Below are 57,671 nucleotides of genomic sequence, written 5' to 3'. Positions count from 1 at the left end.
AGTTCACCGTCGAGCATGGCCGCGGCAATGGCGAGGATATCGCGGCAGGTGTTGTTGAAAAGGGTCCGGGATTCCGGAACTCGGTCGACCGCCGCGAGGAAGTGGCGCTGCTGCTCATCGGCCTCGGCGATGCGGTTGGTCGCGGCGTAGGCGACGCCCTTGGCGTAATGCAGCATCGCGACGCTGACGCAGTACAGCTCTTGATCTTTCGGCAGCGACAGATCGATGATCTCGGCCCATTTCCCGAACCGGATGAACGTATGGACCCACATCGACAGGAACCCCTCCAGCCAATCCGCCATCGGCGGCGACTGCACCCGCAGCAGCTCCTCGGGAATGGAATTCTCCAGCTGCGCAATGGTTTCCAGCGCCACCCGAGACTGCCCGAGGAACATCGCGCCATAGATTTTGAAGTGATAATTGTGCGCGCGGTAGAGAGTGTAGAAGTTGATCTCCCCCGCCAACCGGACATACTTCTCGTCCGCGGCGATCGCGGCCGAATTGGCGGCGACCACCGCACGGTAGTCACCACAGAGCACATCCAGATGCGACGGCATGTGCTCGAGATGACCCGCATCGGGCACCAGACCACGCAGCCGATCCGCCACCATCAGCGCGGCTTCCGGCGTCGGCGACATCTCCATCAAATGGATGTACAGATGCAGCACGCCCGGATGCGCGGGCCCCTCGGCGGTCCGTAACGCCCGCTCCAGCACGGCCTTGGCCTCCAGCGTGGCCGCCCCGTCGGCGGGCGCACCACTGCGCTGATCCCACAGCGCCCACGGCGTCTGATTCATCAGCGCGTCGGCGAACAGCGTCGCGACATCGAGATCATCCGGAAACCGCTGGTAGACGCCGCGCATGGCCGCGGCGTACGCGGCATTCCAGACCGACCCGTCCCCATCGGGCACCTTCGCCGGATACCGCGCGGCCAATGCCTCGATCAGCGCACGCTCGACCTGCGAGCCCCCGAGTTCGGCGGCCTTGCGGGCGGCGTCATGGGTCCGCGCGACCGTATCGGCCAACTCCGTCTCGTCGAAGAACTCCCACGGCTTGTTGTAATTCGGCCCCAGCGCATATGCCACCCCCCAGGCGGCCATCGCACACCCCGGATCCAGCTGTGCAGCCCGCTCGAAGCACCGCACCGCCTCCTCATGGTTGAAGGCATACGTCCAGATCAGCCCGCGATCGAACCACCGCTGCGCGGCAGCCGACGCCGTCGTCACCGGCCGCGCATAAGTTCCGAGATCGTAGTAGTCCACGGCCATTCTCCCGGGCTCGGATATGAGTGGATCTCAGCCTTCCGGACGATTATGCGCCCCGCGACCACTGATCGACGCCGCCCACAGTTCTGCCCGACGATCGCTGCGGCCTCAGCATTCGACGACGGCGACCGCGAGGCCGCCCTGGGAGGTCTCCTTGTACTTGTCGAGCATGTCGGCACCGGTTGCGCGCATTGTTCGGATGGCCTGGTCGAGGGAAACGTGGTGGATGCCGTCGCCGCGGACGGCCATTCGGGCGGCGGTGATGGCCTTGACAGCGGCGACGCCGTTGCGTTCGATGCAGGGGATCTGGACGAGGCCGCCGATCGGGTCGCAGGTCAGGCCGAGGTTGTGCTCGATGCCGATTTCGGCGGCGTTCTCGATCTGGGCCGGGGTGCCGCCGAGTACGGCGGCGAGTCCGGCGGCGGCCATGGCGCAGGCCGCGCCGACCTCGCCTTGGCAGCCGACTTCGGCGCCGGAGATGGAGGCGTTCTCCTTGATCAGCTGGCCGATCGCACCTGCGGTCAGCAGGAATTCGATCACGGCGTCCGCGCTGTCGGTGACGAACCGCTGAATATAGTGCAGCACAGCGGGAATGATGCCGGCCGCGCCATTGGTCGGTGCGGTGACGACGCGTCCACCCGCCGCGTTCTCCTCGTTGACAGCCATCGCGAACAAGGTGACCCATTCCGTCGCACGCAGCGGATCTGTTTCATCGGCTTCGAATATCAGGCGATCGTGCAGTGCCGCTGCCCGCCGCCGCACACCGAGCGCGCCGGGCAGGACACCGCGGGTGGTCATGCCACGTCGGACGCAATCCTGCATGACTGCCCAGATATCGAGCAGCTCAGCACGGATGTGATCCGCGCTGCGCCAAGACATTTCGTTCGCCAGCACAATGGCGCTGATCGGCTGGTACGCCGCGAGAGCGAGCAGGTCGCGCCCCGAATGGAATGGATGCGGCACGGCCACGACCTCGGCCGGTCCCGCGATCTCGTCCTCGTCGAGTACGAAACCACCTCCGACGGAATAGAACTGGCGTTCACCGAGTACACATCCGACATCGTCGAGAGCGCGGAACAGCATGCCATTGCTGTGGAAGGCGAGTTTGGTCCGCCCGAGGAGTTCGATGTCCTCCTCGATGAGGAAGCCGATCGGGTGCACGCCGCCCAGGTGCAGCATGCCGGTGGCGCGCACGTCGGATGTGGTGCGCGCCACCACCTTCGGCTCGACCACCTCGGGTCGTTCCCCCGACAATCCGGTGACGACCGCCTCGATACTGCCGTGCCCGCGCCCGGTCGCGCCGAGCGATCCATACAACTGCACCCGTACGGCAGCCGTATTGTGCAGCACCCCATCGGATTTCAGCCGATCGATGAACCGCGCTGCCGCCCGCATCGGTCCCACCGTATGCGAACTCGACGGCCCGATGCCGACCCGGAACAGATCGAAGATGCTGACCGTCATGCCGTACCGCGCAGACCCGGGTACAGCGGGAACCGGCGTACCAGCGCATCGACGCGCTCGGTCGATTCGGCGATGGACTGCCCCCGCAACAGCGCGACCGCGATGATATCGGCGACCTCGGTGAACGCCTCGATATCGAACCCGCGGGTGGCCAGCGCTGGCGTGCCGATCCGCAGTCCCGAGCTGACCATCGGCGGGCGCGGATCGAACGGAACGGCATTGCGGTTCACCGTGATGCCGATGTCGTGCAGCAGATCCTCCCCCTGCTGACCGTCGAGTTCGGAATCGCGCAGATCGACGAGCACCAGGTGCACATCGGTGCCGCCGCTGACGACATTGATGCCCGCCGCCCGGCAGTCCGTGGCGAGCAACCGTTCGGCGAGCAGGCGCGCACCGGCGAGAGTGCGCTCCTGACGTTCCCGAAACACCGGTTCGCTCGCCATTTTGAACGCGACGGCCTTGGCCGCGATCACATGCTCGAGTGGCCCGCCCTGCTGTCCGGGAAAGACCGCCGAACCCAGCTTCTTGGCCAATTCCTCGACCGCGAGAATGAAACCGCCACGGGGTCCGCCGAGCGTCTTGTGGGTTGTCGAGGTGACGATATGCGCGTGCGGCACCGGCGAGGGATGCAGCCCGGCCGCGACCAGACCGGCGAAGTGCGCCATATCCACCATCAAATACGCGCCGACTTCATCTGCGATGCGGCGGAATTCGGCGAAATCGAGATGGCGCGGGTAGGCGGACCACCCCGCCACGATCAGCTTCGGCCGGTGCTCGTGGGCGAGCCTGCGCACCTCGTCCATATCGATGAGATGGTCCTCGGCCCGAACGTGATAGGCCGCGACGTCATAGAGCCGCCCGGAGAAGTTGATCTTCATCCCGTGCGTGAGATGACCGCCGTGATCCAGCGCCAGCCCGAGGATGCCGTCACCGGGCCGCAGCACCGCGTGCATCGCCGCCGCATTCGCCTGCGCCCCCGAATGCGGTTGCACGTTCACGTATTCGGCGCCGAAGAGCCCGCGCAGTCGCTCGATCGCCAGCGACTCGATCTGGTCGATATGCTCGCACCCGCCGTAGTAGCGACGCCCCGGATATCCTTCGGCGTACTTATTGGTCAGCACCGATCCCTGCGCCTGCATCACCGCGAGCGGCGCGTAGTTCTCCGATGCGATCATCTCCAGCCCGCGCTGCTGACGGTCGACCTCCCGGTCCACCAATTCGGCGACGAGCGGGTCGAATTCGCGCAGTGGGGCATCGAGTTCGGTTCGGATAGCGGAGTCGGCCATGGGGAGCCTTTCGTCGACGCGTGCGCGTAGGTGGCTCCTCCCGCTCTGTCCAATGGCCTGAGAGATTCACGCATCCGGTCGGTGCGTTTGCCCCGTCGGCGAGTGCGCGTGCACTGCTTTCCAGAGTTGCCTGAGCGCAGCGGTACTGGGGCCTGAGAGATTCCCGGGAGGTGTTGCTCCTTCGGCTTCCACATACGGTGTGGAGATCTCCCGCTGCGCGTCGAACGGCGGATATTCGGTTTCGCAAGAAGCAAGTTGCGTAGACCGCAACACGAAGCTCTATACGCAACTCAGTATTGGGCCATCCCACCCCCATGTCAACACGAGAAGGGCAACCGAGATCAGATAGCTTTCGATCCCACTCGGCGCGGGAGGTCAGCCCAGGTAACCGAGGCGGCGGCTGATATCGGCGGCGCTGGCGATGGTCAGTTGGGCGACGTCGGCGAAGCGGTCCGGACTCAGGCGGTAAGCCGGACCGGAAACGCTCAGTGCCGCAACAACGGCACCGGTGCTGTCGTAGACCGGCGCGGCGACCGCGTTCAGGCCGATCTCCAGTTCCTCGCGTACATCGGCCCAGCCGTTCTCGCGCACCGCGACGAGTTGTGCGGCGAGGTCGGCGACCCTGGTCAGCGTATTGGCGGTGAATGCCTCGAGTTTGGCGCCGACGCGCTTGCGCATCTCCCCCGGCTCCAGGTCCGCGAGCAGTACCTTGCCACTGGAAGTGGCGTGCGCCGGACAACTCTGACCGACCCAGGACCGCAACGCGATCGAACCCGGCCCGTGCGCCTCGGCGATATTGATGATCCGACTACCGTCCAGCACAGCGAGATTGGTCGTCTCACCGGCCTCGATCGCCAGCGCGTTGCAGGCGCTCTGACTCTGTCCGACGAGATCGACCTGGGCACTGGTGGATCCGGCGAGCCGAACGATCGAGAAACCGAGCCGATACTTGCCGCGCTCGGACAGTTGCTCGACGTATCCCCGCGATTCCAGCACGGCGATCAACCGCGAAACGGTAGATTTGTGGACGCCGAGTTCGGCGGCGATCTCCGTGACGCCCGCCTGCCCGAGCTTGGCAATGATCTCCATGACCAGCAGCGCTCGGTCGACGGACTGCACCGCGGCCGTCCGCCCGTTGTCCTCGACACCTTGTTTCGCCATGACAATTGCCATTCTAGGTGGTTGTGGCTCCCATGCTGCCGACCCGTCGTTGCACCGCCGCGATTTCGCGCAGGGCATCGTTGAGCAGGCTCCGATTCAACGGCGAGAGTTCCGACATCATGACAATATCGCCGGGACTGTGCCCAGCCGACAACTGCTCGACCTGATGCACCATCCGCAGGCGCTGCAACATGACGAAGACCTCGGTCAGCATGGTGACATCCCGATCGGTGAGCGCACCGGCACTCGCCGCCGCCGCCAACCGCACCGGGGTGGACGCCGAGGTCACGCCCGCCGCCAGCCCACCCCAGCGCGCCAGGTTGACGATCGGCGCCAGCGCATGGTTCTTCAGGTCGAAGGTGCCGCCGCGCCGGGACAGCACATCGCGCAGCGACCGTGTCCGCACCCGTCCCGATAACGCGTCCAGCAGTTGCAGCCGCAGCGCATTCGGGTGTTCGGCCCGCATCCGCCCGAACGCCGCCGGCACGGTATGCAGCGCGGCGTCGCCCCACACCACCCGCCCATCGATGAGCAGCGACGACAGGATCAGCCCCCGATCCTGCAGCGGATCGTCGAGCCAGCCCTCGGCCGCCCGCGCCCATTCGGTGCGCGACCGGGCGAACTTCGGCTTCGCGGCGATGGCCCCATTACTGTCCGCGGGTAGTCCGCAGGCATCGAGAATCGCGTGCACACGCGCCGCGACAGCGCGCAATTGCCCACTGGCCGAAGATAATTCGTCGGACCACGAGAGCGCACTGTCGACATCCGATGACGGCATGGCCTCCCGGCGCGCGACGCTGCCGAGGATCAACCAGGCGAATCCGTCACCAGGTGCGTCCGTGAACTCCGCCAGTGCCAGCTCGAGCGCCTTGCGGACCACCGAGTCGATGACGACCGAGAGGATCCCGCTGGTCGCCGAGGCCTTGGTGCCATTGCGGAACAGGTCGACCACCGTCGCCGTGATCTCGCGCGCTGCCCGCTGCAACTGGACCGCATCCGTGGCCGCCCCGATCGAGCGACGCAATACGAAACTCTGGCGCGCCGATGCCGCGAGCAGGTCCGCGTCCTCGAGCACGCCGAGCACCTCGCCCCGTCGCGAGAGCACCGGCATATGCCGTAGCCCGCATTCGAGCATCTCCATCAGCACGGTCTCGGCGGTCAGATCGGCGGTGACCCGACGGGCCGGTGCGCTCATCACCCGGGAGATCGGCACGTCGACCGGAAGTCCGGCCGCCACCACCCTCGTGCGCAGATCGCGATCAGTGAAGATGCCGAGTTCGCCGTCCGGCAACCGGATCAGCACGGCGGAGACGCGCTGCTCGGTCATCCGGACGACGGCCTCCCGAACACCGGTGTCCGGTGTCACGAAAACCACTGTGCCGGAAACCAGTTCACCGACCGGGCGGTTACCCAGCACGGATGCCACCGGGGTCCGATTGCCCGATACCGTTTTCCACGCCGACGAGGCGAGGAAGGCAAGTCCGTCCGGTTGGGCGAACTGCTCCCGGACCAGTACGCCGGGCAGCCGGATCAGCACACTGGGTTCGGTGGCCCGCGCGACGAATTCGGCGCTGCCACCGGTCAGCAGCGGCACATAGCCGAAGATGCCGCCGGACTCGACGGTGTCGATCGTCGCGCCACCGTCGTCGCCCCCGCCAGCGTCCCCCGCTTGAACGACGGAACCCGAGCGCCGCCGACTCGTGGGGTCGGTGCCGGTGCCCTGCAGCGTGACGGCACCCGTCCAGAGCATCCAGACGTCATCGGGCACCTGCGTCGAGTAGTCGGCGATCACCTCGCCGACGGCGAACTCGTGCAACGACGAAGCCGCCGCGAGCTTGTCCAGCTCGGGCGGCGTCATCGATTGGAACGGCGCGTGGTCACCCAGAAACGCCGCTAGCTCGCCCTCCGGCACCCCGGACTCAGGTTTCCCTGATCAGGTCCGCGCACTTCTCTGCCATGGCCATGACAGTAATGTTGGGGTTGACGGCGGGCAATTTCGGCATCGCCGAAGCGTCGACTACCCGCAATCGGGAGACGCCCTTGACCCGGAGCTCCGGATCGAGCACCGCCATCGGATCGTCGGGCGCACCCATCCGCGCCGTTGCCGCCGGGTGGTAGACGGTGTTGTGGGTGGCACGAATGTAGTCCAGCAGCTCGTCGTCGGTGACCGCCTCCGGGCCGGGTGCGAGTTCTCGCGCGATCCACTCCCGCAACGGCGCCTGCTCGGCGATCTCGCGTGCCAACCGGACGCCGGCGAGCATGGTGCGTTCGTCGTGGCCGTCCGGGTCGGTGAAGTACCGCGGGTCGACCTTCGGCCGATCGCGGAAGTCGCGGGTGCGCAATCGGACCGTGCCGCGCGACCGCCCCTGGGTGACATTGGGTGTCAGACAGAAGCCGTTATCGGTGGTCGGGTAGCCGTGCCGCAGCGTGTTCATATCGAACGGCACGCTGCCGTAATGCATCATGATGTCGGGCACGCGAAGCGATTCGTCGGAGGTGGCGAATACCCCGATCTCCCACCACTGGGTGGAGGTGCCGATCATGGGTTGCGCGGCTTCCCAGAACACCAGACCTTCGACGTGGTCGTCCAGATTCGAGCCGACACCCGGCGCGTCGACCCGCACCGGCACCCCGATCTCCCGTAGGTGGTCGGCGGGCCCGATGCCGGACAGCAGCAATAACTTCGGCGTATCGATCGCTCCGGCGGTCACGATGACCTCGCGCCGTGCGGAGGCGGTGTCGTAGCCGGTGAGATCGGGCCGCTGATAGCGCACACCAGTTGCGTTGCGCGCCTCGTCGAACAGGATCTCACTGACCCAACATCCCGTGCGCACCACAAGATTGGGCCGCAAACCGAGAATCGGATGCAGATAGGCGTGCGACGACGACATCCGTGTCCCGTCCTCGCTCGCATTGATCTGGAACCATCCGGCCCCGTTGCGCACCGTTGTGCCTCGGTTGAATTCGACGGTCGGCAGTCCGGCCAGCGCCGCGGCTTCGAGGACGGCGACACCACACGGATCATTCGGCGGGATATCCCGCAGCCGCACCGGCCCGCTGCGACCGTGCTGCTCCCCCGGCGCGTGATTGTTCTCCAACCGCGCGACATAGGGCAGCACCTCGGCCGCACCCCAGCCTTTGGCGCCCATCGCCGCCCACTCGTCCAGCCCCTCGGCGGGCGGCCAGAACGCGATGCACGAATTGTGTGAGGAACACCCGCCGAGCACCTTCGCCCTGGCATGGCGCAGATAGCTGTTGCCGCGTTCCTGCGGCTCGACCGGATAGTCCCAGTCGTAACCGGAATCGAGCAGGTGCATCCACTGCGCGAGTTCGAGGATATTGCGATCGCCGACGTCGGTGGGCCCGGCCTCCACCAAACACACTGTCACATCCGGGTTTTCGCTGAGCCGCGCGGCGAGTACGCAGCCGGCCGTCCCGCCGCCCGCGATCACGTAGTCGAAGACCGTGTCAGACATCGGAACGCACCTGCGCCGCATGCGAGGCCAATGTCCCGATACTCTTGCGGCCCTTGACCAGATACCACAGCAGCCCGGCCCCGAGGATCGCACCGATGTAGACGAATGCGCCCCAGGTGTTGTACCAGGGATTGCCGTAGACGGCCTCGCGCGGCCAGGCCAGGTTCAACGCCATCGCGATACCCCACACCACGGCAACGATATTCACGACGATCCCCCACCGACCCATCGAGAAGTAGCCGCCGGCCTGCAGATCCTTCGGCGGCCACTGCCCCTGGAACCGCTTCTTCAGCATCGGACCGGTCACCATGAGGTAGGCCAGGTAGATCATGATGATGGCAATCGAGGTCAGCACCGTGAAGATCTTCGGCTGACCGATATTGATCACCAGGATGAGCGCCGCGAGCACACCGATCAGCACCGCCGGAACCACCGGGGTCTGGGTCTTCGGATGCACCCGGGCGAGCTTGTCGCCGAACGGCAGCGCGTTATCGCGAGCCATGGCGAAGGCCAGCCGGATGGCGGCGGTGTGCACCGCCAGCGAACAGACCGTCACCGCGATCACGATGCAACACAGGAAGATCGTGCCGAGCGGACCCCACATCACCTGTTCGACAATGTATTGCAGACCACCGCTGGAGCTGCCGATCTGCGGATCATCGAGATCGGGCGCCGCCATCACCGCGAAAACCAGGATGGCCCCGCCGATGACGAACGACGCGAGCACGGCACGAAGGATCGCCTTGGGCGCGGTGCGCCGCGGCTCCACCGTCTCCTCACCCAGTGAACTCGCGGTATCGAAGCCGTACATCACATAGCCGGAGGCGAGCGTGGCCACCAGGAACGCGCTGAGGTAACCACCGGATTCGGCCGCACCGTAGCCGTGGGTCGAGAAGAACACCTGCGGACCGCGAGTCCAGTTGGCCGCCAGGATGATCGCGATCAGTACCGCGGCGATAAGTTCGATGAACACGCCGGCACTGTTGATCATCGCCATCAGACGCACACCGAAAGCGTTGACGGCCGTGGTGAATACGATCATCACGGTGCCGAGCACGACCGCATTGGTCGCGTAGTCGTATTGACCGGTCCCGTCACCGATGAACTGGAATCCGCTCCACAGTCGTGGCAGATTCAGTTGTAGTGCGAGCACTACCGCCGACAGCGTCACGATCGAAGCGGTCAACATCAGCCACCCCGAGGACCAGCCGACGATCCGGCTGCCGAGCGCCTTGGACCAGTTGTACACCGACCCGGCGACCGGATACTTCGCGGCGAGCTCCATGAAACACAGCGCGACCGCCAGCTGACCGACGAAAACCAAAGGCCACGACCAGAGATAGGCCGGACCCGCGGTCCCGAAGCCGAAATAGAAGAGTTGGAACGTACCGGTGAGAATCGAGATATAGCTGACACCGGCCGCGAAGCTGGCGAACTTGCCGATACTTCGGTCCAGGGATTCCCTATAGCCGAAATCCTCCATGCCGTTGTCATCGGACACATTGTGTTCCTTGACCACCATTGCTACTGCCTTTCGCGGTGCGGCCGTCCGGGCTGTCCGGCCGAGATTTGAAAATTCGATCAGACGCTCTTGAACCACTCCGCGGGCTTCGGTGCCGTGTTGTGCCAAATGTGTTTGATTTCTTGATATTCGGCCAGTCCGGTCGGGCCGAGTTCGCGTCCGTTACCGGACTTCTTGAACCCGCCCCATTCGGCGGCCGCGGTGTAATAGCCGAAGTCGTTGAGCCACACCGTGCCGTGGCGCAGTGCGCGCACCATGCGCTCGCCGCGCGCCGGATCGGCGGTGCGCACACCTGCGGCGAGACCGTATTCGGTGTCATTGCCGAGCCGAATCGCCTCGGCCTCGGTGCTGAATCGCTCCACTGTGAGGATGGGGCCGAAGGTCTCCTCCCGCACGATCCGCATGGACCGATCGCAGTTGTCGAAGATCGTCGGTAGGAAGAAGCTGCCAGCGGCCAGCGCCGGATCACTCGGCCGGACGCCGCCGGTCACTAGCTTCGCACCCTCCGAAATGCCCAGCTCCACATACGCTTCCACCTTCGCGCGGTGTGCCTCGGAGACCAGCGGCCCGGTCTCGCTGGCCGGGTCGAGGCCGGGGCCGACGCGGATCAGCTCGGCGCGGCGCGCCAATTCGGCGACGAAGTCATCGGCGATGGACTCCTCGACGATGAGTCGTGTTCCCGCCGAACAGACTTGACCCGAATGCAGGAATACACCGGTCAGCACCTGGTCGACCGAACTCGCCCAGTCGGCGTCGGCGAAGACGATGTGCGGATTCTTGCCACCGAGTTCCACCGCGACCTTGGTGACATGCTCCGCGGCAACCCGGGCGATCGTCTTACCGGTCGCGAGGCCCCCGGTGAAGGAGATGAAGTCGACATCCGGCGTATCGGTCAGTGCCGCGCCGAGCATCGCACCGCTGCCCTGCACCAGATTCAGCACTCCAGCGGGGACACCGGCCTCCTGCGCCAAGCGCGCGAAGGCAATGGTGCTGAGCGGAGTCACCTCGCTGGGCTTGGCGACCATTGTGCAGCCCGCGGCGAGCGCGGGCGCGACCTTCCACGACATCTGCAGCAGCGGATAGTTCCACGGCGCGATCAGCACGCAGACGCCGATCGGCTCCCGGACCACCCGGCTGAGCACCGCTGGATCTCCCACGTCGATCAGTCGATCGGCCTGCCCGACGACCAGACTCGCGTAGTAGCGGAACACCGAGATCACATCGTCGATATCGATGCGGCTCTCCACCAGCGTCTTGCCGGTATCAACCGTCTCGAGGTGCGCCAACTCCTCCTTGTCCCGCGCCAGCAGGTCCGCGATCCGCGCCAGGAGTGCGGCGCGCTCGGCGACCGGCGTGGCAACCCAGGCCCCGTCGTCGAAGGCCGCGCGGGCGGCGGCCACCGCGCTGCGCGCATCGTCCGGTGTGGCCTCGTCCACGGTGGCCACCACCGTGCCGTCGGCGGGGTTGACGATCTCGCGCAGGCCGCCGTCTGCGGCGTGCGCCCATGCGCCGCCGATGAGCAGGTCCGGGTTGCCGTTCATCTCAGGTCACCTCACGTCGCCGATACAGCCGTGCACCCATGTGTGGAATTCGGAAATGTGGTGCTCGGCGGGTACAAGTACTCCGCCGCTACGGTAAGCGCGCGAGGACATTGTGGGTTGGGTTCGCTCACATGCCGCGAAATCTTGTTCGTTCACCCGGTGGAACAATTCGACCGAACGCGATACATCGCGGCCTTCCGCGACCACATCGGCGGTGTAGAGCCAGTCACATTCGACAATGGTCCGATCCGCCGATATCGGATACATCCGGTGGAAAATGATGTGGTCCGGTACCAAATTCACGAAGACCGTCGGCTTGATCGTGATCGCGTAATAGCGGCGATCCTGTTCGGCGCGCACGCCCGGCAGCCGCTCGAATCCCACCGAACCGTCGACGGTGAACCCGGCGATTTCCGGGCCGAATTCGGCGCCGTGCCCGACGAACACCTGGGCGGCCAGGCCATCCGCGAACTCCGGCAGTACCTCGGTGAGCTCGGGGTGGATGGTCGCACAGTGGTAGCACTCCATGAAGTTCTCCACGATGAGCTTCCAGTTCGCCGCGACGTCGTAGACCACGCGGCGGCCGATCCGCAGCTGCTCGATGCCGTAGGAGTCGATCGCGGTCGAGCTGCCGAGCCGTTCGGTGACCGCGCCCATGACATCGTCCTCGAACGACGGCGGCTCGTCGGCGAGGCAGACCCAGGCGTAGCCGAGCCATTCCCGCAGCGCCACCGGGACCAGACCGTAGGCGACCCGGTCGATATCCGCGCCGGTCTCGTCCTTGAGGGCGGCCATATTGGGTGCGGCGACGAGCTTCCCGTCCAGGCCGTAGGTCCACGCGTGATACGGGCAACGCAGGTTGCGCCGCACCTGGCCCTCGTCCTCGGTGCACAGCATCGCGCCGCGATGGCGGCAGATATTCAGGAAGGCGCGCAGCTGCCCGTCCCGACCGCGTACCACCAGCACGCTCTCGCGACCGACCTGCACCTTCCTGAACTGGCCCGGATCGGCCAGGTCGGCGGAGCGGAGCGCGCAGAACCACATCTGCTCGAAAATGCGTTCCTGTTCGGCGGCGAAGATGGCCTCCTCGACATACCACTTGCCGCCGAGGGTCGGGATCAGCGCCGGGGTAGCCACCGGCGGGAGGTCCGCGGTCGGCCCACCCGTCGCCCGGCCGCCACCCCCCATGGAATCGCTATGCGATGCTGTTTCCACTGGTCACCAGCCTTTGCGGGTCGAAGAGTGTGATGGGATGCGCGGTCTTCGCGTCGATGGCCAGATCGGCCAGAATTTCGCCGACCACCGGGACGAACTTGAAGCCGTGGCCGGAGAAGCCGCACGCGATGGTCACCCGGGTGGAGTCGGGGTGGCGAGCGATGACGAAGTGTTGATCGGGCGTATTGGAATACATGCAGGTCGCCGAGTGGACCAGCGGACCGTCCAGTGCCGGAAGCAGTCCGGCGACGCGCTCGCGCATCTCCTGGATCTCGTGCGGATGTACGACGCGGTCGATGGTCTCCGGTGTGCACTCGATGCCCTTGCGGAAGAACGCGGTCTTCACTCCCCCGGTCGGCCCGTCGATCGCCGGAAAACCGTAGATCTGCATGCCGGAACGGTTTTCGGCGATGTAGATCGGCTGGTCCTCGAAAGCCGTTGTGCCGCCGATGGGATCGAGCCAGTACAGGACCTGGCGCTCGATGGTGATCGGGATGCCGAACTCCGCCAGCAGCTGTGGCGCCCATGCGCCGGGGCAGATGACGAGTTGGTCGGCGCGATAGGTGGCCCGTGCCGTCGTGACCGTCACGCCGTCAGCGGTTTCCGCCCAGTCGAGCACCTCTTCGCCGAAGGACAGCGTCGCCCCCGAGCGCAGCGCGAGATCGATATGCGCTTGGACGGTCAGCTCCGGGCGGGCGAATCCGGCCTTGTCCTCGTACACCGCGATATCGTCGGGATCGGGTGTGAAATTCGGGTACCGCCGCCGGATCTCGGTCGCGTCGAGCACTTCGTGCGGCAGCGACCACTCGCGGCTCGCGCGCAGGCTGCCCGCGACCGTCAGGCAGTCCGGCGGCCCGAGGAACAGACCGCCGGTGAGCCGGACGACTTCTCGGCCGCTGTCGGCCGCCAGCCGCTCCCACAGCTCGTAGGAGCGCAGCAGCAGTGGCACATACGCCGGATCCTCGAAGTAGGACTGTCGGATGATCCGCGAGCCGCCGTGACTGGAACCCTTGTTATGGGCGGGCGTGAACCTCTCCAGTCCGAGTACCTTCTGCCCGCGGGCGGCCAGGTGGTAGGCGGCGGCACTGCCCATCCCGCCGAGACCGATCACGATGACGTCGTAACCGTCTGTAGCCGTGGTCATTTCGCTACCTCCTGATCCGGGACATATCGGGGTCCACCACCGGTTCGGTATGCACGATGGCGGTGTAGCGGGTGCCGAGGTATTCGACCTCGACCGCGTCACCGGGGACGGTGGCCGCTGGCAACCAGGCGTAGGCGATGCTGTGGCCGATGGTGGCGGAATAGCCCGCGCTGGTGACATAGCCCGCGCACGCACCGTCGACGTACACCGGCTCCTTGCCGAGGACAACCGCCGTCGGACTGTCGAATACGATGCTGCGCAGGATTTTCGCGGGTGGCGGCGCCTGCTCCAATGCCTTTTTGCCGACGAAGTCGTCCTTGGCCATGCGGACCGCGAAATCGAGACCGGCCGCGGCGGGCAGATGTTCGGCGGTCATATCGGTTCCCCAACCGCGGTAGCCCTTTTCGATGCGCAGGCTGTTGAACGCGATGCGCCCCGCCGCGATGACCTCGTGTGCGTGCCCCGCCGTCCACAGCAGATCCCAGAGGGCACTGCCGTATTCGGCGGTCGTGTAGATCTCCCAGCCGAGTTCGCCGACATAGGAGACGCGCATCATCGTTACCGGAATCGCACCGAGATAGGTTTGCAGCGCCCGGAAATACTTGAAACCCTGATGCGAGAGATCATCGGAACACAAGGGCTGCACCAGATCTCGCGCGGCCGGACCCCAGACGCCGATACAGCAGGTGCCGCCGGTGATGTCACGCAACGTCACCGACCCGTCGTCGGGCAGGTGCCTGCTGAACCAGTCGAAGTCCAATGGCCCGTTGGCGCCGACCTGGAATCGCTCGGGCGCCAACCTGGCGACCGTGAGATCGCTACGGACACCGCCGTTCTCATCCAGCATCAGCGTGTAGGTGACCGAGCCGACGCTCTTGTCCAGGTTATTGGTGGTCAGCCGCTGCAGCAGTTCCAATGCGCCGGAGCCGGCGATCTCGTACCGGGTCAGCGGCGTCATGTCGTACATGGCGACGCGCTCCCTGGTCCAGCGCGCCTCCGCGATGGAGATCGGTGACCAGAAGTTGCCCGACCACTCATCGCGCTCGGGAAACGGCACTCCCTGGTCGCGAAGGCGTTGCGCCAGTTCGGCATTGGCCTCGTACCAGGCAGGCCGCTCCCAGCCACCGCCCTCGAAGAAGTACGCGCCCAACTGCTGTTGCTGGGGATAGAACGGGCTGGTCCGCAGTCCGCGCAGGGCCGTTCGGTACTGGTGCGGATGGATGATGTCGTACACCTCGACGAATGCCTGCGAACTCGTCTCCAGAATGAAGCGGTCGCTGCGGGCCACATCCTCGAAGCGGTACAGATCGCATTCGTGCACGTCCGTTTGCGGTGCGCCGTCGATGATCCACTCGGCGGTCGCCTTGGCCACACCGGCCGAATGGGTGACCCACACCGCCTCGGCGACCCAGAATCCCTCCAGATCTCGATGCTCGCCCATGATCGAAAAGCCGTCGGGGGTGAACGAGAAAATCCCGTTGAATCCCTCCTCTACCTTCGAATCACCCAGCGCCGGTAGGAGTTCCATGGACGCACGCCAGGCGGGTGCGAAATCCTCCTCGGTGAACGCCAGCATGGACGGCATTTCCGTACTGGCGGTGGCGAGTGTCGACAGGTCCACCGGCATGGGATTGTGCCCGTAGTAGCCGATACCGATTCGGTCGCGATGTTCGCGAAAGTAGAGATCTTGATCTTGATGCCGCAATATCGGCAGGCTGGCCTCATTCAACGCGCTATTGCGTCCATCGAGGGCGGCGATTCGGCCCGTCTTGGCGTATTGATGCGCCATCGGCACCAGCGGCAGCACGAGCCCGACCCGTTTCGCCAATTCGGCGCCCCAAAAACCCGCCGCGCAGACGACGATATCCGCCTCGATAATGCCGTCGGCGGTTTCCACCCCCGCCACTCGGCCGCCGCGCTGCACAATGCCGAGCACTTCCTGGTGTGCGCGAAAACGCGCGCCGCGCGCGGTCGCGAGTCTCGCCTGCGCGGCCGCCGCGCGCAGCGCCTTGGCCAAACCATCCGTCGGAGTGTGGAATCCGCCGAGAATGCGGCCGGCATCGACTAGCGGATGCAATGCCGCGCATTCGGCGGGTTCGAGTAGCTGTCCCTCGATGCCCCAGGACTGCGCCCACCCGGCCTTACGGTGCAGATCTCGCCAGCGCTGCGGCGTGGTCGCCACCTCCAATCCGCCGACCGGATTGAAGGACCAACCCTCCGGATGGTCGAGCGCCAGGAATTTCTCCGTCGTATACCGGGCGAATTCCGTCATTGTTTTGGACGAATTCGTCTGGAACACCAAACCCGGTGCGTGTGAAGTCGATCCGCCCGTGGCGAACAGTGGACCTCGATCGAGAACGGTGACATCGGTCCAGCCGCGTGAGGTTATTTCATCGGCCAATGAGGTTCCGACGATTCCGGCTCCGATGACGACAACTTTCGGGTGAGCCAAGACGTGCCTCCGATGTTGCTTGCTGCGCAACGCAATCGCATTACGCAACAAATGGTCAACCCGATCCGGCGGCCTGTCAACAGCTGGAAACCAATTGTTCACAAGTCGCCTCCGGGGTTGACGGCGACGGCGAACCCGAGGACACTGTTGCGTTATCTGAGATGTGTTGCGTAATGAGCAACTATGGAGGGCTGATGAGTTCCCTTGCCGAGCAACCGGAAACCGTCACGGCGGAACTGTTCGTCGCGCACCTGACCGACCTACCGGTGGGCGAGGTCGCCACGGTGCGGCCGGACGGTGGCGCGCCGATCGCGGTTTTCCACACCGAGGACGGCCTGTTCGCGATCGACGACACCTGCACGCACCAGGACGCGTCGCTGGCCGACGGCTGGGTCGATAACTGCACGGTCGAATGCCCGCTGCACGAATCCTGCTTCGACCTGCGCACCGGCGCGGTATCCGGACCGCCGGCCAAGATCGCGGTGCGCACCCACGCGGTCCGGGTCGTCGATGGCGACGTCCTGGTGGTGCCCTCATGAATGCGGTATCGCGTACCGACTCGGTGGTGGTCGTCGGCGCATCGCTCGCCGGCTTCTCGCTGGTCCGTGCGCTGCGCGAATACGGTCACGAGGGCGACATCACGGTCGTCGGCGACGAACCGCACCTGCCCTACGACCGACCGCCGCTGTCCAAGGATTTCCTGCACGACGATGTCGATATCGCGCTCGGCGAGGTGGCCGAGGCGAACTGGATGCTCGGGCGGCGGGCGGTCGGGATCACCTCGACAGCGCACGGGCCCGGCGTCATCCTGGACGACGGCGGGCAAGTCAGCGGAAACTCCCTGGTCCTCGCGACGGGCGCGCGGGCCCGATCCCTGCCGGGCGCACCGACGCTGCGCGGTGTCCACACGCTACGGACGCTGGAGGACGCCAGGGCCATCCGCACGTCGCTGCGCACCGCACGCACGGTGGTCATCGTGGGCGCGGGTCTGATCGGCTCCGAAATAGCCTCTACCGCAGTGAGTTTCGGCATCGAGGTGATCATTGTCGAGCTTTCCACCGAACCGCTCACCGCTGTCTTCGGACCGCAGATCGCACCGATTTGCGCCGCCATGCACTCCGCCAATGGTGTACGGCTGCTGACCGGCGTCGCGGTCGACCGATTCCTGGGTGACGTGCGCGTCCGCGCGGTTCAATTGACCGATGGCACCGAACTCGCCGCCGACGCCGTGGTCATCGGCATCGGCGCGGTACCCAATACCGAGTGGGCGCGCGACTGTGGCCTCGAGATCGACAACGGCTTCATCACCGACTCCCGATGCCGTACATCGATCCCCGGCATCTACGCGATCGGCGATTGCGCCCGCGCCTACAACGCGGAACTGGGCGGCCACCACCGCAGCGAACACTGGACCAATGCGACCGTACAGGCCCGCATCGCCGCGGCCGATATTGTCGGCGCAGCACAACGACCTACCTCGACGCCGTATTTCTGGTCGCGGCAATATGGACGAATGCTGCAGTTCGCGGGCCATAGCCGAGCGACCGACGCGGTCCGCTTCGTGGACGGCGACGCGTCCACCGAGTCGTTCACCGTCCTGTACGAGCGCGACGGTGCACCGGTGGCCGTATTCGCCATCGATAACCCACGCCTGTTCACCCGATACCGCAAGCACATCGAGCGGCTCACCCCAGACGCCATCGATATCTCCAGCGCCATTTCTATCTCCTAGGAGGATTCGTGTCCGAAACCGTGCGTGGCGTGATCGCCCGTAGCAAGGGCGCACCGGTCGAGATCGTCGATATCGTGATCCCGGATCCCGGGCCGCACGATGTGGTCGTGCGCATCCAGTCCTGCGGGGTGTGCCACACCGATCTGCACTACCGCGAGGGCGGCATCAACGACGATTTTCCCTTCCTGCTCGGGCACGAGGCCGCTGGCATCGTGGAGACGGTCGGTGCCGCGGTAACCCATGTCGTCGCGGGTGATTTCGTCATCCTGAACTGGCGCGCGGTCTGCGGTGAATGTCGCGCGTGTCGGCGCGGCCGACCGTGGTACTGCTTCGCCAGCCACAATGCCAGCAAGAAGATGACCCTCACCGACGGCACCGAACTCAGCCCCGCCCTCGGCATCGGCGCGTTCGCGGATAAGACGCTGGTGCATGAAGGTCAGTGCACCAAGGTCGATCCGAATGCCGACCCGGCCGTCGCCGGACTGCTCGGCTGCGGCGTGATGGCCGGTATCGGCGCCGCGATGAACACCGGAAATGTCTCGCGCGGCGATACGGTCGCGGTCATCGGCTGCGGCGGTGTCGGCGATGCCGCCATCGCGGGTGCCCGCCTGGCCGGTGCGCGGACCATTATCGCCATCGATCGCGACCCGCAAAAGCTCGAGTGGGCAACCGAATTCGGCGCGACCCACACCATCGATGCGACCAGTGCCGATGTCGTCGAGCAGATCCAGGAATTCACCGACGGTTTCGGCGCGGACGTCGTCATCGACGCGGTCGGCCGCCCGGAAACCTGGAAGCAGGCCTTCTACGGCCGCGACCTGGCGGGCACCGTGGTGCTGGTCGGCGTCCCGACCCCGGATATGACCATCGATATGCCGCTGATCGACCTGTTCTCCCGCGGCGGCGCGCTGAAATCCTCCTGGTACGGCGACAGCCTGCCCGAGCGCGACTTCCCGATGCTGGTCGATCTGTACCTGCAGGGCCGCCTGCCATTGGAGCGCTTCGTCACCGAGCGCATCGCCCTGGACCAGGTCGAAAAGGCTTTCTCCGCAATGCATGCGGGTGAGGTGCTGCGTTCGGTGGTGGTCTGGTGAGCCTGCGCATCGACCGGGTCGTCACCTCCGGCACCTTCTCCCTCGACGGCGGCACCTGGGCGGTGGACAACAATGTCTGGCTGATCGGCGATGACACCGAGGTGGTCATCGTGGACGCCGCGCACGACGCCGAAGCGATCATCGATGCGGTGGGCGGGCGCAATGTGCGCGCGATCGTCTGCACCCACGGTCACAACGATCACATCACCGCCGCACCGGAACTTGCCGAACGACTCGACGCACCGATCCTGCTGCACCCCGCCGACGATCCGCTGTGGCGCATGACCCACCCCGACGTCGACTACGGGTCATTGGCCGACACTCAGCGAATCACCGTGGCGGGCACCGATATCGAAGTCCTGCACACCCCGGGCCACTCGCCCGGCTCGGTGTCACTGCATCTGCCCGAGGCCACCGCCCTCTGCACGGGTGACACCCTGTTCAACGGCGGCCCCGGTGCCACCGGCCGCTCGTTCTCGGACTTCGGCACCATCATCGACTCCATCCGGGAACGCCTGTTGACCCTCCCCGAGGACACGACGGTCCACACCGGCCACGGTGACGGCACCACCATCGGCACCGAAAAACCCGCGCTCGCCGACTGGATCGCCCGCGGCCACTAACCCCGCCACGCCGCCAGCGCCGCGTATTTACCCCTGGGCACAGGGTCTGTCGAACGTAGTCGAATGGTGGTCGCCCCGGCGGGCGAATTCGACCGCCAGATGACTACGCTCGGCGAGCAGTCGGAGTGGGTGGGGCAGCAATCTGTTTGGACGGGGCGCTGGGCTCGAGATCAGGTGGAGCTGGCCGCCACCTGATCTCGGTCAGCCCTCGACGTATGCCTTGATGCGCTCGAGGGTTTCGCGCATGCCATTGCGGTTGGTTTTGCCGCGGGCGCGTCCGGCGATCAGCCAGTAGACCCGCAGCGCGCGGTTCTCAGTGTTGAGTTGGAACGATTCGGTCACATCGGTGCCGCCCTCGATGGGCTCGAAACGGTAGCGCCAGGTATTGACCGGCATCCCACCCGGCCCGAGCACGGTGAATGCGAATTCGCGGCCCGGCTCGCATGCGACGATCCGGCAGACGGTCCAATACTTCATGCCCCAGTTATTGCGGTTGACGTGCCCGCGGAACTTGACGCCGACCGCGGGAGCCGTTGCCCCGCCGAGCCATTCGGTCTCGAAGGTCTCCGGTGAGAACTTCCCGGTGTTGGTGATATCGCTGACCAGCTCCCAGATCTTCTCGGCGGGTGCTGCCATCCGAACCGTCACGCTATCCTGCATGCCTGCACGCTAGCAGGCGCCTTCTCAGACAGCTAGCTGCCAGGTGATGCGGTATTCATAGGTCTCGTGCATGTGCTTGCCGCTGGCCGGGGCTTTGAAGATCACCGACAGGATTCGGCCCATGGCAGCGCGGGCCAACGGACCATTTGGGTGTGGTCGTGTTCGAACGTCAGCGGGAATCGTTCCAGAAGGCGACCAGATCGGCACAGACGCGGGCCGGACGGTCCTCGTTGGGGAGGTGGCCGACGCCTTCGTAAACCGCTGTGCGAGCGTCCAATTCCTCCGCGTAGCGCTCGTGCACGCTCGGGGGCCACACGTCACCGGAGTTGCCGTAGGCGATGAGGATCGGGAGGGCGGTGGCGCGCAGGGCCGCGGTGTAGTCGGTGGGGCCATCCATGACGCGCATGATGCCGATCATGTTCGCCTTCTTGGTCGCGAACATCCGGTTGTGCAGGAATTCGAGTTTGGCGGGTGGGATCAGATTGGCAAGGCTCCGGTTCATCTGCTCCCAAAGTGCTCGCTGGCCACCGCTTTCGATGAGTTGAGCGACCAGTTGCGGCGGGGTGAAGTTGATGTCGGAGGTCAAGTAGGGACCGGATGCCAGCAGCGTGAGGCTGCGAAAGCGGTTCGGCCGGGCGACCAGCGCGGCGCGGGCAACATAGCCGCCGAATGAATGGCCTACCAGGTGGATCGGCATACCGTCCGAGATCTGGTCGACGACCAGGATCAGGTCACCGGCGAAGTCGGCCATGGTGTAGCCAGACACCTCGTCGGGACCGTCCGACTGCCATTGACCGCGCTGATCGTAAGCGACGCACCGGAATCCGGCCGCGGACAGAATCGGCAGCATGGCCTCGAAATCTTCTTTGGAGCCGGTGAAGCCGGGCACCAATAGCACCGTGCCGCGTGTTTCGACATCCCGCGGCGGGATGGATTCCCAGGCGGCCAGCGGGCCAGCCGCGCCGCGTAGGGTGAACGGAGTGGTCTGCACGGTGGCCTGACTCATCGGCTCCTCCATCGGCGTGCTCGGCACTAGTGCGGCAACACACGCCCATTCTAACCGAGCAAGCATTCGGCATTGTTATTTATTCGAGATATTCAGAACAATGTCATCGGCTCGGTCGGGATGGGTTCGGGCAGCGGCTCGAGTTCGGGCAGGCGCATGCCCACCTCGTCGTGGAAGCGACGGGCGAGATGCAGGGATGCGGCATTGTCCGGGGTGTGGATGAAGACCGTTGGCGAGCGGCCCTCGCGCAGCCATCCCGTGACGACATCGAGCCACGGCTGCCAGCCCGCGACCGTCCGCTCGGTCGAATCGCGGCCGTGATAGCGCACGATCGGGAATTCGGTGAGCGCTCGGGTGCGGCGCGGCATCCGCGGCTTCTTCGCCCGCGCCTCGGCCTCCGCGGCACTTTCGGCGGGCCCGTCGAAAAGCGTTGTGGTGTCGAAGGGCACCCATTCGGCGCCGACGCGGGCCAGCACCTGCTCCAATTGCATTGCAGCACTCTCATTTTCGAAGAATGCGGGATGCCGGACCTCGACGGCCGAGCGATACGAATCGGGCAGTGTGCGCAGGAATCCGGCCAGCGTCCCGAGGTCGGTCGGGCCGAATGAGCCGGGCAGCTGCACCCACAGCGCGTGTATGCGGGGGCCGAGCGGCTCCATCGCGTCCAGAAAGGTCCGCAGTTCGGCATCCGCACCGTGCAGCCTGCGCTCATGTGTGATCGGCTTGGGCAGTTTGATGACGAATCGGAAGTCGGAGCCGGTCTGCTTCGCCCATGACTGCACCGTATTGCGCGTCGGCGTCGCGTAGAACGTCGTATTGCCCTCCACCGCAGTGCACCAGGAGGCGTAGTGCCGCAACCGCTCCCCCGGCGCGGGTTGCTGTTCCTGCCATGCCGCGTGCGTCCACATCGCACATCCCACGTGAAGCCGCATGCCAGCGACGCTAACGCACTCGGCGCCCGGCCGCCCGGGCGGTCGACCCGGGTCACGTACGCTGACGGCTCCACCTCCACCACCTCGGGAAAGAGATCATGGCGCAGTTCGAGAACGTCAGCGTGGCCAAGAAGGCCAATGTGTACTTCGACGGCAAATGCGTGAGCTACAGCATCGGGCTCGCCGATGGCACCTCGAAGTCGGTCGGCGTGATCCAGCCGTCGACCCTGACGTTCAACACCGTCGCGCCGGAGGTCATGGAACTGATCGACGGCGAGTGCAAGGTCACCCTGGCCGGAGAAACCGAAGCCACCACCTACCGCGGCGGCGAATCCTTCAATGCCCCCGGCAACAGCTCTTTCGAGATCGAAGTTCTCTCGACCCTGCACTACGTCTGCCACTTCGGCTGATCCGACCGGAATCCGCCCCGCACCTCGGCCCACCGCCCGACCGGCCGGTTCCAACGAGGCTCGGCCAACACCGCCGGTGTCGAGCGCGGTAGCAGCCGAGACCTCGACCTCCGCGGTTGCCCTCAGGCGTGGGACAGGGCCGTTGTTTCCAGCGTGTCGGCCAGCGCCGTCAGCGCATCTGCACATCCAGCATCGACGGCGAAGGTGACGAGGTCATCACCTCGAGTCGAGCCGCGGTTGCCCTCAGGCGTCAGACAGGGCCGTTGTTTCCAGCGTGTCGGCCAGCGCCGTCAGCGCATCTGCACATCCGGCATCGACGGCGAAGGTGGCGAGGTCATCACCTCGAGTCGAGCCGCGGTTGCCCTCAGGCGTCAGACAGGGCCGTTGCTTCCAGGGCGTCGGCCAGCGCCGTCAGCGCATCTGCACATCCGGCATCGACAGTGAGGGTGGCGAGGTCATCGCCTCGGGTCGGGCCGCGGTTGACGATGGCGATGGGCTTGCCCTGTTTGGCCGCGCGGCGCACGAAGCGCAGACCTGACATCACCGTCAGGGACGAGCCCGCCACCAAGAGGGCATCCGCCGCGTCGACCAGCTCGAACGACGCGGCGACGCGCTCCTTGGGCACGTTCTCCCCGAAGTACACGATGTCCGGCTTGAGCATGCCGCCGCAGCGCGCACAGTCCACCATCCGGAAATTCTCGGTATCGGCCACCACCGCGTCCGCATCGGGCGCGACCTCCACCCCGGTAGCCGTCGCCGATGCCGCGAAACCCGGATTCGCCGCCTCCAACCGCTCGGCCAACGCCATCCGCGATATCAGTGCCGCACAACCCAGACACCGCACCCGCGCATAAATTCCGTGCAGATCGATGACGCGACGATGCCCCGCCTTCGTATGCAGCAGATCAACATTCTGCGTAATCAAACCGCTGACAACCCCCGATCGCTCCAGCCGCGCCAACGCCCGATGCGCCGCATTCGGCCGCGCCCCATCCATAGCCCGCCACCCGATATGGTTACGCGCCCAATACCGCCGCCGAAACCCCACATCCCCCACGAACTGCTGATAAGTCATCGGAGTCCGCGCCGGCGAAGAAGGCCCCCGATAATCCGGAATCCCACTGTCAGTCGAAACCCCCGCCCCCGTCAACACCGCCACCCGCCGCCCCGCGAGCACCCCACAAAGCCCCTCAACACCCCCCACAACCGACGCACCAGACAAACTCAAAGCCGACACCCCACCCAGCGTAAGCCCCCAAGCCCCGAGAATGCGCTGGTGCAGGTGGCACTCGACGTTTACCTGCACCAGCGCATGGTGATCACTCGACCAAGTGGGGAGGAGGGAGGGTCAGGATTGGAGGGCGACTTCGATTTCGAGGGTGAGGGTGATCTTGTCGCCGATCACGGCGCCGCCGTCGGGGAGGGGCATATCGATGGTGATGCCGAAGTCGCGGCGGTTGATGACGGTTTTGGCCTCGAAGCCGGCGACGGGGCCCTGGCCCATGCCGGGGTTGACGCCGAGGAATTCGACGTCGAGGGAGACCGGGCGGGTGGTGCCGCGGATGGTGAAGTCACCGTCGACGACGAAATCGTTGCCGTTGACGCGGAATCCGGTCGACTTGAAGGTGGCTACCGGGAAGTCGGCGGCGTGGAAGAAGTCGGCGGTGCGCAGGTGGGCGTCGCGCTGCTCGTTATCGGTGGTCACCGAGTCGACCCGGATCTCGGCCTCCGCGGAGGCGGAGCCGTCCTCATTGATGACGAGCTTGCCGGAGAAGTCGGCGAAGCGGCCGCGGACCTTGCTCACCATCAGGTGACGCACGGTGAAGCCCAGGTTCGAATGGGCGGGATCGATAACCCAGGTGCCCGCGGTCAGTGCCTTGGCGGTGGTGGTCGACATGGAGTCTCTCCTCAGATAGTTGAGAATTCAATTACATGGATTTCAGATGGCTATTCGATTGTGGTTCTTACTGATTGGCGCGTCGCAGGTCAGCGGGCGACGACACCGGACAATGCAGCGCACCGGGGAGCCGATACCACGCCTACGCTGCGTTCAACGGTAGACCCGCACGCCCCGTCGACGTCGCCGGTCGAACAACATCGCGCACCGAACGCGACGATTCCGAACCGCATAACGCCTCCGTTCCGACAAGTCTGCCATCTATTTGGTGGATGTGGCAACTAATGGAACGGAGACCGTCTGCGATCTATTCCCGCCAACACAGGCGCCGAAGAAGCGGGCAGGAAGGAGCCGAGCCGCGACAGCTCATTAGCGTGAATATCCGAGTTCTGCGCGGGAGCGATGCGTGGGCACGGTGAATCGACGACAGTTGCGCACCGACGGCGCGGCGGTGGCCAGTGCCGCGACGCGAGAGACGAGCGCACTGGGCCGGGCACGGGTCGATGCCGCGCAGCCGAACATCCTCGTGATCATCGTGCAGGAATTCGAACTCTACGACCACACCACCGGACGCGGCCGCATGGAACTCGACATCGCTGGCAACAGTCCCTTGCCGAACACCCTGTCAGACCTGTTGACGAACACCGTCATTCCACAGGAGACCAGCGCTCCAACCCCCGGCTGTCTACGCGCCGCCCAGAACCAAGGCATGGCCGACTACCGATCCCATCGGAACTGGATCAGCACGCTCGGCTCGATCAAATAGCGAGATCACTTGTGCGGCTTGCGCAGCCGCGATTCCAGTCCGTCCATGACACAGATCAGCCCGAAGTCGAAGGCCACCGCGCGCGCGGCCTGCCGATCGGCGGGCATGGTGGCGCGATAGTCCGCGAGCATCTCCGGATAGTCGGCGGCCACCGTATCCATGACATCGAGCAACTCCTCGGGGTCGAAACCTTCCTCACCGAATGCCTCCGCGGCGGTGATCTCCGGAAGGACCTGGCCGAGCACATAACTGCTCACGGTGCCGCTCGCGAGGTAGATGTCCATGCCGGAGAAACCGGCCCCCACAAAGGTGCGGCGCAGCCGATCGCTGAGTTCGAAGGCATTCGGTCCAACGCTCGGCAAGGAGACGATCAAGGTGGCCACCCACGGATGGTCGAGCATGGTCCGCCGGAGGTTGTAGGCGAAGGTGGTCACCACCTCCCGCCATGAGGTGTGCTCGGGATCCGGAGGGCGCACCATACCCCAGATCTCGTCCATGGCGAGCTCGAGTAGTTCGTCCTTGTTCGCGACATGCCAGTAGAGACTGGTCGCGCCCGCGTCGAGCTTGGCACCGAGCTTGCGCATGCTGAGAGCGCCCAGGCCCTCGGCGTCCAAGAGCTCGATAGCGGCGGTGACGATCTGGTCGCGGCGCAGTCCCGCCGCCTTCGGCTGGCGCGGCGCGCGGGTCCATACCGAGGAGAACTCCTGCTTGGTCACGGGTTCAGCATAATTCTCTCGCACATTGTGCGATTCCATCGTACAGTGTTCGGGTGGAATCGAACGTTGTACGAGATCCTCGCCGCTGGTGGGTTCTGGGGGTCCTCTGTCTGTCCTTGCTGGTGCTGATGATCGACGGCACCGTGCTCAATATCGCCATCCCGTCCCTGATCCGCGAACTCGATGCGACACCATCGGATATCCAGTGGATCCTCGACGCCTATGTGCTCGTCTTCGCCGGACTGCTGCTCACCGCGGGCAGCCTGTCGGACCGGTTCGGGCGGCGCCGCATGCTGATCCTCGGTCTGGCCCTGTTCGGCGCGGCCTCGCTGGCGGCCGTGCTGGCCACCGAGCCGTGGCAGGTGGTCGCGGCCCGCGCCCTGATGGGTGTCGGCGGTTCGCTGCTCATGCCATCGACACTGTCCATCCTGATGACCACCTTCGCCGAGGACGAGCGACGCAAGGCGATGGCGGGCTGGTCCACCGTCTCGATGGTCGGCATCGTGCTCGGACCGACGCTGGGCGGGTTTCTGCTGCAGCACTATTGGTGGGGCTCGGTATTCCTGCTGAATATCCCGGTCGCGGTGCTCGCGATCGTCGCCGCACTTGTGCTGATGCCGGAAACCACCGGTGAGCAGCGGCCGGTCGACCTGGTCGGCGTGCTGCTGTCCATCGTCGCGCTGTGCTCGACGGTCTACGTGATCATCGAGCGCGAGTGGAATATCCCGATGATCGGCCTCGCCGTCGTCACCGGACTGGCCTTCGTGGTGTGGGAGAGCAGGTCCGCACATCCCATGCTGCCGCTGGCGGTCTTCCGCAATCGCGATTTCACCGGCACCTGCTGCACGCTGCTGCTGATGGTGTTCGGGATGGGCGCGCTCATGCTGATGCTCACCCAGTACCTGCAGTTCGTGCTCGGCTATGGGCCGATGAAGGCGGGTCTGGCGCTGCTGCCGTACGCGGTGGCGGCGGCGGTGTGCAACGGCCTCGGCGCGACACTGGGCAAGAAGGTCAGCAATAAGACGCTCATCGTCTGGGGTCTGCTGGTCATGGGTGTGGCCTTCGGCATCCTGGCCCTCGGTTCCGGGTACTTTGCGGTCCTGGCCAGCATGCTGGTCATGGGGGTCGGCGGTGGTCTGGCGGGTCCGGCCGCCTATGCCGCGATCATGAGCGCCATTCCGCTCGAGCACGCGGGCGTGGGTTCGGCCATGAACGACACTCTGCAGCAGGTCGGCATGGCGATCAGTATCGCGATTCTCGGCAGTGTGCTGGCCGGTGTGTTCACCTCGCATATGCCCGAGGACGCACCCGATGCGGCGCGTGAATCCATCGGCGCCGCTTTCCAACTCGGCTACACCGAACCGGCCAAGGAGGCGTTCACCGCGGCCATGTCGACCGGTGCGTGGATCAGTGCGGGTTTCAGCATTGCCGCCGCGCTGCTGGGGCTGGCTCTGCTGCGCACCCGCACCGCGCCGCAGGTCGACACGCCGGAGGACGTAGCCGTGTCGTAGCCCGACGTCAGGTTCGTTTCCAATCTGTTCGCCGCACGCCGCAGGCTCGGCTAGGCTCCCCTCGACCTCCTTGCCGCGCATATGAGTACATCGCGCGGAACATCTCGAGCAGGGGAGAGCCGAGCCTGCGCGCGGGCGGCGCGGAGGCGAAAACCCTGATGACGGAATGGAATACCGAATGAAGCTTTGCGATAGCACTGCGGCGGCGATCCTTGTCATCGGTGCCGTGACCATGGGCGCCGGAGTCTCGTACGCCGAGCCGGACACCGCGCCCGCGCGGCAGGACATCACCTACTCGGTCAAACTGCTCGAGAAGACCGTCGTCGCTAGCGTGCGCGGCGGCACCTTCACCCTGTCCAAGACCACCGGCAGTGAACTCGCGGCGGGCGGCGATTATCGGCTGGCCGATAAGAACGGCACGCTGGTCGATCGGGACGGTAAGACCGTCGATAACGCCGACGTTGTCGATGTGGTCGATCTTGCGGATACCAACGGCCACGTCGTGGTGACACTGCCGCTGCAGTTCCGGATCGCCGATACCGAAATCCCGGTCGAGCCGGTGGTGAAGAAGGACGGCACGGTGCTCGAACTGGCGCCGCGGCAGCCCGCCGGGCTCGACATCAGCCAACCGCTGGCCGTCAAACCAGTGGCATCGACGGTCGAGAACCGGCGCGCCCGCGATGAATTCGCCAGTCAGTTCGGTCTGGCCACGGCGATCGGCAGCTTCGTCGGCACCGCCATCGGCGCGGTCATCGGCTGCGTCGTCACCATCGCCGCGGGCTGCATCGGCGGACTCAGCACCGGTGCTGCGGTCGGCGGGATCATCGGAACAATTGTCGTGGGTGGACCAACACTGCTGGCCGCTGGCGTGGATTTCGTCAACACGATGCTCGCCCCGGACGGCACCAGCAGGTACGCGGATAAGCCGACGACCACCCAACCCGCGCCGACCCCGACCACTCGGCCCGCGCCGACCACTGCGGAACAGCCGAGGTAAACCGACGTCGCTTCGCCTACACCCGGTCGCTGGCCGAACGCAAGGCCAGCGTCCGGCCCGCCGCGCGCAGCGTGGACCGAACCGTATTGCGCGACAAGGTGATTCGTCGGGATACGCGGCGCCGATACGTCGACCGATCCGGGCAACCGGCGATAGCTACCCGCAGATGGCGTCGTCTACCAACTGATTCATGACCAGCTGGTGCGCCAAGCCGAAAAATGGTGGGAGTTGGTTGAGGCTGACGGTGATCGAGCGGGCGGGGGTGTAGCCGCCGAAGACGAAGAAGCCGTCCATGGCACCGCCGTGACCCCAGACATCGGCGCCACACCGATTGGTGCGGTGGAACAGACCCAGGCCGACATCATCGCCGAACAACGGATTCCGGCTCGGTACCGTGCGCATCATCTCGGCGAGCTCCGCCGGGGCGAGCAGACCTCCGGTGATCAGTGTCTCGAAGAAGCGGTTCAGGTCGGCGCCCGTGGAGACCATCGCGCCATCGGCCAGGCCCCAACCCGGGTCGATATCGGTGATGTCGACCCGGGCGCCGTTGAAGACCTGATAGCTGCGCGGGTGCGGGCCGCGGATCACGGTCTCCTGTGGGAACTCGGGCCAGTAGGTGTCGTGCAATTCCAGCGGCACCAGAATGCGCCCGGTCACCTCGGCACCCACCGGCCGCCCGGTGACCTGCTCGATCAACTTCCCGGCCACCAGATAGTCGGTATTGGAGTAGCTGACGCCGGAGCCGGGAGGGAACAGCGCGGGCGCGTCCATGGCGAGCCGGATCAGCTGGTCCGCGGTCTGGTACTGCTGCAACGCCTCGGGGGAGTTCAGATCCAAGCGGGACAGATAGTCCGGAATGCCGCTGGTGTGCTGCAGCAGATTTCGAACGGTGATCAGGTTCCCGTCGCCGCCGGGACCGTGCACGACACCGGGCAGGTACCGCTCGATCGGAGCGTCGAGGTCGACCCGCCCCTCCCCCACCAATTGCAGCACCACTGTCGCCACGAATGTCTTGGTATTGCTGGCGATCCGCACCTGCGCGGCATCCGGGAATGGCGCGCCCGTCGCGAGATCGCCCACGCCGCTATTGATCTGGTTCTGCTGGCCATCGGCGGTGAAGACCAGCTGCGCACCCGGAACGGCGGACGAGCGGATCAGCACATCGAGCCCGGCCTGTAGCAGTGCGGTGGGCGCGGCAACCGGTTGGGCGGAGGACACCGCGAGACTCGGCAGCACCGAGATCACCAGCGCACTGACCAACCCCGCCGTTACCGCGAACCGCCGCATACGTCGTCCTCCCTCGCCACGGCCCGCCCGGCCGGCCGATGATCCTCGGTGCGAACGGGGATACCGTAATAGAGACCGTTCGGTTCGAAGCAGCATCCCGAGCGGGTGAGTCGCAGGCCGGCACGTCAGGTCAGCCGTCGTAGGCGACGTGCGGCGTCCAGTCGTCGGGGGCGCGGATGGCGGCTGCGTGCAGCGCCGCGGCCACCCGATCCCTGGTGAACGCACCCTCGCCGAGTACGCCATTGATCTGCACCGCTCGATGACCCTTGCGGGCCAAGGTGGTGTCCAGGCCGGTGACGAGATTGCGCACCGCCGCCTTCTGCACGCCGAACCAGGCCAGTGCGACCGTGTATCCGTCACGCGCGAAAAGGCGGCCGATGGATTGGCCGACACCGGGACCGGCACCCAGGACGAGAAGTAAGCGACCAGTCATGATTATGACCCTAGACATGAATCTGCGCAGGTCACAATGTCCGATTCTTGCCTGCGCCGGATGCAGCCGGTATCACTGGAAAGATTGAGGGTGACGATTAGTCGGTAGCGGGATACCCCCGGACGTGCGCTGTGTCGAATGAGTCGAGACGAGAGTTGAGGCGGCGAAAATGATCCGGGACCAAGTCGGCCGCCATGGATGACGACACCGTCGAACTGCCCAAGATCAAGCCGAGAGCGCGCCATGCCCGGCACCGGCACGCAACCCCGAACCGACACCGCGTTCGCCGCGCGGCGAAGATCGCAATGCGCGTCCTGGTGTCGACGGCCGCCCTCGCCGTGCTCTCCGGTACCGGATTCGCCTGGTCGGCCATGACCGAATTCGACAATGGCTTCACCCACACCGATGCGATCGGCAAGGACGCTCCGCGCTCACTCGGCGGCGACCTCAATATCCTGCTGATCGGCTTGGACACCCGTAAGGACCTCGATGGCAAGGATCTGCCGAAGGAGATCCTGGACCAGCTGCACGCGGGCGACGGCGAGAACGGCGGATACAACGCGAATTCGCTTATTCTGCTGCATATTCCCGCCGATATGCACAAGATCGTCGCCTTCTCCATTCCGCGCGACGACTATGTCGCGGTCTCCGGCATCCCCGGCTATGACCACGCCAAGATCAAGGAGGCCTACGGGCTGAAAAAGGCGGCGACCGAGACCAAATTGGAGAACTCGGGCCAAAAGGACAAGGTCGCCCTCGAGCGCGCGGGCCGCGAGGCGGGCCGCGCATCGATCGTGCAGACCGTGCGCAACCTGGTCGGCGTCCCCATCGACCGCTTCGCCGAGATCTCACTCGTCGGCTTCTACGACGTGGCGGACAAGCTCGGCGGCGTCGACGTCTGCCTCAATCACGCGGTGGACGACACCTACTACTCCGGAGCGGTATTCCCCGCGGGCCCACAGCATCTCGACGCCGCGAACGCGCTGTCGTTCGTGCGCCAGCGGCACGGCCTGGAGAACGGCGACCTCGACCGAACCCACCGCCAGCAGGCCTTCCTGACCTCGGTCGCCAAATCGTTGAAGGAAACCGGCACGCTGACCAATATCGGGAAGCTCTCCGGCCTGAGGGATGTGGCGCACCGCGATATCGTGCTGTCCGACGGCTGGGATCTGCTGGATTTCGCGCGCGACCTCGGCTCGGCGGGCTCGATCTCGGTCGAATTCCGGACCCTGCCGGTGCTGCGCTACGACAATATCGACGGTCAGGACGTCAATATCGTCGATCCGGCGGCCATCAAGAAGGAAGTGCGCGCCGCCTTCGGCATCGAGGCCGCGCCGACGACCCCGGTCCACACCCCGACCAGCATCGTCGATGTCCAGAATGCGAGCGGTTATCCCGGCCGGGCCGCCCAGCTCTCCAAAGCGCTCACCAAGCGCGGCTATCCGCAGGGCACCGTGGGCAATGGCACGCGGACCGACGGTGCGACCACCGCGATCACCTATGGTTTCGGCGCGGAGACCGACGCCGCACAACTGGCCGATACCCTCGGCCTCACCGCCACGGCATCGCCGAATGTCGAAGCGGGGCATATCACCATCGTCATCGGTAGCGACTTCACCATGCCCGCCGAACTCACGCCGACCTCGAGCGCGACGCCGACCACCACCACCACTTCCGCCCAGCCGGCACCCGATTCCGGTAAGCCGGTCGCGACCACGATCGGCAGTTCTGTGCCCTGCGTCAACTGATCCGCATATCGGCGCAGGTCACATCCGCAGCGGAGAAATCAGGGCGAAACGGCCGGTAAACTACGCGGTGGGCCAGTTTGTCGTAGGTGTGTTGCAGGGAACGCACGGCGAAACACAGGAGAGTCATGTCGAGTCGCCGTTTCCGGTGGAGAGCAACTGCGGGTTTTGCGTTGGTGACGGCGCTGGTGGTGGCCGGGTGTTCGGCCGAATCGGAAGCACCGACCACCCAGGCCGGGCCGCCACCGCCCCCGATCGTCATCACCCCGAACGGGGGCAACGGTGTCGATCCGCTCGCACCGGTCGTGGTGACCGCGAACGATGGCCTGCTCACCTCGGTGACCCTGACCAATGAGGCGGGCCGGTCGATCGAGGGCATCTACACCCCGGACAAGACGGCCTGGAAGCCCACCGAACCGCTCGGCTACGGACACACCTACACGATCTCCGCCGAAAGCCTCACTATCACCGGCCGTGTCGGCCCGACCACCTCGACCTTCAGCACGCTAGCGCCGAACAACCAGACCAAGGTGTATCTGACCACTACCGGCGGCACGCCGCTGGCCGACGGCGGCACCTTCGGTGTCGGCACGGTCGTCGTCGCGCATTTCGACGAGGACGTCCCCGATAAGGCCGTCGCCGAGAAGCGGCTCTCGGTGACCACCAACCCGCCGGTCGAGGGTTCCTGGTACTGGCTCGACAAGCGCAACGCGCACTGGCGGCCGCAGCAGTACTACGCGCCGGGCACCAAGGTGACCGTCGCGGCCAATATCTACGGCGCAGACCTCGGCGGCGGTCTGTACGGCCAGGAGGACAGCAAGACCACCTTCACCATCGGCCCGTCGCATGTCTCCATCGCCGACGACAACACCAAACAGGTTCAGGTCTTCGAGAACGGGAATCTGATCCGCACCATGCCCACCTCGATGGGTCGGGGCGGCAGTGAGGTCATCGCGGGCAAGACGCTCAGCTTCTGGACTCAGCCGGGCGTCTATACCGTGATGGACAAGGGCAATCCGGTGATCATGGACTCCTCCACCTATGGTCTGCCGGTCAATTCCCGGCTCGGCTATAAGGAGGCCATCGGCTGGGCCACCCGCATCAGCACCGACGGAATCTACTTGCACCAGCTCGATTCCACCGTTTGGGCGCAGGGCAGCCAGAACCTCTCGCACGGCTGCCTCAACCTCAGCCTGACGAATGCCCAGTGGTTCTTCAACTTTGCGATTCCGGGCGATGTCGTCGAGGTCCGCAATACCGGCGGCGCACCGCTCGAGGTCTGGCAGAACGGCGACTGGGGCGTGTCGTGGGATGAGTGGCTCCAGGGCAGCGCGCTGCGCTGAGCCGGTTTCTCGCCCCTGGCCGGAAGATCCGGGCAAAAGTGTCGGGTGTGGCAGAATCGTCGACATTATGACCGTCTTGACCAGCGCTTCTCCGGAACGCCTGCCCCGGGGGCCGCATCGATTGACCCGGGACGAGGTCAGGACGTCGCAGCGCGAGCGGCTCTATATCGCCGCATTGGAGGCGGTCGCGGAGTTGGGTTACGGCCCGACCACGATTACCGATATCGTCGGCCGGGCGCGGGTGGCGCGGCGGACGTTCTACGGGCTGTTCGAGAGCAAAGAGGAATGCTTCACCGCCGCATTCGATTTCGCGGTGGACGTGATCACCCGCGAGCTGGACCGCGTGGTCGCGGAATCGGGCGCGGATACCTTTGTCGAATTGGTGCGCACGACGCTACGGACATATCTGGAGTTCCTGGCCGCCGAACCGGCGGCGGCGCGGGCGCTGCATATCGAAACCCTCGCCGCCGGACCGGGACTCATCGCCCGCCGGGCTCGCACGCACCGCATGTTCGGCTACCGCATGGTCGCGGCGGCGCGAATCGGTGTGCGCGCGGGCGAAGTTCGCGCCGAACCCGATCCCGGACTGATCGATGTGCTGCTGGGCGGCATCGACGACCGGGTCCGGGCCACCCTGATCGAATCCGGGCCGCAGGAGCTACCCGCGTTGGCGCCCACACTCACACGCGCCGCGCTGGTATTGCTCGGCTCCGGCCCGGTCTGAATCACCAGCCCGGATCGCCCTCGACCGGAATGTTCACCCAGCTCGGCTGATTCGGATCCAATTCGATGTGCTGCGGGCGCAGTCCGCTCTCATTCAGCAAGGGGCGCAACGGAAGACTGCTCGGGAAATTCCCGGCGAAGACGTCCACGCGCAGCCGGTGTCCCGGTTGCAGTACGCCGTCGGTGGCGAACATGCCGATATCGATGACCGTCGGCTGGCCGGGCACGATCGGCTCGCGGGTGTCCAGCGTCAGATACGGATAGGGATCGGTGTAGTCGCCGTTCGCCGAGCGGCTGGCCTTGTTCTCGTCGACCGCGCGCAGCGACGCGGTGCGCTGGCCGTGCGTCCACTGTGTCGAACGTCCGTCCGGCGCAACATCGTTCAGCGTCACCGTCCAGTAGCCGTCGGTGGCGTCCAAGACCGTATTCAGATGCACCGCGATCGGGCCGGAGATGGGTGTCGCCACATTCACCGGCGCGCTGGTGAAGGTCAGGCCATTGGTCTCGGCGATCCGCGAATCCTTGGTGCAGATATCCGGCAGCGGCAGGATGCCCGCCGTGCCCTGGGCACCGTCGCGCGAGCAGAGCGTGCTCAGACCGGGTGCGATCGACACCCGCGCGGGCCCGCCCGGCCCGGTGGTGAGGCTGCCGTCGTAGGCACTGCCCGGCGCGGTACCCGAGGTCGCGGCGTTCAAATACATACGGCGGTAATCCATATCGGGACGCGGGAAGCTCGAGGTGTGCGTCCAGCCACCGCCCTGCTGCCACAGGGTCACCTGGTCGTAGTCATCGATGCCGTTATCGATGCCCTTGAGCCACTTGTCGAACCATGCGCGCTGCAGCACATCGAGGGCGGCCGGTCCGTCGGTGCCACCCATGCCCGAGCCGGTGGTGATGTGATAGTTGTTGTCCATCACCAGCTTCTTCTGGCTGTCCGCGATATTGATCGCGTTGTAGACCCGCGGCGCGGAGTAGGCGAAAATATCCTGCCAGCCGCCGTAGACGAAGGTCGGCACATCGATCCGCTCGGGATGTCCGATCCAGGCCGTGCGCAATGGGCTCCGGTCGTCGAGCACCGAATACATCTCGGCCGGAATATCATCCATGCTCTGCGTGCCGAGGGCCATGATGATCATATTGAAGAAGGTGAACGGGTCACGGACCCGGTCGGCCAGCCAGGTCCAGTCGAACTTCCCGGCCAGCATCGACACCACATCCGGAATCATCTTCGATCCGTCGACGGCGAGCAGCCACTCCGGAATGAATCCGATGCCGAGTGCACCACCGGGCGCGGCCACATCGCGGATCAGATCGCTGCCCGGCACGATCGGGAAGATCGCCTGCAGCGCGGCGGGTCTGCGCTCGGCGGTCTGCAGCTGGTTGATCGCCGAATAGGAGATGCCGCTCATGCCGATCTTGCCGTTGGACCACGGCTGCGCCGCCGCCCAATCGACCACCTCGACGCCGTCCTGCTGCTCACGCTCGCCGAATACCTGCCAGGTGCCCTGCGAGAAACCGGTGCCGCGGACATCGACGACCACCTGGGTGTAGCCGCTCTGCACCAGTTTGCGGTCCACGGCGAAGGTACGGGCCGTGCCGCCAGCCAAAGCCTGTGCCAGATCACTGATTCCGCTCAGGCCATAGGCCGAGAGATCGAAGCCGTGCAGCGCCTGCATCAGCGGTTCGGCCAGGCCGGGGATGGCCAGGACGGAGTCGGCGATATTCGCCACCAATTTGGTGTAGGGCGTCAGGTTGACGATGGTCGGCGTCGGGTCGGCGATCGGACGGCCGGACGCGTCCGCCGGGTGGTAGACATTCGCCTTCAATACCGTGCCGTCACTCATGGTGATCGGGACGTCCCAGTCGATATAGACGTTCGGATACTGTTGCGACCCGGCATGAGTCGCGGTGAACTGGGCATCGAGCCCCAGCGCCTGGGTCGGCGCGGCCGCGACGACGGCTCCGGCAAACACGGTGATCGTGGCTATCGCAGCGGCCACTGCCCTAATCGGACGTCGACGTCGGATCATGCCTGCCAAACCCTCCCGGCAATAAGGAACTACCTCGTTCCCATCAACGAGTTGGTACAGTAACGTGCATCACGGTTGGTATGCAACCACGACACACAATAACGCTCTGTACAGCGAATCAAGGGCATTGGACCGCGGATAAGTTGTCAGGCATTCTCCGCGAATCGACTGCGCGGCAAGCGGACCCGCGGTCGAGGCGACAGCGCAAGGCGATCTCCGATCGCTGACACAGCGGGACGACGAGACCTGGGCGTGGATCTCTATTCGATGCCTGGTCGTCCTGGACGGATAGCAGCCGCCACGCGTGTCAGGTCATAGTCCCGCGGGCGAATGTGGCGGCGATCGAGCCGGATGCTCCAGGTCCCACCCGGCCAGGTCAGCGTGTTGGTGCCGTGGTCATCGATGAAGTAGCTGGTGCAGCCGCCGGTCGACCACACCCGGGTGCTGAGCACTTTCCGTGCGCGGGTGACCCATGCGCGTTCGGCCTGTGCGGACGGGCTGTAGCGGCGAATTCCCCTGGCCCGCATGTATTCGATGGTTCGTGCGACCAGTTTCGTGGTCGGTTCGATGGCGAGGAACTGGGAGGTGTGCGGCAGCGCGGTATTCGGTCCGGTGACCGCGAACAGATTCGGCAGACCCGCGAACGCGATGCCGCGATAGGCACGGAATCCGTCGCGCTGGAACTTCTTGCGGGTCGAGGTCTGCGCGGTCCGGAAGTCCGGGAAGTGCGCGATCGAATCCTGGACGTGGAATCCGGTGGCCCACACGATCGCGTCGACCTCGTGCAGTTCACCATCGGCGGTGCGGATGCCGTTCGCGGTGATCTCGGTGATCTTCTCGGTGCTCAGCCGCACATTCGGGCGTGCGAACGACCGGTAGTACTCATCGGAGACCATCGGCCGCTTACAGCCGAACGCGTAGTCGGGCGTGAGTTTGCGCCGCACTTCGGGATCCGGCACCTGCCGGACCAGTACTCGTCGGACCAGCCATTCATAGACCGACACCAGCCGCGGATGGAATTCGGCGAAGTGCATCGCCTCCAGGAACAGGAAGACGAATCCGCGCGCCGCCAGTCGGATCGGCGGCACGTACCGCAATACCTTGCGTACCGTCGGCGGAATAGGCCGGTCCAGGCGCGGAATCACCCATGCCGGGGTGCGCTGGAACGATATGAGCTCGACGGCACTCTTGGCGAGCGCGGGCACGATCTGCACCGCACTCGCTCCGGCGCCGACCACCGCGATGCGCTTGCCCTCCGGCTCGAACGAAGGGTCCCATTTACTCGAATGCATCTGCGGCCCGGCGAAGTCGGCCCGGCCCGGAATATCCGGAATCGCCTCGGCATGTAGCGAGAAGTAGCCCATGACGACGGCACGGGCCCGGATCAGCCTGCCGTCGGTCAACCGCAGCACCCACTGTTCGGCGGCCTCGTCGAAATCGGCGTCGGCGACATCGCTGTTCAGCTGCACATGCCGCCGCAGATCGAAGGTGTCGACAATATTCTCGGTATAGGCACGCAATTCGGGCTGGGTTGCGTAGACACGAGTCCAATCCGCATTCGGCGCATACGAATACGAGTACAGCACCGAGGGCACGTCGACCGCACATCCCGGATAGACACTATCGCGCCAGGTACCGCCGACGGCCGCGGCGCGTTCGAGGATGACGAAATTGTCATTGCCGAGACGGCGCAGGTTCACCGCGACGCCCAGCCCGCTGAATCCCGAGCCGATAATCGCCACATCGTAGTTCGGCATGGATCTCACCCCACGGCGCGGACACTGTCCGGCAGGAGCAGATCGGTGAGTTCATCGAGTGCGGTATCCATGGCCGCGGTGAGATATGCCATCGGCGGCAGCTTGTCCTGGGCACCGAGCACGCCGAAATGCAACCCACCGGAATAGCCGATGCAGGTGAAGTTCAGCGGGTTGCCGTGCATCAGCAGCGAAATCGGGTAGATCGTCTCCAGCCGAGCGCCGTTCCAGTACAGCGGGTTTCGCGGCCCCGGCACATTGGAGATGCCCATCGGATGCGAGGCGGCGGTATTGGTGAAGCCGAAGCTGAGACCGAGGATCCACGGCAGGGTGACCGCGAGTCCGTAGCCGATGACCTCATTCGGTGCCATTGCGCCCATATGTTGTTTCGCGGCACGGATGTAGTACTTGATGGCGCTGAGCCGATCGCGCGGATCGGCGATATCGGTGCCGAGCGCGGTGAACATCATGCCCGCGCGGGTGCCGACGCGCCCATCGTCCTCCTCGCGCAGATCGGTGGGCACGCCCGCGGTCAAGGAGATTTCGGGCAGGGTGGCGTGGTTGGACAGGTAGTCGCGCAGCGCCGTGCTCACCAGGTAGAGCACGATGTCGTTGATCGTGCAGTCACCCGCCTTCGCCAGTCGCTTGAACAGCGCGAGGTCATAGCGCCGTCTGGACAGGTCGCGCGCACCGGTGATGGTGCCGTTCAGGATGGTGTCGGGCTGCTGATAGGCCTTCTGCGCCATGGTCTTATCGCCGCGTGCCCGACGGAGGGCGTCACGGGCGGCGGATCCGATGCCACGCACCAAGGCCAGCAGGCCGGTCAGCGCATCGAGGAGCGCGCTGAACGGATTCGCTTTGGGCACAGCGGTTTCCGCAGACTCGGCGGCGGGGCGGACGGTGAAGAGGTCCGGCACATCGCGTGCGGCCTGGTCCTCGGTGAACGTATCGCTGAACAGCCGCATGGCCGATGCGCCGTCGAGCAGGCTGTGATGCACCTTCAATAGCAGTGCGAAGCGATCCTGTGCCAGCCCCTCGATGACGTGCAATTCCCATGGCGGACGGCTCATATCGAGCTGCTTGCGATGGATCGTCGAAACGAGCTCGGTCAACTGATCCTGGCTGCCCGGCTCCGGCAGCGTCCATTCCCGGATGTGCTCGGTGAGGTCGATATCGTCGACCTCGCGCACCAGCGCCGCGACACCGGGCGGCGGAAACTTCAACGGTACGAAGTTCCACGGTTGCGGCAGGCTCGCCGGTGCGTCCAGTCCGGCCCGCCACTGCCGCAGGAATTGCGCCGCACCGCCCTCGGGCGCGCTGAACTCCAGCAGGAAGGCGATATGCATCGGCATATCGGGCGATTCGAGCGACAGCCAGACACCGTCGGTCGCGGTCAGTCGATGCAACGACATCTAGTTCCTCAGCAGTCAGGACACGGCGGCGGCGCGCCGGGTCAGGTCGAGATCGAGATCGATGGGTATGACGGCGAAGTGGAAGCGATCCTTCGGCGGCTGCGCACCTGCGGGCAGGCGCACATCGAAGTTGCGGCAGACCATGGCGGTGACGCTCTTGATCTCCAACATCGCCAACCCACGCCCCGGACAGAAGCGCGGACCCGATCCGAATGGCGTGGAGACCTCGGGCCGATGCGTGCCGTGGCCGGTGTTCAGCCAGCGGTCCGGATCGAAGCGCAGCGGCTCCGCGAAGTTCTGCTCCTGCACACTCGCATGCTGCACATTGACGATCACCCAGGTGCCCGCCGGAATGCGCACGCCGTCGATGGTGGTGTCCTCGATGGCCTCCAGCCCGACAATGGGTGTGGTCGGGCGCAGCCGCATCGATTCGGCGACAACGGCTTCCAGATACGGCTGCCGGTCCAGGGCGGCGGGTATCTCGGCGACTTCCTCCCGAATGCGTTCCTGCACAGCGGGATTGCCCGCCAAGTGGTAGAGCAGCCAGGCCATCGCATTACTGGTGGTGTCCTGACCGGCTATGAGGATGGTGAGCGCCTCGGCGAACAGCTGGTCATCGGTGAAGGCGGTGCTGCCGTCCTGCGCCAGCAGGAATGCCTCGATGAAATTCGTCGGCTTATCCGGCAGATTCGCGCGCGCCCGGCCGATGACGCCGGTCAGGTCGGTGCGCAGCGCGGCGAGTGCGCGCTGCAGCGCCCGGTCGTCGGGGAGCTTGACGTAGCGCCAGTACGGGATGGGGCTGTTGATCCGCCGGTTGATGAGCGGGAAGATCAGCTCCAGATGCCGCTGGATGATATCGCCGGACTGTTCGATGGTGTTGATGTCGTAGTCGAAGGTCAGTTTGGCGGTGACATCCACCGTGTAGCGGGTCAGGTCGCCGCGAATGTCCGTGGGCGAGCGGCGTTCCCAGCGCTGCTGCAGGCGGCCGGTGATCGTCTCCAGGGTCGGATGGAAGCTGCGCAGGTGGGCGGCATTGAAGGCGGGCATCGCCAGCTTGCGGCGCAGTCGCCACGCCGCACCCTCCAGGGAGAACAGTCCGTTGGAGCCCATCTCGTCCATGACCGATTCGATCGCCGACTGCCGCCGGAACCCACCGGGGCGGTCCCGGAAGATCTCGCGATTCAGGTCGGGATCGCTGACGACGACAATGCGCCGCCCCGGCATCTGGAGCTGGTAGAGCGGGCCGAACTCATCGCACCACTGGTCGAACTGACGGTGCAGCAGCGAGGGTCGCATCTGCGGGAGATTTCCCAGCAACGGCCACCGGGTGGGGCCGGGGAGATCGTCCACCGACTTGGCGGGTGAGATCGAGACGGACAACCTGGCGCCTAACGTCGATATGAACGGGTGGAATCTTGGCGGTCTAGAAAAAGGCGCGAGAGTTTATTGACGGGACGTGAACAAAGGCACGCCGAGTTTCTCCGCGAATGCGACGAATGTGCGGCAATAACGACAGCCTCCCCGCAGTAGAACATATGGTGCGGCCACATGGACGGCCGTCCAACCATGAATGCCGAGGCGGGCGATGACTCAGCGCTAACAATGGCGACGGTAGCCAGTTCGAGCGGGCGCTGTCAACCCGATCGATCGGCGTCATCGAGCTTTCCGCAGGTAGCGGGCAATTAGTGAGGAACGCAACAGTACCCCATCCGATCGCATGAATCCGGAACAGTGCGCGTTGACCTCCGGCGTGCCGAAATGCCCTATCCCCCAACATTCCTCGAGGCTGCGGCGCAACCGGGTCGGCGGTACGAGAAAACCCCACGATGCGAACGTGAAAGTTATTCGCAATTACCGGATAGTGGCTAGACTCTGACCGCATAGGTCGGATGTATCGACAGGTTCGAGCACCATAGCGAGTTATGCGCCTGAATTCGTCCGGTCATGGCTTCACAAGGAGACACAATGCAAGTTTTTGGCAGCTGGAAGCACCTAGGAAAGGCGAGACCAGCGGTCATCGCATCGGCGATGGTGCTCTCGGCGAGCGCCGCAACCACCGGGCAAGCCATTGCCGAACCGACGGCGGGCATCCACTATGTCGCGTTGGGAGATTCCTTCGCCGCGGGCGCCGGGGTGTTTCCGCAGGCCGAACTCACCACGTGTTCGCGTTCCGCGGTCAACTATCCGGCACTGGTCGCGAAGCAGCTCGGTGTCGAGACCTTCAAGGACGTCACCTGCGGCGGAGCCACCTTGGACGACCTCACGAGTTCACAACGCGGCGTTGTCTCCGGAACCGCGGCGCCGCAGTTCGATGCGCTCACCCCCGACACCACCTTGGTCACCATGACCATGGGCGGCAATGACATCGGCCTTGCCAAGCAGGCGCTGCGGTGCGGCAATCCGCTGCCGGAGCCCAATGGCACATCATGTGCGGACGCCTTCACCGCGGGCGGCGTCGACATCTTCGCAGAACGTACCGCAGCCCTGGCGCCGGTATACGGCACCGCGATCGACGAAATCCACTCGCACGCACCGAAAGCCACCATCGTGATCGTCGGATACCCGACCGCCTCGCGCGCTGGCGCATGCCCGGAGCAGCAGCCCGCCTGGCCGCGCGATGCCGACTACCTGCAGGGCGTGCTGGTCAACCTCAACGCACTGCTGCGCGATGTCTCCGCCGCGCACGGCGCGATCTTCGTCGATACCGCCACCTCCAGCATCGGACACGATATGTGCGCCGCACCCGACCAGCAGTGGATCAACGGGCTGATCCCGTCGCTGTCGACCCCGTCCTTTGTCCCCTTGCACCCCAACACCTTGGGTGAGCAGAACATCGCACGAGAGGTGATCGCCGCACTGCGGTGACACAACGGCGCCGGGCGCGACACCGCGCCCGGCGGGCGCCATCAGGGCACGCCGTCACGGCCGATCGAGCGAGTCGGACCGCGACGCACCACCGCCGCCACTGGCGGTTCGCTAACCTGCGAACAATGGACGCAGCAGAAGAACACGCCGCATGAAGCGGGCCGAAGGACGCCCGCCGAGCCGGGCCGGGCACGAGGATCGGCGCCGGGCCATCCTGGAGGCGGCTCTCGAGGTCTTCGCCAAACGCGGCTACCAGGGCGCGACCATCGCGATCGTCGCGGAACGGGTCGGACTCAGCCAGCAGGGCGTGCTGCACTACTTCCCCAATAAGCAGACCCTGCTGGCGAATGTGCTCGCACTGCGCGATCAGAACGACCTCGACGTCTTGCTGGCCACCGCCCAGGGCAGTGCCACAACCCTCGACTTCCTTGCCGAGCTGGTGGAACGCAATGCCGAGCGCCCGGGCATCGTGCAGTCGTTCACCGTGCTCGCGGCCGAGAGCGTCACCCAGGACCATCCGGCACGCGATTACTTCGTCGATCGATACGCACAGGCCCGGACGATGCTGACCGCCATGCTGGAGCGCGACCTCGGCGGCGAGCCACCGCGCGGCGTCTCCCATCGGGATGCCGCGACGCTGCTGATAGCGGTCCTCGACGGATTGCAGCAGCAGTGGCTGCTGTCTCCGGATGAGGTCGATATGCCCGCCCTGCTGCGCAAATTTCTGCGACTGATCCGGCCGATCACCGACGCGGACGATTGATAACGTATCGATAACATTACCTACCAACTATTAGGTGTTTCGACCATACTTCGAGGTGGAGGCCCACGCGTCCGACCGACAAGGGAGTCGCAACCATGGCGAATCATCAGGCCGACCGCGAGGCAGCGGTCGAAAAGGCGTTGGCCGCACTGGATCTCGATGCCCGTTGCCGCCTGCTCGCCGGACAGGACATGTGGACCCTGCCCGCGATTCCCGAAATCGGACTCGGCTCGCTGGTGATGTCCGATGGTCCGATCGGTGTGCGCGGCGTGCACTGGAGTCCGGAGGATCCCTCGATCGCCCTGCCGAGCCCGACGGCGCTGGCCGCCACCTGGGATCCCGCCCTGGCGCGGCGGGCCGGGCAGTTGCTCGCACAGGAGGCGCGGCGCAAGGGCGTACACATGCTGCTCGCACCGACACTCAACCTGCACCGAAGCCCGCTGGGCGGCAGGCACTTCGAGTGCTATTCGGAGGATCCGCTACTGACCGGGGCGATCGGCGCGGCCTATGTCGCCGGAGTGCAGGACGGCGGCGTCGCGGCGACGCCGAAGCATTTCGTGGCCAATGACTCCGAGACCGACCGATTCACCGTCGACGTGCGGGTATCGCAGCGCGCATTGCACGAGCTGTATCTCGCACCGTTCGCGGCCGTGGTCGAACAGGCCGGGCCGTGGGCGTTGATGGCGGCGTACAACAGCGTCAATGGCACCACGATGACCGAGCACAGCGCGCTGCAGATCGACATCCTGCGTGCGCGTTGGGGATTCGACGGTGCCATCGTCTCGGATTGGACGGCGGCGCGCGATACCGGCGGCGCGGCCAGCGGTGGGCTCGATATCGCGATGCCCGGGCCGCGGAGCGTCTTCGGCTCGGCACTGGCCGAAGCCGTGCGCGCAGGTCGGGTTCCGGAGGTGACGGTCGAGCAGATGGCACGGCATATGCTTCGACTGGCCGCCCGGGTCGGGGTGTTGGCCGACGCGCCGCCGGCAGTAGCCGAAGACGCGCTTCCCGCTCCGGTCAATGGCGAAGCACTCGCGCACGAGATCGCCCAACGCTCGATCGTGCTGCTGCGCAACGAGAACGATGCACTGCCGCTCGGGCAGGTCCGGCGCATCGCGGTGATCGGCCAGGCGGCCGACCAGGCCAGGGCGCTCGGCGGAGGCAGCGCCCAGGTTTTCCCGCCGCACACGGTCTCCCCGCTCGCGGGATTGCGGGCATTGCTCGACGAGCAGACCGAAGTGAGCTATGCCGTCGGTGCGGATCCCCGGGTCAAGATTCCCCCCGCCAAGGCGGGTTTCGACCTGCGAGTCCGGCTGTTCGGCGCCGATGGAAACCCGCTCGGCGAGCATCCGCTGCCGGAGGGCAACGTCGAATGGATCGGCGAATTCCCGGACGGGATCGCGGTCGGTGAACTCCACAGTGTCGTTGTCACCGGCACCTTCACACCGCGGGTCGGCGGAACCCATACTTTGGCAATTGCTGGCATCGGACCGTTCCGGCTCACGGTCGGCGATAAGACCTATTTCGATGAGGCCATCGTCCCCAACGGTGATCCGGTGGCCGCATTCCTCGCCCCGCCCGAAGTGCTGATCGAGGTCGAACTCGCCGCGGCACAGCCGGTTTCGCTGAGTCTGCGACACACGGTGACGACACTGCCCGAGCTGCCCATTGCCTTCGAGAAGTTCGCGCTGGGCCATCAGGAACCGAATATCGATCCGGATGCGCTCATCGAGGAGGCGGTCGCCGCGGCGGCGGCTGCCGAGATTGCCGTGGTGGTCGTCGCGACCACCCCGGAGGTCGAAAGCGAAAGCTTCGACCGCACATCACTTTCGCTACCCGGCCGACAGGATGAGCTCGTCACACGCGTCATCGCGGCCAACCCACGCACCGTGGTGGTGGTCAATACCGGCTCCCCCGTGCAGATGCCGTGGGCCCAGGATGCCGCGGCGATTCTGCTCACCTGGTTTCCGGGACAGGAGGGCGGTGCCGCACTCGCCGACGTACTGGTGGGCCGGGCCGAACCCAGCGGGCGGCTGCCCACCACTTGGCCCGCCTACCAGGATGATTCGCCGGTGCTGAATGTCACGCCCACCGACGGTGTCCTCGCCTACGAGGAGGACATCTACATCGGATACCGTGCCTGGCAACGACTTTCGATCGCACCACGGTTCTGGTTCGGACACGGGCTCGGCTACACCACCTGGGAATACGAGGCAGCCGCCTTCACCCCCGCGACCGGCAATATTATCGGCACGCTGGCCGTTCGGGTCCGCAATACCGGTGATCGCCTCGGCCGCGAGACGATCCAGACCTATATCGCCGATGCCTCCCAGCCGGACCGGCGATTGGCCGCCTTCGCGGTCGTCGAAGCCGAGCCCGGCGAGACGGCCGAGGCGGCGATCCCCATCCCCCGCCGCGCCGCCGAATCCTGGGACGAGACAGCGGAAGACTGGGTGCTACCCACCACCGCCTACCACCTGCTGACCGGTCGATCGGTCGCCGATATCCGCCTGACCACCGCCATTCGGCTCGAAGGACCACACGCATGAGACTGCGCCGAATCGCTCTCGGCCTCACTGCTTTCGCCCTATGTACTGCGGGGACATCGGTAGCCGCCGCCGAGCCGGGGCCATATCCGACGGCCACCTGGCAGCAGGTGCAGGATGCGGAGACCCGATGGGCCCAGGAGGGCAAGGTCGAAGCACCGACACCGCCGGGAGTCAATCGATACGACTGCACCTCCATCGTGCCCGGCGCGGTTCCCGTTGTCCTGCTCCATGGCTTCGCGGGCGACGAGTACCGGGCCTGGGGCTATCTCGGACCGGCCTTGGCCAATGCGGGGCTGTGTGTCTACTCGTTCTCCTACGGCGGCAGCAATGCCATGCAGGGCGGTGGCAATGGTCCACTCGCCGATTCGGCGGTCGAGATCGAGCAGAAGCTCACCGCACTGACCACCCGGCTCGGCGTCGCGAAGGTCGACCTGATCGGTCACTCCGAGGGCGGCATCATGGCGCAGTACCTGGTGAAGACCCATCCGGAGCTGGCCCGCGGCGTCCGCTCGGTGACCACCATCTCCTCGCCCACGCGCGGTGCGCTCGGCGACCTCGGCGCAACCCTGCTGAATGCCGCAGGCGTGCGCGACGAACTCCCGGTACCGCCCGCCGTGAAGGACCTACTCGCCGGGTCTGCCTTCCTGAACGAGCTGAACTCCGGACCGATCACCGTCCCCGGTGTCGCCTACACAACGATCAGCAGCCGTTTCGATCCGATCGCAGCCTTCGGTCCAAACCTGGCCACAATTCCAGAACCCGGCGTCGACAACTACGTCCTCCAAAACATCTGTCCCAGTAGTAAAGCCGGACACAACGGCACAGTCTTCTCCCCCACCACCGCCGCACTCATCCTGAATGCGCTCGATCCTTCAACGATACGACCGATCCCATGCCAGAACGATTCAACCGGCTAGCCCCCACCCCCTCCGACTCCTCGCCGAGCGTAGTCATAGGGCCGTCAATACGGCCTGGGCGACCACCATTCGACTACCTTCGACCGCCCGCTGGACGCGGCGGTGGCATTTGTGCCGCGCTGCGAAGCTGAGCGGCATGTCGGCGAGGGATTGCATCGGGAGCTGGCCGGGCGGTCGAAAGGCTCGCCGATTCCGGTATCGGGTTCGCCGAGCGCGCGGGCGGTGGCGGCGTGCTCGCCGACGAGGTGGGCCGCACCTCGGTCGATGGGGTGTGGGCGGTCGGCGATGTGGCCGCCTGGCGGCACGAGACCGGGCTGCGTAAGCGCTGGACGTTTACCGGATCGGTTGTGCGCCAAAGGCATCGAAACAGATGGCACTCAGATCGGCAGCGGCCAAGGCAGTCTGCGTAGGGAACAGATGGGCCAGACCGAACTGACCGAGCCCGGCGACCGGCGTGCCGTAGGTGGTGACGAGATCGTGCAGCACATCGGGTCGGTCCGCCATGAGGTCGCGCACAGCCGCTTCGAACGGGTCCCACGGATCGCCCGCGAGCAGCCGCTGCACCTGGGTCACCAGGTGTATCAGCCCTTCGATACGCGGTAGGTGCGCGATGAGCCGGGCGGTATCCGTTGTGGCCGAACTGATTTCGATTACGCCCGGATCACCGTCCAGCGTGACCGTTCGCCGATAGTGGGTGGCCGTGGCGCTCTCGATGCCGCCGATTGCACCGCGGGCCAGCTGGGCCAACCGCTGACCGATATCCGTGCCCTCGATCAACGGGACTCGAAGTGCGAGTCCGCCGTCCGCGATAAGACGATCCGCGCGTCGCCGCCGCTTGCGCAACTCGACGGGGGTTGCCCGAAAGGTCGTGACCATCACGCGGTTGAACTGGCGCAGACTTCCGAATCCGGCGGCGAAGGCGATATCAGTGACCGACAGATCGGTATCGTCCAATAACCGCCGCGCGAAATGCGCACGCCGCGAACGGGCCAGCTGATCCGGTGTCGCACCGACCTGCTCATGGAACATTCGGCGCAGCTGACGTTCCGAGACCGCCAGCCGCGCGGCGAGTTCGACCTCATTGCCATCGTCCAGCGCTCCGTCGGCGATGAGATCTACTGCGCGGCAGACCAATTCGGACCCGTGCGCAATCCGTCGATCACCCCGATACGGGCGGCAGCGATGGCAGGCTCGAAAGCCCGCCGCCTCGGCCCCCGCCGCGGAGGTGAACGTGACAACATTCTCCGATCGCGGACGTCCGGGGCAGGGCGGCAGACAATAGATGCCGGTCGTGATGACGCCCGCGAACGATCCCATTACCCGAGTCTGCGCGCCGCCACCGACAGCGACCAGCCATATCCGGACACAGATCCGTCCAGATATGGCGCGATCGGCAACCGCGGCCCACCCAGGATTGGCCGCATGGACGCACCGACGAGCAAAGATCTGGTCATCCGAGCCTGGCGCGCATTCGCGACGCAGGATCCGGCCCGCATTGCCGAGGTTTTCACCCCGGACGCCGAATGGCTCGCACCACCGCACAACGCCACCGCCCGCGCCCTCGACGGCACCCACCATCTCGTCGGCAGGGATCGCATCGTGCGCTTCCTCGCCACCGAGTTTCCGACCGTATTCGTGGCCGACCGCAGCGTCGAATTCACGGCCATCACCGCCGAGGGCACGACGGTCGTCGTCGAAGAGCGGATGCGGGCGACGCTGATGAACGGCAATCACTACGACAACGACTACTGCTTCATCTTCGAACTGCACGATGGCCTGATCCACCGCGTGCGCGAGTACATGGACACTCGTCGTGCCGAAGAGATGTTCACCGTCGCCGATCGCTGATGGCGAAGGACGTTGGGGCGATACCCACCGCGACCAGCTGCAATGTGCTGTGGTGCAACGGAAAGCTCGTGCCATAGGACGTCTTCGCGGCCCCATCGGACACCACCGGCCAGATCTAGTTCACCTCCGGTCCGGATCGCCCGATCCGGACCGGAGGCAGCTCACTTGACGCCGATCGGCTTACCGAAGAACGAGGCGAACGTCTCGCCGAAGGTCGACTTCAACAACTCCAGGCCATTGGGGTCCAAGGCCAGCCAGCCGACCTCGGTGGTGCTGCAACCCTGTTGCGCTGGAACACCATTGAGCCGATCGCGCAGCCAGAGCATGGCGGGTGCGGTGCCCGAGACCTCGGTGACCGCATGCTCGGCGAAGTGTTCGCGGATGTATTGCACACTCGCGGAAGGGTTTTGACAGTAGGTGTCGACCAGGGCATTGACCTGGCCGACCGGAATGATCTCATCCGGATTGCCCTGCCAGATGTACATCGGCATATCGGGCACCGATTTACCCATTCGGGTCTTGTCGAGCACATCGACGACCGCCGGGTGCTGAATCGGATCGCCCGGTACCCGAATCATGCCCTTGAGGTTCAGGAATGGCAGTAGCGGAGTCACATACTGCACGCACAGCCCGCCCTGGATGGTCGACAGCGCCCGGCCGAGCAGATCGATATTCGCGTCGATGAATCGAGCGAAGTCCGGATACTCGCGGGTGAGTCCGTTGACGGCGGCCAGGATCAGGCCGGAGGTGAGCTGATTGTTGGCGGCATTCAGCGTCACGCCCAGATCCGCGGGCACACCGCCCTCGGCCGCGCCGACGATATTGAGTTCGGGTGCGTAGCTCTGCTTCAGTTCGGCCGCATGACCGGTGGCAATGGCACCTCCGGAGTACCCGTAGATACCGATGCGGGTATCCGGCGCGAGGCGCATCTGCTCGAGGTTGCGCGCGGCGCGGATGCCGTCGAGGGTGATCCGCCCGGCCAGCGGTCCGGCCGCATAGGCGTTATTCGGTCCCTCATGATCGGGTATGACGATCGCCCAGCCCTGTTGCACCGCACCCTGGGCAATGACCCACTCCGCGGGCGCGACAATCTGCCCGACGAATGGGCTGGCCGAAAACTGTTGCAGCGCATAGGAAGGCGCACAGTACCCGGCCAGCGAGTCCTCGGCGATCTGCATCGAAACGAGCTTGTCCGGGGCCGAGCCGCGCGGCTTCGCCACCGTCGCGACGGCCGCGATCGGCTCGTCCCGACTGTTATTCGAGCGGTAGGAGACCTGCCAGGCATCGACATTCACCGGAATCAGCCCGAAATTGGCGAGATTCGCCTGCCGCGCCGCGATGATCTCGCCCGGCGCCTTGCTCGCCACCAGCTCCGCGGGCGGCTGATAGAAGCCCGGATCGAATTCGGGCGGCAGCGGAACCGGTGCCGCGGGTTGCACCGCGACCGGGTCTTCCGCTGGTTCGGCAACCGTCACCGCGGTCGTCGCAAACAGTGCGATGGCCGTGATCCCGGCCGAGAACATGATTCGGCGGGCGCGACCCGCCAGCGGATTGATCAACTTTCAGCCCCTTCGCTACTGTGAGACCGCCCCGTCTCACATAGGTGGGACTATCGCACAGACGTGATGCAGGTCGCAACAAGCTGTCCGCTGCGGCCCCGATCATGGGCCGAAAAGTCCGGCGATTTCACGACTCGCCGTGCCGAGCGGCGTCATATGCCGTAGCTTTTTCGATCAATGCCGAACCGGACAGTTGGTGCCGGACAGCTTGCAGGGAAGCACCGAGGAATATGCAAGGTCGGAATGAACCGGTCTCGACGGTTCTGTACTACATCTTCTTGCTCTTCTACAGCGCGCAGGACGCGCTGGGCGGAGCCGTCACCATGGGCTGACCGCACACCCGTCGAATCCGCAATAGCGTCGGCACATCGGGCCGGGCAGGCCGAACATCCGCTCGGCTACCGTGGTGCGGTGACCATCGTGGACAGGCAGTACGGCGGCCGCGCAGTGAGTGAGCGGAAGGCCGAGCGACGGCAGCGGTTCCTGGACGCCGCCATCCGGACCTTCGCCGAGCGCGGCTATGCGAACTGCTCGCTGGCCGATGTGTGCACCGCGGCCGGACTGTCCAAGCGACAGTTCTACGAGGAGTTCCAGACCAGGGAGGACGTCCTCATCGCGTCCTACGACTACATCCAGGACCAGTCCGCGGCCGTCGTCGGACAAGCCGTCGCGGCACTGGGGCCGGGCACGGATATCGCGGATGGGCTGACCGCGGTGTTGACCGCGTTCATCGGTTCCATCAGCTCCGACCCGTACCGGGCCAAGGTCGCCTTCGTCGAGGTGGTCGGTGTCAGCGAACGCATGGAACACCATCGTCGCGAGCGCCGCCATGCCTGGGCGGCGGCCATCGAGGCCCTGCTCATTACGATCGCGGGTCCGGATATCCGCGTCCGCGGCGGAATCACCTGGGCGGCAAGCGCACTCATCGGCGCGATCAACGGTGTCGCGTACGAATGGATTCTCGCGGATCCGCGCCCGCCGATCACCCAACTGGTCGAGGTGCTGGCCCCCATCGCCACCTCGCTGATCATCACTGAGACCTAAGGTGGGATGAGGTTCGCCCAGAGCTAGTGGCGCACCGCATCCCACAGCCTCGTCGGTCCAGGAAGGATTTCGCGCGCTTCCGCTCTAGCCGGGTATCTATTCGGCGGCCACCTTCGGTCGAGCGGACCCAGCCGCGCCGCATGATCTCGACCGGCCCAACGGCACGGTCGCGGAACACCGCCTGAGGTGTTCGCTCGAACTCGCGGCCGAGGTGCGCGGGTTCGTGGAATGCGGTTTCCCACAGGGGATGTGGGGGGTTTGGGATGGTTCGGGGTTCGGCCCCGGCCGTAGTTTCGGCCGATGCGAGTGCTTCGGCGTGTGTTGGTGGTTGTGTTGTCGGTGATACTGGGCCTGCCGGTAGGAGTAGTCCTGCTGCTGGTCACCTGCCGGGGAGAAGTGATCGGTTTCGTCGTGGATCGAAGTGCCGATGGGCCGGTGACGGCCGCGATGCTGCAGATATCGGACGAACACCGGACCCAGACCTGGCATGCGGGCGAGGCCGTAACTCCGCGGTCGCATTTCCGGATCGGGAGCGTGACGAAGACGTTCGTGGCGACGGTCGTACTGCAACTGGTCGACGAGAAAATTCTCGCCCTGGACGCCCCTATCGATCGCGTACTGCCCGACCTCGTCTCCGGCGGCGAATCCATCACGGTAGGTCAGTTACTGAACCACACCAGCGGTCTGTACGACTACATGAAAGGACCTGGCATGTCGACCAACCGGTGGCGCGGCGAGGCTCGCTTCCGGCATTACGCTCCGGCAGAATTACTGGCCGGCGCGTTCGCTCATCCCCCGTATTTCCCGCCTGGCACCGACTTCCGCTACTCGAACACCAACTACATCGTGCTCGGTGCGCTGGTCGAGAAGGTCACGGGAATGCCGTATGCGGATGCTGTCCGTCAACGCATCCTCGACCCGTTGGGCCTGCGCGATACCTCCTTTCCCGGTGACGACCCGACGATCAGCGCACCTGCCGTAGCGGCGCGAGGCAGCTCCGGTTCGGGTGCCACCGTCGATGTCACCGAGCAGAATCCTTCGCTGGATTGGGCCGCGGGCGAGATGATCTCCACGACAAGGGATTTGAGCACATTCTTCGACGCGCTCATGAGCGGTCGCCTGCTGTCGGCGACGATGCTCGAGCGGATGAAACAGACAGTTCCGATGGGACTGGCCTTCCACTACGGCCTGGGCCTGCAGCGCTTCGACTTGCCGTGCGGGGTACAGCTGTGGGGACACGGGGGTGAGTTGCTGGGCTATCTCACCTATGTATTCGTTGGGCCGGATAACCGGGTCATGACCATGATGTTGGCATCGGCGTCGGGTGACAGTTTCGTGAAGTTCGCTGCGGCCGCAGCGGCGGTGTTCTGTCTGCGGTAGGTGCGGAAATCCACACCTCGCTGTCCGGAAATCCGTACTGATCTGCGCGTATTCGATTCCTAACGTGGTGGTCATGAGCAACGCGATAACCATTTACGCCGCCGAGTCCGGCGGCGTGGCCGGGTGGGCTACGGCGATCATGCACACTCTCGGGGGACCGGGGGCTGCGGTGGCCAACGCGGCCGACAGCGTGTTTCCGGCCATTCCGAGCGAAATTATCCTTCCGCTGGCCGGTTTCGCGGCCGCGCGGGGAGAGATGTCGTTGGTCGGCGCGCTGGTGTGGACCACCATAGGTTCAGTGGCCGGTGCCATGGTGCTGTACCTGCTCGGCCTGCTGGTAGGGAGAGAGCGTCTGTACGCCGTCGTGGCCAGGTTACCGCTGATCCGAACCGAAGACCTCGAGCGCAGCGAGCAGTGGTTCGCCCGGCACGGCCGCAAGGCGGTCTTGTTCGGTCGGATGGTACCGGTGGTGCGGTGTCTGGTCTCGGCCCCAGCCGGTGTCGAGCGGATGCCGATCGGCCAGTTCATCGCACTCACCGCCGTGGGCAGCGCGATCTGGAACACCCTGTTCGTGCTGGCCGGATATCACCTCGGCGAGAACTGGGAACTGGTCCGCGACTACGCCTCACGGTACCAACTGGTAGTTGGGGCTGCGGCAGGTGTGGCGGTGCTGTTCTGGCTGGTTCGTCGCGTGCGTGGCCGGTCTAGTCTGGGATCGTGACCGTGGTCGATGAATTCTCGCTGCTGCGGCGGGCATACTATCCACTGGTCGGCGCGGTGGTCGGATTCTTCACAGCGGTGTCCGGGCTGGCAATGCTCGTATGCGGGAATACGCTCGGCCTGCGCGGCCACGTCCGCCGGGAGCGGCGTCGACTCGTGCGCTGGTTCCATGCGCCCGCCGAGTGCGAGCTACCCGACCGCGACCCCACCGGTTATGTGCTGCTGCGCGCGCTCTATGCCGTCGTGGGCGGTGTCGTGCTGATTGCCGCGAGCGTGGCCGCGCTGGGTTACTTCGGGTGGGCGCTGGAACTCACACTGGTGCACCGGATTCCGCTGATGACCAGTGTGGTGTCCTTGGCCGTCGGCGCTATCGGGATATACCTGTGCCGCCAGTTCGCCGTCGCACTCGGCCAGGGTGACATCGCCACGGCAAAGCGGTATCTGGGAGATGACGGCACCCAATTGCGGCTGCGGGAACTCGAACGCACCCGCGCCGACGTGGTCCGTGCCGTCGATGACGAGCGGCGCCGAATCGAACGCAGCCTCCACGACGGGGTTCAACAGCGAACCGTCGGTCTCGCACTACAACTGGGCCGCGTGCGCCGAATCATGCAGCGCCAGAACATGACCGCACTCGCCGACGAAATCGATCGTGCCGTCGAGGAGGCGACCAAATTGATGGCCGACCTCCGTGAGGTGGCGTGGCAGATCTATCCCTCGATCCTCGACGAGCGCGGCCTCGAGGCGACCCTGCGGGGTCTGTCGATGCACACCACCATGCCGCTGCGGCTCGAGTTGCACATCGATCGCGAACCGCCGACGGCAGTCGCGGCGGCGACATACTTCGTGGTCGCCGAGGCTGTGACGAACGCTGCCAAACACTCTGGAGCAAAGGACATCTCCGTGACGGTGATGCACCCGGCGGATCGGCTTGTCGCCACGGTCCGAGACGACGGGATCGGCGGGGCCAACCCCGAGGGCGGCGGCCTGACCGGGCTGCGGCGCCGGGTGGCCGCCCTCGACGGCGTGCTAACGGTGCACAGCCCCGCCGGCGGACCGACCATCGTAACTGCGGAGCTGCCGTGCGCATCGTGATCGCCGAGGATTCGGCTCTGCTGCGCGAGGGTCTGGTTCGGCTGCTCACTGACGAGGGCCATGACGTCGTCGCCGTCGGTACAGCGATCGAGCTCGTCCACGAAACCGACCGCACCACACCCGATCTCGTCATCGTCGATGTCCGCATGCCGCCAACGCATACCACCGAGGGAATCGACGCGGCACGCGAGCTGAAGTCCCGGTTCCCCGATCTCGGCGTGCTCGTACTGTCGCAATACGTCGAGCAACACAACGCGATCGAGCTTCTCACCTCCGGAATCGGCGGAGTCGGCTATCTCCTCAAAGACCGGGTCGCCAATGTCGACGCATTCCTCGCCGACATCGACCGAATCGCAAGCGCCGGTACCGCATTCGACCCCGAGGTGGTCCGCCAACTATTCGCACAACAACGTCGCACCGACCCGCTGGCCTCCCTCACTCCCCGTGAACTCGATGTGCTCCAACTACTCGCCCAAGGCCTCACCAATGCCGGCATCGCCGATCGACTGTCGCTGTCCACCAGCGCGGTCGAGAAATATATCAATGCCATTTTCGCCAAGCTGCACCTCGCCAAGGACCCCGCACACAGCCAACGCGTGCGTGCGATCCTGATCTACCTGGAACAAAGCACATAGCCCGCCTGGTGCAGCAGCATCCGATAAGCGGCCCCTTACCCTGCCTTCGCCATGGTCGGTCCGCATAACGGATCTGGAAGGGGTACAGATCCTCGATCTGTTGACCCGCACCGGCATCCGCTAGCTCATAGCGCGGCATCACTGAGACCTAGCTCATAGCACGCCATCAGCGAGACATAGCTCATAGCGCGGCACCCCGAACAGACGTAGGTTCTGCCTATGCAGCTCGGTCAACCCAGTCGCACCGCACTCGCCACCGCTTATGCTCGCGCCTACCACCAGATCGCAAGCGAGCCGCGAATCTTCACCGATCCACTGGCGATCCGCATCGCGGATGTCACCCCCGACCAACTGTCCGCCCTCGATGCCGCGAGCATGGTGGAGGGCGACACCGATGGCGACATGCGCCGCCGACGCCGAATGTTCCTGGCCGCCCGCGCCCGCTTCGCCGAGCAGACCATTGCCGACGCCGTGGCGGCGGGCACCCGGCAGGTGGTGATCCTCGGGGCCGGGCTGGATACCTTCGCCTATCGCAATCCCCACCCCGACGTGCGGGTATTCGAGGTCGACCATCCCGATACCCAGGCTTGGAAGCGACAGCGGCTCGAGACGGCGGGCATCGAGATCCCGGCGTCGCTGACCTTCGCCCCGGTCGACTTCGAAAGCCAAACGCTCGCAGCGGGATTGGCCGCCGCGAACTTCGATCGCGATCGACCGGCCGTGTTCATCTGGCTCGGCGTCGTCGTGTATCTGACCCGGGAGGCGATCCTGGACACCCTGCGCTTCGTCGCGGGCCAGGCGACGCCGGCGCAGTTGGTATTCGACTATCTCTATCCCGCTTCGGCTTCCACGCCCGAGGATGCGGCGCAGCGTGCGGTGCGGGCCGAGCGGTGGGCCGCCGTCGGTGAGCCGTGGATCAGCTTCTTCACCGCCGAGGAGATCGAAGATCTGCTGCGGGAGACGGGATTCGACCAGGTCGACGACTACGACGCGCCAAAACTTATCGCTGGGTACCTGGGCACTCCCCCGCAACCGTCGTCCACCGTTCCGTTACACATGCTGCGTGCCACCCGAACCGCGTAGGTCGGGTCAGCAGCCGAGCTGGTCGGCGAGATCGAGGAAGTCACTGGCGTTGATGTCGAAGTCGTCGTCATAGGAGACGTCCACATCGCCATCGGCGCCGAACTCGAGCGGTCGGGCGACGAAGGCCGTCCGGAAGCCCAGTGCGCCCGCGGCCCGAATGTCGTACTTGTGGCTGGCGACCATCATGATCTCGGCTGGTTCCAGCCCCAGAAACCGTGCGGCCATGCGATATACCGTGGGGTCGGGCTTGAACGCGCCCGCCATCTCCGCGGTGAACACCGCATCCCAGGGCAGCGCGGCCCGCTTCGAAATGTTCACCACGGCCGCGACATCCGCGTTCGACAGTGTCGCGATCGTGAATTTGCTCGCAAGCCTGGTCAATCCGGCATTTACATCGGGCCACGGTTCGAGGCGCTGCCAGGCGAGGGTGAGATCGGCGCGTTGCTCGGGCGATAGGTCGATGTCGTAATCACCCAGTAGGCCGTCCAGTGCCGTGGCATAGACCGAATGCACAGTGACCCAGTTGTCCCGGTCGGGCTCGGCCTTGTGCAGTGCGGCGAAGTACTCGGCACGCCAATGGTCGACGAAACCGGCCCAATCGATATCCCGGTAGCGCTCGCCGCCGATGCGGCGCGCTTCCGCACAGACTGTCGAATGGAAGTCCGTCGCCGTCCCCTGTACATCGAAGAGCAATGCCCGCAGCACGTCCGCACCTTTCCGCCTGAATGCGATTCGACCTTAGCGTCAATGCCGCTGGACCAGCAGGTAGCTGCGCCGACTCGGATGTTCGGTGCCCGGATGCGAGGCACGGTCGAGGCGTGCCGCCGGGATCAGACCGGCCGCGGCCAGGGCCTCGGATTCCGCGGACGGGTCGAGGTAGCGGAAGGTGAGATCGACCTCATGGCCCCACCAGTCGGTGAGTGTCTTGGCGCCACCGACCGGAATATCCGCATCGCTGGTGTGAAATGCGATGAGCGCGTGGCCACCAAGGCGCAATACCCGGGCGAACTCCGCGTAGGCCGCGGCGCGCTGCTGCTCGTCCAGGTGGATGACCGCATACAGACAGACCAATCCCGCCAGCGATTGCGCCCGCACCGGCAGAGCGGTCATATCGGCCGCACAGACCGGCACCGAGGTGGTTCGGCGAGCCGCCGCGCACATCGCAGGCGAGAGGTCCATCCCGATCGTCCGCACACCGCGCGCCGCAAGGTGCGCGGCTATATGTGCAGGACCGCAACCGATATCGGCGACCACCCCGTCGCCCACGAGTTCCGCGAAGACATCCAACAGCCCCCGATCCAACGGCTTATGCCGCAGCTCGTCCCCGAGTTCTTCGGCATAGTGGTCGGCCACTTTGTCATAGCTGTATCGGGTGCCGATCATCGAGTCAGCGTAGTTCGGCACCGACCCCCGCGCCTGCCCGCGGACTCACCGCAGGCAGCCGACCTCGCCACACACTGCACCGCACCGCACCGCACCGCACCGCACCGCACCGCACCGCACCGACCAGCGAACCTGAGGGTCCTACACCTGCTACCGAATTCACCATATCCGGAAGGCCTTCAGTCGCCAGTCGGTCGAGCGAGTTCGCTCGGTCCGGACAGCAATACGAAGTG

General features: G+C 65.5%; 49 protein-coding genes and 1 riboswitch (1 of these 50 only partly in view). Of the genes, 22 read left to right on the top strand and 27 right to left on the bottom strand.

Annotation, left to right across the window (positions count from 1 at the left end; genetic code table 11):
• The 11 genes from ABZ293_RS20120 to ABZ293_RS20070 all read right to left on the bottom strand — a co-directional run.
• Positions 1–1,268: the 5' portion of a tetratricopeptide repeat protein gene (locus ABZ293_RS20120; protein ID WP_355182615.1), read on the bottom strand. It extends 415 nt beyond the left edge of the window; only the first 1,268 of its 1,683 coding nucleotides appear in the window; its start codon is at positions 1,266–1,268; its stop codon lies beyond the left edge, outside the window.
• 105 nt (positions 1,269–1,373) lie between these two features.
• Positions 1,374–2,729: an L-serine ammonia-lyase gene (locus ABZ293_RS20115; protein WP_355182613.1), complete on the bottom strand. Its 1,356-nt coding sequence runs from the start codon at positions 2,727–2,729 to the stop codon at positions 1,374–1,376.
• Positions 2,726–4,015, bottom strand: a complete 1,290-nt coding sequence (gene glyA / locus ABZ293_RS20110) for a serine hydroxymethyltransferase (RefSeq protein WP_355182611.1) — start codon at positions 4,013–4,015, stop codon at positions 2,726–2,728. The genes ABZ293_RS20115 and glyA overlap by 4 nt, the downstream gene beginning before the upstream one ends.
• A gap of 130 nt (positions 4,016–4,145) precedes the next feature.
• Positions 4,146–4,238, bottom strand: a riboswitch (glycine riboswitch).
• A 152-nt stretch (positions 4,239–4,390) separates the two neighbouring features.
• Positions 4,391–5,176: an IclR family transcriptional regulator gene (locus tag ABZ293_RS20105; RefSeq protein WP_355182609.1), complete on the bottom strand. Its 786-nt coding sequence runs from the start codon at positions 5,174–5,176 to the stop codon at positions 4,391–4,393.
• Between the two features lie 13 nt (positions 5,177–5,189).
• Complete coding sequence (locus ABZ293_RS20100; RefSeq protein ID WP_355182607.1) at positions 5,190–7,034, bottom strand: putative nucleotidyltransferase substrate binding domain-containing protein; 1,845 nt, start codon at positions 7,032–7,034, stop codon at positions 5,190–5,192.
• Positions 7,035–7,095: 61 nt separating this feature from the next.
• Complete coding sequence (locus tag ABZ293_RS20095; RefSeq protein ID WP_355182605.1) at positions 7,096–8,652, bottom strand: GMC oxidoreductase; 1,557 nt, start codon at positions 8,650–8,652, stop codon at positions 7,096–7,098.
• Positions 8,645–10,174, bottom strand: a complete 1,530-nt coding sequence (locus tag ABZ293_RS20090; RefSeq protein WP_354958680.1) for an amino acid permease — start codon at positions 10,172–10,174, stop codon at positions 8,645–8,647. The genes ABZ293_RS20095 and ABZ293_RS20090 overlap by 8 nt, the downstream gene beginning before the upstream one ends.
• 59 nt (positions 10,175–10,233) lie before the next feature.
• Entirely contained in the window at positions 10,234–11,715 is a 1,482-nt protein-coding gene (locus tag ABZ293_RS20085; RefSeq protein ID WP_355182603.1) for an aldehyde dehydrogenase family protein, read from the bottom strand.
• Positions 11,716–11,721: 6 nt separating this feature from the next.
• On the bottom strand, positions 11,722–12,903 hold the full coding sequence (locus tag ABZ293_RS20080) for an aromatic ring-hydroxylating dioxygenase subunit alpha (RefSeq protein ID WP_355182601.1): 1,182 nt from the start codon (positions 12,901–12,903) through the stop codon (positions 11,722–11,724).
• A gap of 7 nt (positions 12,904–12,910) precedes the next feature.
• The gene (solA, locus tag ABZ293_RS20075) at positions 12,911–14,074 is read right to left on the bottom strand and encodes an N-methyl-L-tryptophan oxidase (RefSeq protein ID WP_355182599.1); all 1,164 of its coding nucleotides are present in this window, start codon (positions 14,072–14,074) and stop codon (positions 12,911–12,913) included.
• A 4-nt stretch (positions 14,075–14,078) separates the two neighbouring features.
• A complete protein-coding gene (locus ABZ293_RS20070; RefSeq protein ID WP_355182597.1) occupies positions 14,079–16,526 on the bottom strand; it encodes an FAD-dependent oxidoreductase in 2,448 nt (815 codons plus the stop codon).
• Positions 16,527–16,720: 194 nt separating this feature from the next.
• Between ABZ293_RS20070 and ABZ293_RS20065 the strand changes: the two genes are divergently transcribed.
• The 4 genes from ABZ293_RS20065 to ABZ293_RS20050 are packed head-to-tail and all read left to right on the top strand — an operon-like array spanning position 16,721 to position 19,975.
• Complete coding sequence (locus tag ABZ293_RS20065) at positions 16,721–17,065, top strand: bifunctional 3-phenylpropionate/cinnamic acid dioxygenase ferredoxin subunit (RefSeq protein ID WP_355182595.1); 345 nt, start codon at positions 16,721–16,723, stop codon at positions 17,063–17,065.
• Positions 17,062–18,258, top strand: a complete 1,197-nt coding sequence (locus ABZ293_RS20060) for an FAD-dependent oxidoreductase (protein ID WP_355182593.1) — start codon at positions 17,062–17,064, stop codon at positions 18,256–18,258. The genes ABZ293_RS20065 and ABZ293_RS20060 overlap by 4 nt, the downstream gene beginning before the upstream one ends.
• 8 nt (positions 18,259–18,266) lie before the next feature.
• Positions 18,267–19,352, top strand: a complete 1,086-nt coding sequence (locus ABZ293_RS20055; RefSeq protein WP_355182591.1) for an S-(hydroxymethyl)mycothiol dehydrogenase — start codon at positions 18,267–18,269, stop codon at positions 19,350–19,352.
• Positions 19,349–19,975, top strand: a complete 627-nt coding sequence (locus ABZ293_RS20050; RefSeq protein ID WP_355182589.1) for an MBL fold metallo-hydrolase — start codon at positions 19,349–19,351, stop codon at positions 19,973–19,975. The genes ABZ293_RS20055 and ABZ293_RS20050 overlap by 4 nt, the downstream gene beginning before the upstream one ends.
• A 201-nt stretch (positions 19,976–20,176) precedes the next feature.
• On the opposite strand, the gene ABZ293_RS20045 is transcribed toward ABZ293_RS20050, so the two are convergent.
• From ABZ293_RS20045 to ABZ293_RS20035, 3 genes are all read right to left on the bottom strand, one after another.
• Positions 20,177–20,635, bottom strand: coding sequence for an SRPBCC family protein (locus ABZ293_RS20045; RefSeq protein ID WP_355182587.1), 459 nt, complete (start codon positions 20,633–20,635; stop codon positions 20,177–20,179).
• A gap of 169 nt (positions 20,636–20,804) precedes the next feature.
• Positions 20,805–21,641: an alpha/beta hydrolase gene (locus ABZ293_RS20040; protein WP_355182585.1), complete on the bottom strand. Its 837-nt coding sequence runs from the start codon at positions 21,639–21,641 to the stop codon at positions 20,805–20,807.
• Positions 21,642–21,733: 92 nt separating this feature from the next.
• Complete coding sequence (locus tag ABZ293_RS20035; protein ID WP_355182583.1) at positions 21,734–22,573, bottom strand: DUF72 domain-containing protein; 840 nt, start codon at positions 22,571–22,573, stop codon at positions 21,734–21,736.
• Between the two features lie 98 nt (positions 22,574–22,671).
• On the opposite strand from ABZ293_RS20035, the gene ABZ293_RS20030 reads away from it, so the two are divergent.
• Positions 22,672–22,983, top strand: coding sequence for a pyrimidine/purine nucleoside phosphorylase (locus ABZ293_RS20030; RefSeq protein ID WP_355182581.1), 312 nt, complete (start codon positions 22,672–22,674; stop codon positions 22,981–22,983).
• A gap of 364 nt (positions 22,984–23,347) precedes the next feature.
• Here ABZ293_RS20030 and ABZ293_RS20025 read toward each other — a convergent pair whose 3' ends face one another.
• Complete coding sequence (locus ABZ293_RS20025) at positions 23,348–24,187, bottom strand: NAD-dependent protein deacetylase (RefSeq protein ID WP_355182702.1); 840 nt, start codon at positions 24,185–24,187, stop codon at positions 23,348–23,350.
• Positions 24,188–24,331: 144 nt separating this feature from the next.
• Positions 24,332–24,880 carry a YceI family protein gene (locus ABZ293_RS20020; RefSeq protein WP_355182579.1) on the bottom strand — a complete coding sequence of 183 codons (549 nt, stop codon included), beginning with the start codon at positions 24,878–24,880 and terminating at the stop codon, positions 24,332–24,334.
• A 406-nt stretch (positions 24,881–25,286) separates the two neighbouring features.
• Here ABZ293_RS20020 and ABZ293_RS20015 point away from each other — a divergent pair, with 406 nt between their 5' ends.
• Positions 25,287–25,646 (top strand): hypothetical protein, encoded by a 360-nt coding sequence (locus ABZ293_RS20015; RefSeq protein WP_355182577.1) that lies wholly within the window; start codon positions 25,287–25,289, stop codon positions 25,644–25,646.
• A gap of 5 nt (positions 25,647–25,651) precedes the next feature.
• Here the strand turns inward: ABZ293_RS20015 and ABZ293_RS20010 are convergent, their stop codons facing one another.
• A complete protein-coding gene (locus tag ABZ293_RS20010; RefSeq protein ID WP_355182575.1) occupies positions 25,652–26,362 on the bottom strand; it encodes a TetR/AcrR family transcriptional regulator in 711 nt (236 codons plus the stop codon).
• A gap of 53 nt (positions 26,363–26,415) precedes the next feature.
• Between ABZ293_RS20010 and ABZ293_RS20005 the strand changes: the two genes are divergently transcribed.
• Together ABZ293_RS20005 and ABZ293_RS20000 are read left to right on the top strand one after the other, a co-directional pair.
• The gene (locus ABZ293_RS20005; protein ID WP_355182573.1) at positions 26,416–27,873 is read left to right on the top strand and encodes an MFS transporter; all 1,458 of its coding nucleotides are present in this window, start codon (positions 26,416–26,418) and stop codon (positions 27,871–27,873) included.
• 178 nt (positions 27,874–28,051) lie between these two features.
• Positions 28,052–28,870: a hypothetical protein gene (locus ABZ293_RS20000; RefSeq protein ID WP_355182571.1), complete on the top strand. Its 819-nt coding sequence runs from the start codon at positions 28,052–28,054 to the stop codon at positions 28,868–28,870.
• Between the two features lie 156 nt (positions 28,871–29,026).
• Here ABZ293_RS20000 and ABZ293_RS19995 read toward each other — a convergent pair whose 3' ends face one another.
• Both ABZ293_RS19995 and ABZ293_RS19990 read right to left on the bottom strand, forming a co-directional pair.
• On the bottom strand, positions 29,027–30,157 hold the full coding sequence (locus ABZ293_RS19995; RefSeq protein WP_355182569.1) for a serine hydrolase domain-containing protein: 1,131 nt from the start codon (positions 30,155–30,157) through the stop codon (positions 29,027–29,029).
• Between the two features lie 130 nt (positions 30,158–30,287).
• Complete coding sequence (locus ABZ293_RS19990; protein WP_355182567.1) at positions 30,288–30,590, bottom strand: hypothetical protein; 303 nt, start codon at positions 30,588–30,590, stop codon at positions 30,288–30,290.
• A gap of 194 nt (positions 30,591–30,784) precedes the next feature.
• Here ABZ293_RS19990 and ABZ293_RS19985 point away from each other — a divergent pair, with 194 nt between their 5' ends.
• The 3 genes from ABZ293_RS19985 (at position 30,785) to ABZ293_RS19975 (ending at position 34,402) form a co-directional block, all read left to right on the top strand.
• Positions 30,785–32,338 (top strand): LCP family protein, encoded by a 1,554-nt coding sequence (locus tag ABZ293_RS19985; protein ID WP_355182565.1) that lies wholly within the window; start codon positions 30,785–30,787, stop codon positions 32,336–32,338.
• 125 nt (positions 32,339–32,463) lie between these two features.
• Positions 32,464–33,678, top strand: coding sequence for an Ig-like domain-containing protein (locus ABZ293_RS19980; protein ID WP_355182563.1), 1,215 nt, complete (start codon positions 32,464–32,466; stop codon positions 33,676–33,678).
• Between the two features lie 67 nt (positions 33,679–33,745).
• On the top strand, positions 33,746–34,402 hold the full coding sequence (locus ABZ293_RS19975; protein WP_355182562.1) for a TetR/AcrR family transcriptional regulator: 657 nt from the start codon (positions 33,746–33,748) through the stop codon (positions 34,400–34,402).
• Position 34,403: 1 nt separating this feature from the next.
• On the opposite strand, the gene ABZ293_RS19970 is transcribed toward ABZ293_RS19975, so the two are convergent.
• The 4 genes from ABZ293_RS19970 to ABZ293_RS19955 all read right to left on the bottom strand — a co-directional run bounded on the left by ABZ293_RS19970 (position 34,404) and on the right by ABZ293_RS19955 (position 40,977).
• Positions 34,404–36,401, bottom strand: a complete 1,998-nt coding sequence (locus tag ABZ293_RS19970) for a CocE/NonD family hydrolase (RefSeq protein ID WP_355182560.1) — start codon at positions 36,399–36,401, stop codon at positions 34,404–34,406.
• Between the two features lie 290 nt (positions 36,402–36,691).
• The gene (locus tag ABZ293_RS19965) at positions 36,692–38,188 is read right to left on the bottom strand and encodes an NAD(P)/FAD-dependent oxidoreductase (protein WP_355182558.1); all 1,497 of its coding nucleotides are present in this window, start codon (positions 38,186–38,188) and stop codon (positions 36,692–36,694) included.
• 5 nt (positions 38,189–38,193) lie between these two features.
• Entirely contained in the window at positions 38,194–39,597 is a 1,404-nt protein-coding gene (locus tag ABZ293_RS19960; RefSeq protein WP_355182556.1) for a wax ester/triacylglycerol synthase family O-acyltransferase, read from the bottom strand.
• Between the two features lie 15 nt (positions 39,598–39,612).
• The gene (locus ABZ293_RS19955; protein ID WP_355182554.1) at positions 39,613–40,977 is read right to left on the bottom strand and encodes a cytochrome P450; all 1,365 of its coding nucleotides are present in this window, start codon (positions 40,975–40,977) and stop codon (positions 39,613–39,615) included.
• A 585-nt stretch (positions 40,978–41,562) separates the two neighbouring features.
• Here ABZ293_RS19955 and ABZ293_RS19950 point away from each other — a divergent pair.
• From ABZ293_RS19950 to ABZ293_RS19935, 4 genes are all read left to right on the top strand, one after another.
• Positions 41,563–42,462, top strand: coding sequence for an SGNH/GDSL hydrolase family protein (locus ABZ293_RS19950; protein ID WP_355182552.1), 900 nt, complete (start codon positions 41,563–41,565; stop codon positions 42,460–42,462).
• Positions 42,463–42,613: 151 nt separating this feature from the next.
• Positions 42,614–43,225, top strand: a complete 612-nt coding sequence (locus ABZ293_RS19945; RefSeq protein WP_355182550.1) for a TetR/AcrR family transcriptional regulator — start codon at positions 42,614–42,616, stop codon at positions 43,223–43,225.
• 95 nt (positions 43,226–43,320) lie between these two features.
• Complete coding sequence (locus tag ABZ293_RS19940) at positions 43,321–45,774, top strand: glycoside hydrolase family 3 C-terminal domain-containing protein (RefSeq protein ID WP_355182548.1); 2,454 nt, start codon at positions 43,321–43,323, stop codon at positions 45,772–45,774.
• The gene (locus ABZ293_RS19935) at positions 45,771–46,691 is read left to right on the top strand and encodes an alpha/beta fold hydrolase (protein WP_355182546.1); all 921 of its coding nucleotides are present in this window, start codon (positions 45,771–45,773) and stop codon (positions 46,689–46,691) included. Before ABZ293_RS19940 ends, ABZ293_RS19935 begins: the two co-directional genes overlap by 4 nt.
• 333 nt (positions 46,692–47,024) lie before the next feature.
• Here ABZ293_RS19935 and ABZ293_RS19930 read toward each other — a convergent pair whose 3' ends face one another.
• Positions 47,025–48,008 carry a helix-turn-helix domain-containing protein gene (locus ABZ293_RS19930; protein ID WP_355182544.1) on the bottom strand — a complete coding sequence of 328 codons (984 nt, stop codon included), beginning with the start codon at positions 48,006–48,008 and terminating at the stop codon, positions 47,025–47,027.
• Positions 48,009–48,113: 105 nt separating this feature from the next.
• Here ABZ293_RS19930 and ABZ293_RS19925 point away from each other — a divergent pair, with 105 nt between their 5' ends.
• A complete protein-coding gene (locus ABZ293_RS19925; protein WP_355182542.1) occupies positions 48,114–48,539 on the top strand; it encodes a nuclear transport factor 2 family protein in 426 nt (141 codons plus the stop codon).
• A gap of 161 nt (positions 48,540–48,700) precedes the next feature.
• Here the strand turns inward: ABZ293_RS19925 and ABZ293_RS19920 are convergent, their stop codons facing one another.
• Positions 48,701–50,098 (bottom strand): lipase family protein, encoded by a 1,398-nt coding sequence (locus ABZ293_RS19920; protein WP_355182540.1) that lies wholly within the window; start codon positions 50,096–50,098, stop codon positions 48,701–48,703.
• 411 nt (positions 50,099–50,509) lie between these two features.
• Here ABZ293_RS19920 and ABZ293_RS19915 point away from each other — a divergent pair, with 411 nt between their 5' ends.
• From ABZ293_RS19915 to ABZ293_RS19890, 6 genes are all read left to right on the top strand, one after another.
• Positions 50,510–51,142 (top strand): TetR/AcrR family transcriptional regulator, encoded by a 633-nt coding sequence (locus tag ABZ293_RS19915; RefSeq protein ID WP_355182538.1) that lies wholly within the window; start codon positions 50,510–50,512, stop codon positions 51,140–51,142.
• A gap of 300 nt (positions 51,143–51,442) precedes the next feature.
• Positions 51,443–52,522: a serine hydrolase domain-containing protein gene (locus ABZ293_RS19910; protein ID WP_355182536.1), complete on the top strand. Its 1,080-nt coding sequence runs from the start codon at positions 51,443–51,445 to the stop codon at positions 52,520–52,522.
• A gap of 73 nt (positions 52,523–52,595) precedes the next feature.
• Positions 52,596–53,243, top strand: a complete 648-nt coding sequence (locus tag ABZ293_RS19905) for a DedA family protein (RefSeq protein WP_355182534.1) — start codon at positions 52,596–52,598, stop codon at positions 53,241–53,243.
• Positions 53,240–54,337, top strand: coding sequence for a histidine kinase (locus ABZ293_RS19900; protein ID WP_355182532.1), 1,098 nt, complete (start codon positions 53,240–53,242; stop codon positions 54,335–54,337). Before ABZ293_RS19905 ends, ABZ293_RS19900 begins: the two co-directional genes overlap by 4 nt.
• Positions 54,325–54,972 (top strand): response regulator transcription factor, encoded by a 648-nt coding sequence (locus ABZ293_RS19895; protein ID WP_355182530.1) that lies wholly within the window; start codon positions 54,325–54,327, stop codon positions 54,970–54,972. The genes ABZ293_RS19900 and ABZ293_RS19895 overlap by 13 nt, the downstream gene beginning before the upstream one ends.
• A 219-nt stretch (positions 54,973–55,191) precedes the next feature.
• The gene (locus ABZ293_RS19890) at positions 55,192–56,055 is read left to right on the top strand and encodes a class I SAM-dependent methyltransferase (RefSeq protein WP_355182528.1); all 864 of its coding nucleotides are present in this window, start codon (positions 55,192–55,194) and stop codon (positions 56,053–56,055) included.
• Positions 56,056–56,061: 6 nt separating this feature from the next.
• Here ABZ293_RS19890 and ABZ293_RS19885 read toward each other — a convergent pair whose 3' ends face one another.
• Together ABZ293_RS19885 and ABZ293_RS19880 are read right to left on the bottom strand one after the other, a co-directional pair.
• The gene (locus ABZ293_RS19885; RefSeq protein ID WP_355182700.1) at positions 56,062–56,757 is read right to left on the bottom strand and encodes a haloacid dehalogenase type II; all 696 of its coding nucleotides are present in this window, start codon (positions 56,755–56,757) and stop codon (positions 56,062–56,064) included.
• 42 nt (positions 56,758–56,799) lie between these two features.
• Positions 56,800–57,438, bottom strand: a complete 639-nt coding sequence (locus tag ABZ293_RS19880) for a class I SAM-dependent methyltransferase (protein WP_355182526.1) — start codon at positions 57,436–57,438, stop codon at positions 56,800–56,802.
• Between the last annotated feature and the right edge of the window lie 233 nt (positions 57,439–57,671).

The sequence above is a fragment of the Nocardia sp. NPDC005998 genome (assembly GCF_040614395.1).
Taxonomy (GTDB): Bacteria; Actinomycetota; Actinomycetes; order Mycobacteriales; family Mycobacteriaceae; genus Nocardia.
This window is presented reverse-complemented; position numbering and strand designations above follow the sequence as displayed.

What these genes read in the sequence shown, in the direction of transcription:
- ABZ293_RS20115 (WP_355182613.1), bottom strand. Translation starts at nt 2,729, where the DNA reads ATGACGGTCAGCATCTTCGATCTGTTCCGGGTCGGCATCGGGCCGTCG.
- glyA (WP_355182611.1), bottom strand. Translation starts at nt 4,015, where the DNA reads ATGGCCGACTCCGCTATCCGAACCGAACTCGATGCCCCACTGCGCGAA.
- ABZ293_RS20105 (WP_355182609.1), bottom strand. Translation starts at nt 5,176, where the DNA reads ATGGCGAAACAAGGTGTCGAGGACAACGGGCGGACGGCCGCGGTGCAG.
- ABZ293_RS20100 (WP_355182607.1), bottom strand. Translation starts at nt 7,034, where the DNA reads ATGACGCCGCCCGAGCTGGACAAGCTCGCGGCGGCTTCGTCGTTGCAC.
- ABZ293_RS20095 (WP_355182605.1), bottom strand. Translation starts at nt 8,652, where the DNA reads ATGTCTGACACGGTCTTCGACTACGTGATCGCGGGCGGCGGGACGGCC.
- ABZ293_RS20090 (WP_354958680.1), bottom strand. Translation starts at nt 10,174, where the DNA reads ATGGTGGTCAAGGAACACAATGTGTCCGATGACAACGGCATGGAGGAT.
- ABZ293_RS20085 (WP_355182603.1), bottom strand. Translation starts at nt 11,715, where the DNA reads ATGAACGGCAACCCGGACCTGCTCATCGGCGGCGCATGGGCGCACGCC.
- ABZ293_RS20080 (WP_355182601.1), bottom strand. Translation starts at nt 12,903, where the DNA reads ATGGGGGGTGGCGGCCGGGCGACGGGTGGGCCGACCGCGGACCTCCCG.
- solA (WP_355182599.1), bottom strand. Translation starts at nt 14,074, where the DNA reads ATGACCACGGCTACAGACGGTTACGACGTCATCGTGATCGGTCTCGGC.
- ABZ293_RS20065 (WP_355182595.1), top strand. Translation starts at nt 16,721, where the DNA reads ATGAGTTCCCTTGCCGAGCAACCGGAAACCGTCACGGCGGAACTGTTC.
- ABZ293_RS20060 (WP_355182593.1), top strand. Translation starts at nt 17,062, where the DNA reads ATGAATGCGGTATCGCGTACCGACTCGGTGGTGGTCGTCGGCGCATCG.
- ABZ293_RS20045 (WP_355182587.1), bottom strand. Translation starts at nt 20,635, where the DNA reads ATGCAGGATAGCGTGACGGTTCGGATGGCAGCACCCGCCGAGAAGATC.
- ABZ293_RS20040 (WP_355182585.1), bottom strand. Translation starts at nt 21,641, where the DNA reads ATGAGTCAGGCCACCGTGCAGACCACTCCGTTCACCCTACGCGGCGCG.
- ABZ293_RS20035 (WP_355182583.1), bottom strand. Translation starts at nt 22,573, where the DNA reads ATGCGGCTTCACGTGGGATGTGCGATGTGGACGCACGCGGCATGGCAG.
- ABZ293_RS20030 (WP_355182581.1), top strand. Translation starts at nt 22,672, where the DNA reads ATGGCGCAGTTCGAGAACGTCAGCGTGGCCAAGAAGGCCAATGTGTAC.
- ABZ293_RS20020 (WP_355182579.1), bottom strand. Translation starts at nt 24,880, where the DNA reads ATGTCGACCACCACCGCCAAGGCACTGACCGCGGGCACCTGGGTTATC.
- ABZ293_RS20000 (WP_355182571.1), top strand. Translation starts at nt 28,052, where the DNA reads ATGAAGCTTTGCGATAGCACTGCGGCGGCGATCCTTGTCATCGGTGCC.
- ABZ293_RS19995 (WP_355182569.1), bottom strand. Translation starts at nt 30,157, where the DNA reads ATGCGGCGGTTCGCGGTAACGGCGGGGTTGGTCAGTGCGCTGGTGATC.
- ABZ293_RS19990 (WP_355182567.1), bottom strand. Translation starts at nt 30,590, where the DNA reads ATGACTGGTCGCTTACTTCTCGTCCTGGGTGCCGGTCCCGGTGTCGGC.
- ABZ293_RS19985 (WP_355182565.1), top strand. Translation starts at nt 30,785, where the DNA reads ATGGATGACGACACCGTCGAACTGCCCAAGATCAAGCCGAGAGCGCGC.
- ABZ293_RS19980 (WP_355182563.1), top strand. Translation starts at nt 32,464, where the DNA reads ATGTCGAGTCGCCGTTTCCGGTGGAGAGCAACTGCGGGTTTTGCGTTG.
- ABZ293_RS19975 (WP_355182562.1), top strand. Translation starts at nt 33,746, where the DNA reads ATGACCGTCTTGACCAGCGCTTCTCCGGAACGCCTGCCCCGGGGGCCG.
- ABZ293_RS19965 (WP_355182558.1), bottom strand. Translation starts at nt 38,188, where the DNA reads ATGCCGAACTACGATGTGGCGATTATCGGCTCGGGATTCAGCGGGCTG.
- ABZ293_RS19960 (WP_355182556.1), bottom strand. Translation starts at nt 39,597, where the DNA reads ATGTCGTTGCATCGACTGACCGCGACCGACGGTGTCTGGCTGTCGCTC.
- ABZ293_RS19950 (WP_355182552.1), top strand. Translation starts at nt 41,563, where the DNA reads ATGCAAGTTTTTGGCAGCTGGAAGCACCTAGGAAAGGCGAGACCAGCG.
- ABZ293_RS19945 (WP_355182550.1), top strand. Translation starts at nt 42,614, where the DNA reads ATGAAGCGGGCCGAAGGACGCCCGCCGAGCCGGGCCGGGCACGAGGAT.
- ABZ293_RS19940 (WP_355182548.1), top strand. Translation starts at nt 43,321, where the DNA reads ATGGCGAATCATCAGGCCGACCGCGAGGCAGCGGTCGAAAAGGCGTTG.
- ABZ293_RS19935 (WP_355182546.1), top strand. Translation starts at nt 45,771, where the DNA reads ATGAGACTGCGCCGAATCGCTCTCGGCCTCACTGCTTTCGCCCTATGT.
- ABZ293_RS19930 (WP_355182544.1), bottom strand. Translation starts at nt 48,008, where the DNA reads ATGGGATCGTTCGCGGGCGTCATCACGACCGGCATCTATTGTCTGCCG.
- ABZ293_RS19925 (WP_355182542.1), top strand. Translation starts at nt 48,114, where the DNA reads ATGGACGCACCGACGAGCAAAGATCTGGTCATCCGAGCCTGGCGCGCA.
- ABZ293_RS19910 (WP_355182536.1), top strand. Translation starts at nt 51,443, where the DNA reads ATGCGAGTGCTTCGGCGTGTGTTGGTGGTTGTGTTGTCGGTGATACTG.
- ABZ293_RS19905 (WP_355182534.1), top strand. Translation starts at nt 52,596, where the DNA reads ATGAGCAACGCGATAACCATTTACGCCGCCGAGTCCGGCGGCGTGGCC.
- ABZ293_RS19890 (WP_355182528.1), top strand. Translation starts at nt 55,192, where the DNA reads ATGCAGCTCGGTCAACCCAGTCGCACCGCACTCGCCACCGCTTATGCT.
- ABZ293_RS19880 (WP_355182526.1), bottom strand. Translation starts at nt 57,438, where the DNA reads ATGATCGGCACCCGATACAGCTATGACAAAGTGGCCGACCACTATGCC.